This is a genomic window from Pseudoalteromonas sp. SWN166 (genome assembly GCF_015864485.1).
In the GTDB taxonomy this organism is placed as follows: Bacteria; Pseudomonadota; Gammaproteobacteria; order Enterobacterales; family Alteromonadaceae; genus Pseudoalteromonas.
On the sequence record NZ_JADYXB010000007.1, the window covers coordinates 1 to 57,671 of the forward strand.

General features: G+C 38.5%; 57 protein-coding genes and 1 tRNA gene (1 of these 58 running past the window's edge). 39 read left to right on the plus strand and 19 right to left on the minus strand.

Annotated features, from left to right (window positions below):
- Positions 1-223 precede the first annotated feature (223 nt).
- From I6F49_RS05750 to I6F49_RS05770, 5 genes are all read right to left on the minus strand, one after another.
- Positions 224-3,478, minus strand: coding sequence for an nSTAND1 domain-containing NTPase (locus I6F49_RS05750; RefSeq protein ID WP_166420186.1), 3,255 nt, complete (start codon positions 3,476-3,478; stop codon positions 224-226).
- A 161-nt stretch (positions 3,479-3,639) separates the two neighbouring features.
- Complete coding sequence (locus I6F49_RS05755) at positions 3,640-4,476, minus strand: mechanosensitive ion channel family protein (protein ID WP_024598766.1); 837 nt, start codon at positions 4,474-4,476, stop codon at positions 3,640-3,642.
- Positions 4,477-4,514: 38 nt separating this feature from the next.
- Positions 4,515-5,258, minus strand: a complete 744-nt coding sequence (locus tag I6F49_RS05760) for an LrgB family protein (RefSeq protein WP_197179142.1) — start codon at positions 5,256-5,258, stop codon at positions 4,515-4,517.
- Complete coding sequence (locus tag I6F49_RS05765; RefSeq protein WP_197179144.1) at positions 5,251-5,604, minus strand: CidA/LrgA family protein; 354 nt, start codon at positions 5,602-5,604, stop codon at positions 5,251-5,253. The genes I6F49_RS05760 and I6F49_RS05765 overlap by 8 nt, the downstream gene beginning before the upstream one ends.
- A gap of 71 nt (positions 5,605-5,675) precedes the next feature.
- The gene (locus I6F49_RS05770; RefSeq protein WP_197179146.1) at positions 5,676-6,467 is read right to left on the minus strand and encodes a crotonase/enoyl-CoA hydratase family protein; all 792 of its coding nucleotides are present in this window, start codon (positions 6,465-6,467) and stop codon (positions 5,676-5,678) included.
- A gap of 367 nt (positions 6,468-6,834) precedes the next feature.
- Between I6F49_RS05770 and I6F49_RS05775 the strand changes: the two genes are divergently transcribed.
- Genes I6F49_RS05775 through I6F49_RS05785 form a run of 3 tightly spaced genes read left to right on the plus strand, consistent with a single transcriptional unit; the run spans position 6,835 to position 8,518 of the window.
- The gene (locus tag I6F49_RS05775; protein ID WP_197175369.1) at positions 6,835-7,155 is read left to right on the plus strand and encodes an HI1450 family dsDNA-mimic protein; all 321 of its coding nucleotides are present in this window, start codon (positions 6,835-6,837) and stop codon (positions 7,153-7,155) included.
- Between the two features lie 42 nt (positions 7,156-7,197).
- Entirely contained in the window at positions 7,198-8,010 is an 813-nt protein-coding gene (locus tag I6F49_RS05780) for a DUF481 domain-containing protein (RefSeq protein ID WP_197179148.1), read from the plus strand.
- Between the two features lie 25 nt (positions 8,011-8,035).
- Positions 8,036-8,518 (plus strand): hypothetical protein, encoded by a 483-nt coding sequence (locus tag I6F49_RS05785; RefSeq protein WP_197179150.1) that lies wholly within the window; start codon positions 8,036-8,038, stop codon positions 8,516-8,518.
- 45 nt (positions 8,519-8,563) lie between these two features.
- Here I6F49_RS05785 and I6F49_RS05790 read toward each other — a convergent pair whose 3' ends face one another.
- Complete coding sequence (locus I6F49_RS05790; RefSeq protein ID WP_197175366.1) at positions 8,564-9,049, minus strand: FKBP-type peptidyl-prolyl cis-trans isomerase; 486 nt, start codon at positions 9,047-9,049, stop codon at positions 8,564-8,566.
- 12 nt (positions 9,050-9,061) lie between these two features.
- The gene (gene ygfZ, locus I6F49_RS05795) at positions 9,062-9,973 is read right to left on the minus strand and encodes a CAF17-like 4Fe-4S cluster assembly/insertion protein YgfZ (RefSeq protein ID WP_197175365.1); all 912 of its coding nucleotides are present in this window, start codon (positions 9,971-9,973) and stop codon (positions 9,062-9,064) included.
- A gap of 164 nt (positions 9,974-10,137) precedes the next feature.
- Between ygfZ and I6F49_RS05800 the strand changes: the two genes are divergently transcribed.
- Together I6F49_RS05800 and I6F49_RS20335 are read left to right on the plus strand one after the other, a co-directional pair.
- Complete coding sequence (locus tag I6F49_RS05800; RefSeq protein ID WP_024598759.1) at positions 10,138-10,389, plus strand: FAD assembly factor SdhE; 252 nt, start codon at positions 10,138-10,140, stop codon at positions 10,387-10,389.
- Between the two features lie 55 nt (positions 10,390-10,444).
- Positions 10,445-10,801: a hypothetical protein gene (locus I6F49_RS20335; RefSeq protein WP_231615048.1), complete on the plus strand. Its 357-nt coding sequence runs from the start codon at positions 10,445-10,447 to the stop codon at positions 10,799-10,801.
- Here the strand turns inward: I6F49_RS20335 and nadB are convergent.
- A complete protein-coding gene (nadB, locus tag I6F49_RS05805; RefSeq protein WP_166420191.1) occupies positions 10,776-12,386 on the minus strand; it encodes an L-aspartate oxidase in 1,611 nt (536 codons plus the stop codon). The genes I6F49_RS20335 and nadB overlap by 26 nt on opposite strands.
- 246 nt (positions 12,387-12,632) lie before the next feature.
- On the opposite strand from nadB, the gene rpoE reads away from it, so the two are divergent.
- The 10 genes from rpoE (at position 12,633) to pdxJ (ending at position 21,341) form a co-directional block, all read left to right on the plus strand.
- The gene (gene rpoE / locus I6F49_RS05810) at positions 12,633-13,214 is read left to right on the plus strand and encodes an RNA polymerase sigma factor RpoE (protein WP_002958721.1); all 582 of its coding nucleotides are present in this window, start codon (positions 12,633-12,635) and stop codon (positions 13,212-13,214) included.
- Position 13,215: 1 nt separating this feature from the next.
- Positions 13,216-13,833 carry a sigma-E factor negative regulatory protein gene (locus I6F49_RS05815; protein ID WP_197175363.1) on the plus strand — a complete coding sequence of 206 codons (618 nt, stop codon included), beginning with the start codon at positions 13,216-13,218 and terminating at the stop codon, positions 13,831-13,833.
- A 4-nt stretch (positions 13,834-13,837) separates the two neighbouring features.
- Entirely contained in the window at positions 13,838-14,788 is a 951-nt protein-coding gene (locus I6F49_RS05820) for a MucB/RseB C-terminal domain-containing protein (RefSeq protein ID WP_197179159.1), read from the plus strand.
- A 19-nt stretch (positions 14,789-14,807) separates the two neighbouring features.
- Positions 14,808-15,257: a SoxR reducing system RseC family protein gene (locus tag I6F49_RS05825; RefSeq protein ID WP_197179161.1), complete on the plus strand. Its 450-nt coding sequence runs from the start codon at positions 14,808-14,810 to the stop codon at positions 15,255-15,257.
- Positions 15,258-15,532: 275 nt separating this feature from the next.
- Positions 15,533-17,320 (plus strand): translation elongation factor 4, encoded by a 1,788-nt coding sequence (lepA, locus tag I6F49_RS05830; RefSeq protein ID WP_008134818.1) that lies wholly within the window; start codon positions 15,533-15,535, stop codon positions 17,318-17,320.
- 16 nt (positions 17,321-17,336) lie between these two features.
- The gene (gene lepB / locus I6F49_RS05835; RefSeq protein ID WP_024589998.1) at positions 17,337-18,272 is read left to right on the plus strand and encodes a signal peptidase I; all 936 of its coding nucleotides are present in this window, start codon (positions 17,337-17,339) and stop codon (positions 18,270-18,272) included.
- A gap of 2 nt (positions 18,273-18,274) precedes the next feature.
- The gene (gene rnc, locus I6F49_RS05840; protein ID WP_166420196.1) at positions 18,275-18,952 is read left to right on the plus strand and encodes a ribonuclease III; all 678 of its coding nucleotides are present in this window, start codon (positions 18,275-18,277) and stop codon (positions 18,950-18,952) included.
- Positions 18,942-19,874: a GTPase Era gene (gene era / locus I6F49_RS05845; protein WP_007581730.1), complete on the plus strand. Its 933-nt coding sequence runs from the start codon at positions 18,942-18,944 to the stop codon at positions 19,872-19,874. The genes rnc and era overlap by 11 nt, the downstream gene beginning before the upstream one ends.
- 20 nt (positions 19,875-19,894) lie before the next feature.
- On the plus strand, positions 19,895-20,587 hold the full coding sequence (recO, locus tag I6F49_RS05850) for a DNA repair protein RecO (RefSeq protein ID WP_010553211.1): 693 nt from the start codon (positions 19,895-19,897) through the stop codon (positions 20,585-20,587).
- Between the two features lie 22 nt (positions 20,588-20,609).
- The gene (pdxJ, locus tag I6F49_RS05855) at positions 20,610-21,341 is read left to right on the plus strand and encodes a pyridoxine 5'-phosphate synthase (protein ID WP_197179163.1); all 732 of its coding nucleotides are present in this window, start codon (positions 20,610-20,612) and stop codon (positions 21,339-21,341) included.
- An 81-nt stretch (positions 21,342-21,422) separates the two neighbouring features.
- Here the strand turns inward: pdxJ and barA are convergent, their stop codons facing one another.
- Positions 21,423-24,197 carry a two-component sensor histidine kinase BarA gene (barA, locus tag I6F49_RS05860; protein ID WP_197179165.1) on the minus strand — a complete coding sequence of 925 codons (2,775 nt, stop codon included), beginning with the start codon at positions 24,195-24,197 and terminating at the stop codon, positions 21,423-21,425.
- A gap of 109 nt (positions 24,198-24,306) precedes the next feature.
- On the opposite strand from barA, the gene rlmD reads away from it, so the two are divergent.
- The 5 genes from rlmD to eno all read left to right on the plus strand — a co-directional run bounded on the left by rlmD (position 24,307) and on the right by eno (position 31,969).
- On the plus strand, positions 24,307-25,632 hold the full coding sequence (gene rlmD, locus I6F49_RS05865; RefSeq protein ID WP_197179173.1) for a 23S rRNA (uracil(1939)-C(5))-methyltransferase RlmD: 1,326 nt from the start codon (positions 24,307-24,309) through the stop codon (positions 25,630-25,632).
- An 8-nt stretch (positions 25,633-25,640) separates the two neighbouring features.
- Positions 25,641-27,797 carry a GTP diphosphokinase gene (gene relA / locus I6F49_RS05870; protein WP_197179175.1) on the plus strand — a complete coding sequence of 719 codons (2,157 nt, stop codon included), beginning with the start codon at positions 25,641-25,643 and terminating at the stop codon, positions 27,795-27,797.
- Positions 27,798-27,799: 2 nt separating this feature from the next.
- A complete protein-coding gene (gene mazG, locus I6F49_RS05875) occupies positions 27,800-28,597 on the plus strand; it encodes a nucleoside triphosphate pyrophosphohydrolase (protein WP_197179177.1) in 798 nt (265 codons plus the stop codon).
- A 162-nt stretch (positions 28,598-28,759) separates the two neighbouring features.
- Positions 28,760-30,394 carry a CTP synthase gene (locus I6F49_RS05880; RefSeq protein ID WP_010553216.1) on the plus strand — a complete coding sequence of 545 codons (1,635 nt, stop codon included), beginning with the start codon at positions 28,760-28,762 and terminating at the stop codon, positions 30,392-30,394.
- 276 nt (positions 30,395-30,670) lie between these two features.
- Entirely contained in the window at positions 30,671-31,969 is a 1,299-nt protein-coding gene (gene eno / locus I6F49_RS05885; RefSeq protein ID WP_024589994.1) for a phosphopyruvate hydratase, read from the plus strand.
- Positions 31,970-32,373: 404 nt separating this feature from the next.
- Here eno and mutH read toward each other — a convergent pair whose 3' ends face one another.
- Positions 32,374-33,045, minus strand: a complete 672-nt coding sequence (mutH, locus tag I6F49_RS05890; protein WP_197179179.1) for a DNA mismatch repair endonuclease MutH — start codon at positions 33,043-33,045, stop codon at positions 32,374-32,376.
- Positions 33,046-33,575: 530 nt separating this feature from the next.
- Here mutH and rppH point away from each other — a divergent pair.
- From rppH to I6F49_RS20465, 14 genes are all read left to right on the plus strand, one after another.
- Complete coding sequence (gene rppH, locus I6F49_RS05895) at positions 33,576-34,094, plus strand: RNA pyrophosphohydrolase (protein WP_002958704.1); 519 nt, start codon at positions 33,576-33,578, stop codon at positions 34,092-34,094.
- A 29-nt stretch (positions 34,095-34,123) separates the two neighbouring features.
- Positions 34,124-36,388, plus strand: coding sequence for a phosphoenolpyruvate--protein phosphotransferase (gene ptsP, locus I6F49_RS05900; protein WP_197179181.1), 2,265 nt, complete (start codon positions 34,124-34,126; stop codon positions 36,386-36,388).
- A gap of 90 nt (positions 36,389-36,478) precedes the next feature.
- Positions 36,479-37,288 (plus strand): sulfite exporter TauE/SafE family protein, encoded by an 810-nt coding sequence (locus tag I6F49_RS05905; protein ID WP_197179183.1) that lies wholly within the window; start codon positions 36,479-36,481, stop codon positions 37,286-37,288.
- 13 nt (positions 37,289-37,301) lie between these two features.
- Complete coding sequence (gene lgt / locus I6F49_RS05910; protein WP_007583122.1) at positions 37,302-38,105, plus strand: prolipoprotein diacylglyceryl transferase; 804 nt, start codon at positions 37,302-37,304, stop codon at positions 38,103-38,105.
- 10 nt (positions 38,106-38,115) lie between these two features.
- Positions 38,116-38,967, plus strand: a complete 852-nt coding sequence (locus I6F49_RS05915; RefSeq protein WP_197179185.1) for a thymidylate synthase — start codon at positions 38,116-38,118, stop codon at positions 38,965-38,967.
- 23 nt (positions 38,968-38,990) lie between these two features.
- Positions 38,991-39,869: a UTP--glucose-1-phosphate uridylyltransferase GalU gene (galU, locus tag I6F49_RS05920; protein WP_197179187.1), complete on the plus strand. Its 879-nt coding sequence runs from the start codon at positions 38,991-38,993 to the stop codon at positions 39,867-39,869.
- 702 nt (positions 39,870-40,571) lie between these two features.
- Positions 40,572-41,255 carry an SPOR domain-containing protein gene (locus I6F49_RS05925; protein WP_197179189.1) on the plus strand — a complete coding sequence of 228 codons (684 nt, stop codon included), beginning with the start codon at positions 40,572-40,574 and terminating at the stop codon, positions 41,253-41,255.
- 78 nt (positions 41,256-41,333) lie between these two features.
- Positions 41,334-41,918, plus strand: a complete 585-nt coding sequence (locus I6F49_RS05930; protein ID WP_197179191.1) for an SPOR domain-containing protein — start codon at positions 41,334-41,336, stop codon at positions 41,916-41,918.
- Positions 41,919-41,973: 55 nt separating this feature from the next.
- Positions 41,974-42,567 (plus strand): FlgO family outer membrane protein, encoded by a 594-nt coding sequence (locus tag I6F49_RS05935; RefSeq protein WP_197179193.1) that lies wholly within the window; start codon positions 41,974-41,976, stop codon positions 42,565-42,567.
- Positions 42,568-42,580: 13 nt separating this feature from the next.
- Positions 42,581-43,282 (plus strand): FlgO family outer membrane protein, encoded by a 702-nt coding sequence (locus tag I6F49_RS05940; protein WP_197179195.1) that lies wholly within the window; start codon positions 42,581-42,583, stop codon positions 43,280-43,282.
- An 8-nt stretch (positions 43,283-43,290) separates the two neighbouring features.
- Entirely contained in the window at positions 43,291-43,965 is a 675-nt protein-coding gene (locus I6F49_RS05945) for a FlgO family outer membrane protein (RefSeq protein ID WP_197179196.1), read from the plus strand.
- A 72-nt stretch (positions 43,966-44,037) separates the two neighbouring features.
- Positions 44,038-44,112, plus strand: a tRNA-Arg gene (locus I6F49_RS05950).
- Between the two features lie 376 nt (positions 44,113-44,488).
- Positions 44,489-45,517 (plus strand): SIR2 family NAD-dependent protein deacylase, encoded by a 1,029-nt coding sequence (locus I6F49_RS05955; protein ID WP_197179198.1) that lies wholly within the window; start codon positions 44,489-44,491, stop codon positions 45,515-45,517.
- Positions 45,498-45,623 (plus strand): hypothetical protein, encoded by a 126-nt coding sequence (locus tag I6F49_RS20465; protein ID WP_256729715.1) that lies wholly within the window; start codon positions 45,498-45,500, stop codon positions 45,621-45,623. Before I6F49_RS05955 ends, I6F49_RS20465 begins: the two co-directional genes overlap by 20 nt.
- A gap of 508 nt (positions 45,624-46,131) precedes the next feature.
- On the opposite strand, the gene I6F49_RS05960 is transcribed toward I6F49_RS20465, so the two are convergent.
- The 5 genes from I6F49_RS05960 to I6F49_RS05980 all read right to left on the minus strand — a co-directional run bounded on the left by I6F49_RS05960 (position 46,132) and on the right by I6F49_RS05980 (position 50,868).
- The gene (locus tag I6F49_RS05960) at positions 46,132-46,776 is read right to left on the minus strand and encodes a replication endonuclease (protein ID WP_197179207.1); all 645 of its coding nucleotides are present in this window, start codon (positions 46,774-46,776) and stop codon (positions 46,132-46,134) included.
- 37 nt (positions 46,777-46,813) lie between these two features.
- On the minus strand, positions 46,814-47,407 hold the full coding sequence (locus I6F49_RS05965; protein WP_197179209.1) for a DUF4303 domain-containing protein: 594 nt from the start codon (positions 47,405-47,407) through the stop codon (positions 46,814-46,816).
- A 121-nt stretch (positions 47,408-47,528) separates the two neighbouring features.
- Positions 47,529-48,461, minus strand: a complete 933-nt coding sequence (locus tag I6F49_RS05970; protein WP_166377242.1) for an exopolyphosphatase — start codon at positions 48,459-48,461, stop codon at positions 47,529-47,531.
- Positions 48,462-48,607: 146 nt separating this feature from the next.
- On the minus strand, positions 48,608-50,056 hold the full coding sequence (locus tag I6F49_RS05975; RefSeq protein WP_197179211.1) for a dihydrolipoyl dehydrogenase: 1,449 nt from the start codon (positions 50,054-50,056) through the stop codon (positions 48,608-48,610).
- An 83-nt stretch (positions 50,057-50,139) separates the two neighbouring features.
- Entirely contained in the window at positions 50,140-50,868 is a 729-nt protein-coding gene (locus tag I6F49_RS05980) for a glutathione peroxidase (protein WP_197179213.1), read from the minus strand.
- A 111-nt stretch (positions 50,869-50,979) separates the two neighbouring features.
- Here I6F49_RS05980 and I6F49_RS05985 point away from each other — a divergent pair, with 111 nt between their 5' ends.
- Entirely contained in the window at positions 50,980-51,879 is a 900-nt protein-coding gene (locus I6F49_RS05985) for a LysR substrate-binding domain-containing protein (protein ID WP_197179215.1), read from the plus strand.
- Here the strand turns inward: I6F49_RS05985 and I6F49_RS05990 are convergent.
- Positions 51,876-53,069 (minus strand): flagellar assembly protein FlgT, encoded by a 1,194-nt coding sequence (locus I6F49_RS05990; protein WP_197179217.1) that lies wholly within the window; start codon positions 53,067-53,069, stop codon positions 51,876-51,878. The genes I6F49_RS05985 and I6F49_RS05990 overlap by 4 nt on opposite strands.
- 140 nt (positions 53,070-53,209) lie before the next feature.
- On the opposite strand from I6F49_RS05990, the gene I6F49_RS05995 reads away from it, so the two are divergent.
- Entirely contained in the window at positions 53,210-53,668 is a 459-nt protein-coding gene (locus I6F49_RS05995) for an LPP20 family lipoprotein (protein ID WP_008168853.1), read from the plus strand.
- A 149-nt stretch (positions 53,669-53,817) separates the two neighbouring features.
- Here I6F49_RS05995 and flgN read toward each other — a convergent pair whose 3' ends face one another.
- The 3 genes from flgN to flgA form a co-directional block, all read right to left on the minus strand.
- Positions 53,818-54,249: a flagellar protein FlgN gene (gene flgN, locus I6F49_RS06000; RefSeq protein WP_010553241.1), complete on the minus strand. Its 432-nt coding sequence runs from the start codon at positions 54,247-54,249 to the stop codon at positions 53,818-53,820.
- Complete coding sequence (gene flgM / locus I6F49_RS06005; protein WP_197179224.1) at positions 54,242-54,562, minus strand: flagellar biosynthesis anti-sigma factor FlgM; 321 nt, start codon at positions 54,560-54,562, stop codon at positions 54,242-54,244. The genes flgN and flgM overlap by 8 nt, the downstream gene beginning before the upstream one ends.
- A 76-nt stretch (positions 54,563-54,638) precedes the next feature.
- Positions 54,639-55,346, minus strand: a complete 708-nt coding sequence (flgA, locus tag I6F49_RS06010) for a flagellar basal body P-ring formation chaperone FlgA (protein ID WP_197179225.1) — start codon at positions 55,344-55,346, stop codon at positions 54,639-54,641.
- Positions 55,347-55,486: 140 nt separating this feature from the next.
- On the opposite strand from flgA, the gene I6F49_RS06015 reads away from it, so the two are divergent.
- From I6F49_RS06015 to flgB, 3 genes are all read left to right on the plus strand, one after another.
- Positions 55,487-56,422, plus strand: a complete 936-nt coding sequence (locus I6F49_RS06015) for a chemotaxis protein CheV (protein WP_010553244.1) — start codon at positions 55,487-55,489, stop codon at positions 56,420-56,422.
- Between the two features lie 17 nt (positions 56,423-56,439).
- The gene (locus I6F49_RS06020; RefSeq protein ID WP_197179226.1) at positions 56,440-57,270 is read left to right on the plus strand and encodes a CheR family methyltransferase; all 831 of its coding nucleotides are present in this window, start codon (positions 56,440-56,442) and stop codon (positions 57,268-57,270) included.
- Between the two features lie 145 nt (positions 57,271-57,415).
- Positions 57,416-57,671 carry the 5' portion of a flagellar basal body rod protein FlgB gene (flgB, locus tag I6F49_RS06025; RefSeq protein ID WP_024606231.1) on the plus strand. 152 nt of this gene lie beyond the right edge of the window, so only the first 256 of its 408 coding nucleotides appear in the window; the start codon lies at positions 57,416-57,418; its stop codon lies beyond the right edge, outside the window.

Consider the following 57,671-nt stretch of genomic DNA (forward strand, 5'->3'; position numbering starts at 1 on the left):
AACGAGTGAAACGTTATATTCTTCCAGAAAAAAGAAAACGGCCCAAAAGTAGGACCGTTCGAATTTCAAAAACTCGGTACACCATTAAGTCAAAACATGCTTAACTGAATGGTGTTAACCCCTAGAGTAGCTAAAAATAGCTTCATTATTGTTTAGCTCAATGTTTACTGTAAAGTTAATTTGCTCTTGATTGTTATTCATCTTATTTCCTTTTTGCTAATTGCTATAGCTGAAAATTAGTAATACCTAAGTTAACTAGGCTTAATTTTATTTCTGAGATTTCGTTTTCCCTGTTTAAACAGGTATAAGCTTGAACTAGCGGGTAAGTTATTTTTACGCTTTGGGTTGCTTTTTTTATTTCAGAGAGCGCCATAAGTGTTTGTTCACAAAATTTAATTTTCAATGCTTCATCATTAATTAATTTAGCTTTTATTAAATTTACATTCGCTAAAATTATATTGTTCTTAATATCATTCATTTTCCATTGTTGGTTTTTATAGCGCTTACTATTTTCAAGCGTATTTAAAAGTTGTTTTGCTTTAAGGAATGAATATCTATTTATAAAATAATGAATCAGGTTTATTTGTGTATTAATAATTTTTATATTTGAAAGGTCATTATTATTAATAAAGTTAATAATATCATTGGTTTTTGTATCAATATCAGAACCATCAGATAGCATTAATTGAAGGGTAAGTGATTGATTGTACATAATTTGGAAGTAATTGTTTTTTGGATCTTGAAGTCGAGCTTTATTTATCGCATTAGTAGCTTGTATGGCCTTTTTATAAGCTTGGCGCTTATTTGTAAAATAGCTAAGTAAGTGACTTTGTTGAATATAAGTATTCGCAAGGCTTTTGAGTAAGCTAGCATCATTTGGGGTACGTTCTAGCATGTTGGTTAATTCATTAGAGGCATTATCAAACATGCTCATAGCTGTATTGAAGTTACCTAAACTTTCCTCAGTACTAGCAAGCCAACTAATAGTATCTGCTTTATCACGTAATAAATTTTTGTTGTTTGGTTTTAGCTCAAGAGCTTTATTTTTAAGGGCGAGCGACTCTGTAAAGCGTTGTTTCGCGGCAGTGTAGTTAAATTGCTTTAAATACAAAGACCCCAGCGAATTATGTGAATACGATAACTCCATAATCGAGTTGAAATCATTCGGTGCTAACGAATACATGATTTCACTGTAAGAGTGGTACTTTTTAAATAATGGCTCAGTAGCAGCATAATCACTTTTATCATAACTAAGCTGCCCTAACCAAAAGGCATTGGCACCCGCAAGTGTGAGTAGCTCTAAGTTGTTTGGCTGGATTTTTAATAATGCCTCAAGGCGGGTGCGGGCGTTTTCAAAGGCGGTGAAGGCTTCGTCGGTTTTACCGCGAGAATAAGCTACCTCTCCCATTGCTTCAAGAGTTTGTGCGTACTGAAAACGGTTGTTAAATTGTGCTTTATCATCGCTAAAGCTAAAAAGTGAACCTGATTCGTCTGTTTGATTTGTAAAATATTCAAGTGCTTTATTACTAATACCATCAAGTAAGTCCATACGCTTTACGCTACGTAATTTATCGGCAAAATCGCCGACCATAAAACCGAGCAGGCTTTCAGCTTCAAGTCGTTTTTGCTGCGCCTGCTGTTGTGCTTTAAAACTGGTGAAACTCATTAATAACGCAATAAATGTGAGTAAACAGAGTGAAAATATTGTGCCGCGTTTTATGTTTGTTTTAGTTTTAGTGCTTTTAATGGATCTTTTAATAAGTGCATGTTCGTTATCGTCAAGCTCGAATACATTATCGTTGAGTAGTGAAATAACTTCTTGCAGTGGTTTACCCGGTGCCAAAAGGTAAGCATTACTTTTACCTTCATTAATCCAGTTTTGTGCTTGGTGTTGTAAGCGGCTTTTTATTGCCAGTGCATCTTTATGGTCATTAATCCAGTTTTTTGCACGAGGCCATTGGCGTAATAGTGCCTCGTGAGCAAGACTAAAACAGGCTTCGCCATTTTGTAAGTGCGATACAAATAAACGGCTTTCTACCATGGCCTGCACAAATTCTTTTTGGCTTTTATTATTTAATGTTTGCCAACGCGCTGCTCGGCTAGTAATAGTTTTACCATCAGGGTTTAGGGTCACTAATTGCGATAACACGCTATTAAGTTGTTGCTGTTGCTCGCTGTTTAGGCTAATAAATACATCTTCTGCTTTTTTACCGATTGCGCCCTCAATACCACCTAGTTTTGTATAAACACTGTGTAGTAGCTCGTTATTATCACTGCGTTGTAAATACAGTTCCTGCAGTGTGTATTGCAGCATGGGCAGTGCGTCGGGGTTATTAGCTGTATCGGCGCAAAGTATTTCATCCAGTGGCGTTTGGGTTTCTGGGTCATTCGAGAATGTTAAATTAGCGGTTAACGCTGGCAGGCGAATAATTTGTTGTAGATCGTGCCTGTTTGGTGGTGTTAAATCGTAGTGTGCGCCATGAGCTTTACCTGCCATTAGGCTGGGTTGTTCAACCACTAAAGGATAAAAGTCGTTACGACACGCACTAAATACAATCACTGTTTTAGAGGTTGCTAAGCGCTCAATAACCGATAAAAAATGGCTGCGTGTTTCGCTACTAAATAAAGGAGAAGAAAGTAGCACTTCTAGGCGGTCAATAAATAAAAATAACTGCGGTGTTTTAAGTTGTGTAGAGGTTTTGCCAAGTGCAGCTTGTATGGCGTTAATTACGTCATCTATTGCCAATTCTAGTTGTTCTGCAAGTGTTTGCGCGCTTAATCCTTCAAACACAGGCAGGTTGTTTATATCCCAATCAAGCAGTGCGGAAGCTAAATCTAAAAAAAGCCTATTTTGATGGACGTCTGCAAAGTCGAGCTGAGCGTAGGAAACCACCCCAATGCCATTATAGCCTCGCTCATCAAGTAATTTAGGCAATATACCCGCATTTACAAGTGATGATTTACCTGTGCCACTTGGACCGAGTATTAAGCAAAAAGCACGACCAAATTTAACTTGGCTCGATATTCTATTGAGTAACGTTTCTATAGATTGATTACGGCCAAAAAATAGGTGTGTATCGCTTGGGTTGTAGGCGCTTAATCCTAAAAAAGGAGAGCCACCTTGCCATGTGTTTTCAGTTGTTTTTATGTCTTCAGCTAGAGGAAACTCAAGTTTTGCAATAACGCGGTAACCACGCTTTCGAATAGTTTCTATGTAGGTAGGTTCACTTGCTTTATCACCAAGGGCTTTTCGTAACTGTGTAATTGTTTTATGAAGCGGGTTATCGCCCACCTCAACATTTTTCCAGCATTGATCTAATAGCTCGTCACTCGTAACAATTTCGCCTTTTTGTAAGCACAGATGGACTAATACATCCATGGCTTTTGGTTCTAACTGTTTAGTTTTTTCTGCACGCTGAAGAGTATTTGACTGGGGATTGACTTGCCAATCACCTAAATAAAAAGGGCTGCGATTCATAATGGCTCATTATTGTTATTATGTAATTAAAGCGAGTGATTTGCCGACTTTTTTAACTAAGTCTTTATATTACAGATAAAATAACAAACAGATAAAGAGTTTTATGCAGTAAAAGTGGTTTATTGATGTGGGTAATTCAATATTGAGTTACCCACTGAGTTTTATGACTCTATATCGCTTTTATTTATAGTAACTACGCGTTGAGGGAATGGGATTTCAATATCAGCATTATTAATTGCTTTATAAACACCACCGTTAATAGCTAGCTTAGTTTCGATAATTTTAGTTGTAGGTACCCAATACCTGTAACTAATAGTTACGCCGCTATCAGCAAAACGCTCAATACCTACTTGTGATAATGGATTTTGCGCGACTAATTCATGGGCTTTAAGTACGTCTTCAATAAGGCTAATTGCGTTATCAGAGCAAGCACTATAAGCAATATCTATCTCACCTTTTACTAATGAGTAACTAAACGAGTTGTGAAGTATTTCGCCCACAATATGTTTATTTGGAATGGTAATTTCTACTTTTTCTTCGTTAATTAAAATGGTGTAGCCAAGTTCAATCGTTTTAACTTGGCCACTGACATTTTTAACTTCAATAGTATCACCAACAACAAAAGGCCGTGTGGCTATAATGGCAAGGCCCGCACCATAGTTAGAAAGCATGCCTTGTAGTGCTAAACCTGCACCTAAAGATGCTGCACCAATGGCCGCTACAAAAGGCGTAACGCTGATACCTATTTTGCCAAGTGCAATAATTATAACCATTACAATTAGCAGTACTTTTACCACGCTACTGACAAAGTTAGTGAGCGTAATGTCAACATTATGGCGAGTCATTAAGGCCGCTACAAATTTGGCAAGCTTTTGCGCTATCCATAAACCAATGAGGACGATAAAAATAGCGCCAACAATTTGCATACTGTAGGTAACCATATACTCAGTAAGCATGGTGTAATATTTTTCAAACTGTTCAATTTCAGAACTGATCATAAAGCGCTCTATGTTAGGGCTATGTTGTATTTTTCCAACTATAGCAAAATGTTGACTAAAAATGGATATAACAGCGGCACTATAATCGCGGTTAATAAAGCGCTTAGCGCCATTGCAACTGATGAGTAAGCGCCAACTTTTGGGTGTTCGGCAATAGCAGCGGCAGTCCCAATTGCGTGACAAGCTGTGCCCATGGCAACACCTTGAGATTCGTGATTAAAAATATTAACGAGTTTAAAAAGCATAAAACCAAATAAAGCCCCTAATAAACCAATAAAAATAACTAAAGCGGCGGCAAGAGAGCTAATCCCGCCTAATGAGTCGGTAACAATTAAAGATATGGGCGTAGTAACACTAAGAGCAGCAACAGATGCACTTAGCTGCGTTGGCGCATTAAATAGCATGCTTAGTAAAAATGCTACAACGGTTGCGTTAACAATACCTAAGCTACAAGTTGCGACTATGAGTAATAGGTTTTTTCGTACGTGCGTAAACTGCTGATATAGCGGAAGTGCTAAAGCTACAATCGCGGGCTCTAATAACCAACTTAGTAATTTGCTGTGCGAGGCAAATTGCGTATAAGGCAAATTTAGATTAACTAGCAATAAAGCGATAATACTAATACTTAAAAATACGGGGTTAGTGAGCGATTTAAATACGCTGTTTTTTATACTTTGGTTTACGGCCCTTAATGCTAAAAACAATACAATAATAAAAGGGATACTTAGCCACCATAAATTAGGCTGTAGCTCTGAAATAGCGGAAAAAGTTAAATTAGTCATTATTTTCTTTTCCCTTAAAATACGCAATTACACTGCTAACAAGTAATAAGGTCGTTATAGGGACTAGCACCACAACTGAGGCTAAAAATGCCCAATGCGATTTTATAAGGCCTAGATGTTCAATAAATCCCACACCTGCAGGAATGAAAAAGATAGGCATAATATTTAAAATAGGGGAGGCGCATGGTTTTACATGTTGCTCTTTTACAATTCCAGATAAGAGTAAAGCTAATAAAATAACCATAGCGAGTAACGGTGCAGGAAAGCTCCCACCAATAAAGTGCATAATGAGTTTAGCTAAGGCTAAACATAGTAAAATAATAGCGCTACTGAGCAGATATTTCATCAAAGTGGCTCACAGAAAAGATAAGAGCTTAACTTTAACAAATCAAACTCTTTTATGCATTGTGCAATAGTCTACCAATGCTTTGTGTTTGCGTAGGTTATACCCGCTTTTCCTTTAGCTTTAGCAATTGCTTTTTTAGTGTTTGGATTTAGTAGCAAGCGAATTTGGCTAAAAGTTTCTTTAGCGAGTATTTTACGTTGGTTTGGTTTATAGCTAAGTTGTGTAATACGTTTAATTGCAGCAAGCGTATCGGGTGAGCGTTCAAGTAATGTATTGAGCATGTTTTGCGTGGCTTGTTGGGTATCATCGGTAAGTTGAGTAACTAAACCAAGCTCATTTGCCTGTTGTGCTGTAATAGGGTTTGCATGGCTTGCAAGCCAAAGAGCTTGATCTCTATTAACTAAACCGCTCATCATTACATTTGCTCCCATATCGGGGCATAACCCCCAACGAGCTTCCATAATAGCAAGCTTGGCATCAACATGAACAATCCTATAATCAGCTCCTAAAGCTATTTGTAAGCCTCCCCCTAAACAGTTGCCATTAATTTGTGCAATAACGGGCACACTTAGCGACTGCCAGCCTAATACCACTTTTTGCGCTAAGTTCTGATTGCCCGGCAACCATTTGAGTAATAGTTTTACTATGTTCATTGGCGCTGCCATTACTGCTGATATATCAAGGCCGGCACAAAAATGCTCGCCATCGCCTTTTATTACAACAGCGCGAATACTACGATCCTTTTTTATATTTTTAATCGCTTTGTTTAGCTCTACAAACATTTCAAAGCTTAATGCATTTTGCTTTTTAGCTCTGCTAAGCGTGACGGTTGCAATGCCATTTTGTTTTTCTAGTTTTATCATTACATACTCCTCTGACCTGTTACTTGAGCTTATGTTGTTATAAGAATTAAGTAAAGTGATGGTATTTTTAAATAAATTGAATTTATTAGTAAAGCGGTAGTCTTAAATGATTGGTTTTAGATGATAAAAAACTGAACAATTTTAATTTGGGATAATAAAAATAGTTTAAGCTGCTATTTAAGCTTAAATTATTAAAAGTAACCTTTATATTCAATAAGTTACTTAAATTATTCTTTATCGTTTTAGTTGTATGCTGAATAAAGCATGACTCGGTTACAAAAAAGTCAGTGTTTTAAGCTTTTTTTTATCAAAATGATGATGAGATTTGATAATATAGCGCAACTTAAAAGCTTAAGGTTAAGCACATATGTCGGGTCCACGTTTATATACGGTAGAAGAAGCTACTCACCAAGCTTATGATATTTTTTTAGAGTTAGCGCCAAATAACTTAAGTGATAAAGATGTTGAAGACTTTAATGAGTTTAGAGAAGACCTAGGCTTTATTGAAGAAGATGAGCCAGATGATCAGTGGCAAGACTTTGTAGCCCTTGAGATAGAGCCAGAGCACTTTATTCAAGTATTGGTAGGCTTAGAATTTGAAAATGATGATGTTTTGTTTGCTAAAATTTTGATTAGTCGTGATAAAGATGCACCGTTTTGTCATATTTTATGGAAAGAAACTGAATAAGCAATACGGCTTATTTTTATAATTGTGTGCAGAGAGAGTGATGTGCGTAAGTATTTATTTTTAATTTTTTTGATAATTAGCTGCCCAAGTTGGGCGGTTGATCCATTTGAAGATTTTCATGAATATGGCAAGCTCTCTGATGAAGAAATTCATGAGTTACATAAAGGTGAAATGTTTTACGGTGATACTGAATTTGGCTTTATTTTAAGCAAAGGTAACACTAATTCGACCAGTTTTAAGCTCAAAGGTAATTTATACCAAGATTTTGAAAAGTGGCGAAATCAATTCAAAATAGACTCTCTTTACAAGCGTGATCATAATGATGATACGGATGAAACGGATGTAACAGCAAACCGTATATTTGTATCTGCTCAAGGTAACTATAAGGTGGGCGTTAAAAACTCTTCATTTTTTATTTACGGCGATTACGAAGAAGATGAGTTTAGTGGACTTGATTTTAAAAGCACAATAGCAACAGGTTATGGTGCGCGTGTATATCAAGGCTCTAAAAACAAAGTAGATATTGATGTAGGACCTGGTTTATACCGCTCAGTAGCTGATGAAGATTCGGACGTGAGCGAAGATGAAATTAATAAAACCGGTTATTTAGTACGTGTTGCAATGCAGTGGGAACGTTTGGTTTCTAAGCGTACTCGTTTTAATCAAGATGTGAGTATAGAGCAGTCGCTTTCAGGTCTTAATTCTCGCTTAAAATCAGAAACCGCACTGATAAGCCAAGTGATTGGCGCGGTATCGCTTAAATTTACCTACATGTATCGTTATAATTCAAAACCCGAAGATGATAAACTCAAGTTTGACTCAGAGCTGAGTGCTACATTGGTGTACAGCTTTTAAGTATTTATTTAATTTAGAGAATATTATGTATCAGCATAAACAGTATGCGGTGTTTATCTTTTTTGTATTGGCGTGGATTGGCGGTTTTGTGGCGCTTGCATGGAATTTGTTAGGCGCTGATGGACCTTTAATAATATTTGCTGGGATTTTAGTGCTGGTGGGCTTTTTGTTCCATGGTCTAACAGTAAAAGTAGATGATAAAAAAATTAGCTGGGCGTTTGGTCCAGGCGTTGCCGGTCAAAGTATCGAGCTTAGCGAAGTAATAGAAGCTAAGGCAGTTCAAAACTCTTACAGACACGGTATTGGTATGCGAATTACTCACGATGGCTGGGTATATACAGTATCTGGTTTTAGTGCGATACAGCTAACGCTTAAAGATGGCACACTGTATCGAGTTGGTACAAACGATCAAAAAGGTTTATTGGCCGCTCTAAAAGAGAAGAACGTGTTAATAGTGCTTCCTAGTAAGGTAAAAAATGAAACGGTTAAACCTAGTAATATGATATAAAAAAAGCGCCTTAGGCGCTTTTTTTATATCTGCTTTTGCAGTGTGTTAGTGGTCGTGACCACACCCACCTTCGCCATGTACGTGGCCGTGAGTTAATTCATCTTCTGTAGCATCACGTACTTCTAGTATTTCTACATCAAAGTTAAGTGTTGTGCCTGCAAGTGGGTTATTACCATCTACAATCACTTCTTCATCTTGAATATCGATGATCATTACTGATTGGTCGCCATCGTCTGTTGAAGCACGAAACTGCATGCCCACTTCAATTTCCATGCCTTCGAACATTGACTTAGGTACAGCTTGCATTAGGTTTTCGTGGCGTTCGCCATAACCTTCATCAGGTTCAACTTTTACACTAAGAGTGTCGCCTGGTTGTTTGCCTTGCAAAGCATTTTCTAGGCCTGAAATTAAATAGCCTGTGCCAATGATAAAGTGTAGTGGCTCACCACCGAACGAGTTATCAATGCTATTGCCATCATTATCCATTACCGAATAATGCATTTTTACCACTTTGTTTGCCGCAACGATCATAGTCATTCCTATTTATTCATCTTCAAGAGAGTAGGGTAGAGGCAGAATGCTTAGCTCCACCTGAGGTGTGTGTTTTGCACGAAGTACCTGAGTTACATCAGTATCGTTTGGCAACACAACAAGGCCTGTTAATTTATTTGTTCGCTCATCAAAGCTCTGTGCAATAAGTTTACCAGCACGGCGCCAGTTTTCGCCTAATTGGGTTTCTAAATCGGGCTCTGAAAGTAGTCCTTCGCTTTGCCCTGAAACGATATACATTGCACGCTTATTTTTACCTAGGTACTTCATGCGAGCCACAGTTTCTTGACCGGTATAACACCCTTTTTTAAAGCTTATACCGCCAATAGCATGTAGGTTTACCATTTGAGGAACATACTCGCCAATTGCATCAGCACTTAGCTGTGGCTCACCTGCAAGCATGGCTGCTTGTTGCCAAAGAGCTTCGTTATCAAGTGTAGATACGTTATCAGGCATGCTAAATTGGTTATCAACCATTAATAAAACACGGTTATCAGCTAATTTTAATGCTTTACCATTTTCAAAGTCACACGCGCTTGCATCGCCTTCAAAGCTAATATCAAGTTGTGCAAGTACATCAGATAAGTCATCACCAATTAAGCCAATTAAACGCCTTGAACACTCGCTGATATCAACTTTTGCAAATACAGCATATTTTTTAAGTTCAGCTAACGATTTTTCAACTTCGGCTTGGCTACCCGCAAGGTAGTAGCTATCTTGATAAGAAAATAATTTAAATACGCCCCAAAGTTTACCTTTAGCGCTGCAATGGCCAGCCCACAAATAATTACTGCTGGTTAATTTATTTAGATCTTGAGTGATTTGCCCGTGTAAATAAGATAATTTATCAGCACCGCAGAGGCTAATAAGTTGATGAGATAACGGACATGCATAAACGCTCGACATAAAAACCTTCTTTGCAATATAAATGAAGTGACATAATAACGCAGTTGCTACGTATGGTACAGACAAGCACCTAATGGTGTGGGTTTATTATTTAATGAGAGATTAATAGCTGCTAAATAGGCTTGTGTTTGTTAAACTCGAGTCAATTAAGTATGAGGTTTAAAATGGTTGAAATTCATAGTAAAGCACGTATTCGTTGGGCTTGTCGTCGTGGCATGTTAGAGCTAGATGTTTTGTTTATGCCGTTTGTAGAAGAAGCATACGACTCTTTAAACGCAGAGCAACAGGCTATCTTTCAGCGTTTGCTCACGGAAGAAGATCCTGATTTATTTGCATGGTTTATGGGCCATCAAGAATGTAAAGATGAGCAGCTAAATAGCATGGTACAACTTATCTTAGACCGAGTTCGTGTATAGGTTTACGGTTACAAATAATAAAGCTGACCACAAACCTATTGTGGTCTTTTTTTGCATGCTGAGTTTAATATTATGCTTATTTTTAAGTTCAGTTTTAGCTATGATTTTTTGCTTGGTAATGAATGTGGTCGCTGGTTTTGTAGTTTGGCAAAAAGTGTTAGCAATTCACCCAAATCACGGCGTTATAATATTAGAACCTAAACTATTTCGATTTGAGGGTGAAGCTTTACAAGTTCAGGGCGAAATTAGTAAAAAAAGTCGCTTTTATGGCAATAGCATCTGGCTGCATATTAAGGGTTTTAGTAACAGCCATTGGCTAATAATTTCAGCCAATGGTGTTAATAAACAAAGCTATGCACGCTTAAAGCGCGCGGCTTTAAATGCGATTAATTTCGCTTTGGAGTCAAAATAGTCGGTGTTGGGTTTTCATTTTGTTCAGGGTAGTCAATTGTGTAATGCAATCCTCGGCTTTCTTTTCGCTCCATCGCACTTCTAATAATTAACTCAGATACTTGCACTAAATTACGAAGCTCAAGTAAGTTATTACTTACTCTAAAGTTTGCATAGTAATCGTGTATTTCTTGCTGCAGTAACTCAACTCTGTGTAATGCGCGTTCTAAGCGTTTAGTTGAGCGTACAATACCTACATAATCCCACATAAATAAACGTAGCTCATGCCAGTTATGGGTAATAACTATTTCCTCGTCTGAATTACTAACACGGCTTTCATCCCAATGAGGCAGTTCCATTGGCTCAGGTGCATGTTCAATTTTGCTTAAAATATCTTTAGCTGCAGCGTGGGCAAATACAATACATTCTAATAGTGAATTACTTGCCATACGGTTTGCACCGTGCAGGCCTGTATAAGCCACTTCACCAACTGCATATAAGTTATCGAGATCTGTTTTACCGTTAAAGTCAGTCATTACGCCACCACAGGTGTAATGGGCGGCAGGTACAACAGGGATTGCTTCTTTAGTTATATCAAGGCCAACACTTAAGCATTTTGCATAAATAGTAGGAAAGTGCTCAATAATAAAGTCTTTATCTTTGTGGCTAATATCTAAATAAACACAATTAGCACCTAAACGCTTCATTTCAAAATCGATTGCGCGTGCCACTATATCACGTGGAGCAAGCTCTTCACGGCTGTCAAAGTCTTTCATAAAACGCGTGCCATCAGGGCGTTTTAAATAGGCCCCTTCACCGCGCATCGCTTCGGTAATTAAAAAGTTTTGTAGCTCAGGATGGTAAAGGCTTGTTGGATGAAATTGATTAAATTCCATATTGGCAACTTTACAGCCTGCGCGCCATGCCATTGCAATACCATCACCACTTGATACATCCGGATTAGATGTATACAAATACACTTTACTTGCACCACCAGTTGCAAGCGCAACAAATTTAGCTGAAATGGTTTCTACCTTTTTCGCTTTTTTGTTCCACACATACATACCTTCAATGTGTGAGCCTGTTTTACCTGCGCTTTTATCTGTAATTAAATCAATGGCGTTGTATTGCTCTAAAAGCGTTATATTCTTATGAATTTTAACTTGGCTGATAAGTGTGGTTTGCACCGCTTTGCCAGTGGCATCGGCAGCATGCAAAATACGACGATGGCTGTGACCGCCTTCACGTGTTAAATGAAAACGCTCTTTTCCTTTGCTATCAAACTCCATATCAAAGGGAACACCTTGGTCAATTAACCACTGTAGGCAATCATGAGCATTAGTCGCTGTATAATGAACAGCGTCTCTGTCGCATAAACCGCCGCCCGCATCGAGTGTATCTTCAACATGAGATTCTATGCTGTCGTTTTGTTTATCAAATACTGCTGCTATACCACCCTGGGCATATAAAGTAGAACCTTCGGTAAGCGCTCCTTTACTGATCACGGTAACGTTACAATAATTAGCGAGAGATAATGCAAGTGATAAGCCTGCTGCGCCGCTACCGATAATAGCGACATCTGCAATGTGATGTTTATTTTGGTTCATGTCAGAGGTACTTTGCGGTTACAATGCCCATATAGAGCAATATTTGTTTTTAATATCTGTAGTTGTATCATATTTGTCATACTACTACGTAGTGATTTTGAAGGCTTAGCGCCGTTATTTATCATCTATTTTATAAAAAAATAATATTAAGCAGAACTTTTTATTCATAAAGAGGTCAGAGTATTTGTGAACAATGACGACAATATGAATAACAAGCAAAAATCAGACATAGGAGTACCGGCTCGAATGAGCGAGCAGGAATTAGATTTAGTGCTAGTAAAAAGGGTCCAGCAAGGAGATAAAAACGCCTTCAACCTATTAGTAAAGAAGTATCAAAACAAAATTGCAGGTTTGATCTCACGTTATGTATCTAACCAAGGCGATATTGCTGATGTAGCACAAGAGGCTTTTATTAAAGCTTACCGTGCACTTCCTAACTTTAGAGGTGACAGCGCCTTTTACACGTGGTTATACCGTATTGCCGTTAATTGTGCTAAAAATTACTTAGTAGCCCAGGGGCGTAAACCGCCAGCAAATGATATAGACGCCGAAGATGCCGAATTTTACGATTGTGCAGATTCAATGCGATCTAATGCATCTCCTGAAAACCTACTTTTAAGCGAAGAAGTACGCGCTGTTATTTTTAATACGATTGATAGTTTGCCTGAAGATCTTAAAACCGCAATCACCCTTAGAGAAATCGAAGGGATGAGCTATGAAGAAATAGCCGTGGTAATGGATTGCCCAGTCGGGACGGTGCGTTCGCGTATATTTCGTGCCCGTGAAGCAATTGATAACAAATTAAACCCATTAATAGGCGAGTCTTAGTATGACAAAAGCACACCTTAACAAGTTAGATAACGAAGCGTTATCAGCATTACTTGATGGCGAGCAACATCTGACCGATGCAAAAATTGCAGAGCAAGATGTCACTACGTTTGGCCGTTATGCGTTAATTGGTGATGCGATGCGTGCTCAAAAAAATAATAACGACATACATATTGATATTAGCGATCGCGTTGCATTAGCACTAGAAAGCGAGCCTGTTTATGCTGACTTTAGTCAGACAAAAACACAGCCTCAAGCAATCACTGAAACAGTACAAGATAATAAAGTAGTGGCTTTTAATTGGCGCAAGCCAGTTGCTCAACTAGCTATTGCAGCAAGTGTGGCAATGTTTGCTATTGTAGGCGTTAATACGTTACCTCAAAGCAACAACGACCAACAAAGCGAAATTCCATTACTGCAAACCACACCGCTAGCGGGTATGGCGTCACCAGTAAGTTATTCATCTGAGCCTGCGCTTGAAAACGCAGAGCAAGGTTTGCGTGAACTGCAGCAACAACGTATTGGAGCATTAGTTCTTGAGCATCAACGCCAAGCACGAGTTGCGAATTCTTTAGAAACAGCGCAAACTAATACCAAAGCGTCTGAGGAAAAAAACTAATTAAATGAAAGTAATCACTTTTGTTCTGTCGTTGGTAGTAAGCTTTAATGCATTTGCCAGCGACACAAATCCTGCCAAAGATTTATTACTACAAATGGCGAATGCCGTTCATACCCGTAATTTTGACGCCTCGTTTGTGGTTGTTAAAGGTAAAACAATGGAACCCTACCGCTGGGTGCATGCTTTACAAGATAACACCGAACTTGAGCATTTAAGTTTACTTAATGGTGCTGGCCTAGAAATGGTGCGCATTAATAACCAAGTTACTTATTTTGAACCTCAGTCTGAACCCTACTCTCTAAAAACAGATTCAATAGCTGGACCAATTCCTGAAGTACTTTTTAAAGATATAGATCGCTTAAGTGCGCACTATGACTTTGTGCTTGGCGGAAAGGGTCGTATCGCAGGGCGTGCTGCACAGTTAGTTCGCATAGAGTCTAAAGACGAGTATAAATATAATTATTGGATTTGGCTGGATATGGAATCGTCGTTGTTATTAAAAGCAGCATACGTAAACCATGAAGGTGAAGCCTTAGAGCAATTACAACTTACGCATATTAGTGTGACAGAGCAGCCAGCCAGTATGCTACTTGAAGTACTTAATCGAAACTTTCCAACGCCTTTACCAAATAATGCACTTATAAACGAAGATAGTGCTGCCACCAACTGGAAAATAAGTTGGTTACCAGATGGTTTTGAGTTACTAAAATCAGATAGGCATAAGCTCGATTTAAATAATGAATTAACTGACTATTACTTGTTCTCTGATGGTTTTGTTGAAATTTCGGTATTTATTCAGCGCCCATTGCCAGGTAAGCGTTTAAGCGGAGCACTAACCTCTGGTGCAACGACAGTATATGTGCATAATGGCGGTAATTTTGATGTATCGGTTGTTGGTAATGTACCGAGTATGACCGCAAAAGCGATTGCAGAGTCAGTTACTCGCGCATTATAAACGATTCGTAAGGATTGTTATGATTGAACAAACCCTCACTATTGTGGCCCTTGATGGCCACATTGCTCATTTAGAAGCAGAGCAAAAACAAGCTTGTGAAGGCTGTAACGGTCGTTGCGGTTCACAAGTGTTTGGTAAGCTATTTGGCACTGCAAAAAAAACCTTCCCCTATAAATTTGAATCCGCGGTCGAAGTGGGTCAAAAAGTTACCTTATCACTTGATGATAGTCATGTAGTTAGGCATGCTTTTGCTGTTTACATGTTACCGCTCCTTTTAAGCTTGGTTTTTGCATTTATTGCGGCGCAATTATTTATGGCTCCCGAAGGTTGGCAGATTTTAGCAGCAGCTTTAGGTGGTGTTACTGGCTTTTTTATAGCTAAAACTCGTGTGAAATCGCTAAAGCACGATATAAAAGTTATAAAAATTCATCCAATTAGTATCCCTTTAACTCAAATAGATGGTGATTGACGCCAATTAAATGTAAAATTGCCGTTTTATACCAAAGTAACTTGGAAATACAGGGAACCGTGGTTTTTTAAATTATTTTATCTGACTGAATTATTTAAGTTAAGTAAACATAACTTGTTGTTATTCAATAAATAAAATGGTTATAACCCATCTTAAAAAGCATTCGTGATGTTTGTTATATACAAATTTAGCTTATGGCATCCTATAGCAAGTATTTTCAAGTCACTTAGGTATTCATATTTAGTCCATTAAAATAGAAGTATAGAATCCAGTTTATGAAGCATATCCGTAATTTTTCGATCATCGCCCATATTGACCATGGTAAATCGACCCTTTCAGATCGTTTGATCCAAGTTTGTGGCGGTTTAACCGACCGTGAAATGCAAAAACAAGTTTTGGATTCAATGGATATTGAGCGCGAACGTGGTATTACCATTAAAGCGCAAAGTGTAACGTTGAATTATAAAGCGAACGATGGCGAAACTTACCAACTTAATTTCATTGATACTCCAGGACACGTTGATTTTACGTATGAAGTATCACGTTCTTTAGCTGCATGTGAAGGTGCACTACTTGTTGTTGATGCAGGTCAAGGCGTTGAAGCGCAAACATTAGCTAACTGTTACACCGCTATTGAAATGGAATTAGAAGTAATTCCAGTACTTAATAAAATCGACTTACCGCAAGCGGATCCCTTACGTGTTGCAGAAGAAATTGAAGAAATTATTGGTATTGATGCTCTTGATGCAGTGCAATGTAGCGCTAAAACAGGTGTAGGTATTGCCGAAGTACTTGAAATGATTGTTAGAGATGTTCCGCCACCAGTTGGCGACAAAGACGCACCTTTACAAGCGCTTATTATTGATTCTTGGTTTGACCCGTACCAAGGCGTTGTATCACTAGTGCGTATTAAGCACGGTGAACTACGCACGGGCGACAAAATAAAAATAATGTCGAACGAGCATATACATACAGCTGACCAAGTAGGTGTGTTTACACCTAAGCAAACTAACACCGGTATTTTAAGAACAGGTGAAGTAGGGTTTGTTATTGCCGGTATTAAAGAGATACATGGTGCGCCAGTGGGCGATACTATTACTCATCAAAAAAATGCGGCTCCACTTCGCTTACCAGGCTTTCAAAAAATAAAACCTCAGGTTTATGCAGGTATGTTCCCAATTGCATCTGATGAGTATGAATCATTTCGTGATGCACTTAACAAATTAAGCTTAAACGATGCGTCGTTATTCTTTGAACCAGAGAATTCAACTGCACTAGGTTTTGGTTTCCGCTGTGGCTTTTTAGGTATGCTGCACATGGAAATCATTCAAGAGCGTTTAGAGCGTGAATACGATATTGATTTAATTACAACGGCACCTACGGTAATCTATGAGATAGTTACTAAAGAAGGTACATTCCAGATTGATAACCCGTCTGATTTACCTGCAGTAAACGATATTGTAGAAATTCGTGAGCCGATTGTTGAAGCTAATATTCTGGTACCACAAGAATACCTAGGTAACGTTATTACCTTGTGTATTGAAAAACGTGGTAGCCAAACAAAAATGACTTATCACGGAAAGCAAGTAGCTGTTACGTACGAGCTACCTATGGCTGAAGTGGTAATGGACTTTTTTGATAAATTAAAATCAACAAGTCGTGGTTTTGCGTCGCTTGATTATAACTTTAAACACTTTCAAACATCAGATATGGTACGTGTTGATATTTTAATTAATAGTGAGCGTGTTGATGCACTTGCGATTATTGTTCACCGAGATGGTGCGCAGTCTCGTGGTCGTCAGTTAGCTGATGCATTAAAAGAGCTTATTCCACGTCAAATGTTTGATATCGCTATTCAAGCAGCTATCGGACAACATGTTATTGCTCGTACTACGGTAAAACAGTTACGTAAAAACGTAATTGCTAAGTGTTACGGTGGCGATGTGAGCCGTAAGAAAAAGCTACTTAAAAAGCAAAAAGATGGTAAAAAACGTATGAAGCAAGTAGGTAATGTTGAAGTACCTCAAGAAGCGTTTTTAGCTATTTTAAAAGTTGGTAAATAAAAACAAAGGATTATAAATGGCTGGTTATTTTTCAGTTTTATTGGTGCTGTTAACTTTAGGCTCAGGCTTAATATGGTTAATAGATCACTTAATGTATGCTCCTAAAAGGCAGGAGCGTTTAGCGATAGCGCAAACGTCTGCTGGGGCTCCGTTAGATGAAGAAACTGCGGCATTAATTGCACCAGAACCAGTACTAACAGAAACCGCAAAATCAATTTTTCCGATGATTGCAGCAATTACTATTTTTAGATCATTTATTTTTGAACCGTTTCAGATTCCATCTGGTTCAATGATGCCTACACTACTAGTAGGTGACTTTATTTTAGTACAAAAGTATTCATATGGAATAAAAGACCCAGTTTGGCGCACTCAGTTAGTTGATGTCGGTGAGCCTGAACGTGGTGATATTGTTGTTTTTAAATACCCTTTAGATGAAAGTGTTGACTATATTAAACGTACGATTGGTTTACCTGGCGATAAAATTGTTTATCGTGATAAACGTTTGTATATTCAGCCAAACTGTAAAGAAGGCGAAACCCAACAGGGTGAGCTTTTATGTAATGAATTCAATAAAATTGATTTTAAACTAATTAATGATAACGAATTTAAACAAGGCCCAATGCCTCTAGCTCGTGTGAATGAAAATTTGACAACAGTTACGCATGATATATTAATCAACCCACAAGCGCCTGAAAGAAAAGGGCGTTACTACCAGCAACCGGGCACGCCTTCTGATGAATGGACTGTTCCTGCTGATCATTATTTTATGATGGGTGATAACCGCGACAACAGCCAAGATGGTCGCTTTTGGGGCTTTGTACCAAAAGAAAACTTGGTGGGTAAAGCTGTCTTTATATGGATGAGTTTTGAATTTGAGAATGGCCCTGATGATATTTTACCAGGATGGGTTCCAACTGGTGTTCGCTTTGAGCGCCTAGGTAATATTCAGTAACGATGAAAAAAAATGTAACAGAATTATATAAAAAAATTGGCTATGAATTCGCTGATCAAGGTTTACTTGAGCAAGCAATGACGCACCGCAGCCACAAAGGTCAACATAATGAGCGACTAGAATTTTTAGGCGACTCTATTTTAAGCTTTGTGATTGCCAATGCACTTTATGCCAAATTTCCTAAAGCGCGTGAAGGCGATTTAAGCCGCATGCGTTCAACGCTTGTGCGTGGTCAAACACTTGCCGAGTTTGGTCTTGAATTTGGTCTAGGCGACTATTTACGCTTAGGGCCGGGCGAGCTTAAAAGTGGCGGATTCCGTCGCGAGTCAACGCTTGCTGATGCAGTAGAAGCTATTATAGGTGCTGCATTTTTAGATTCAGGTATCGACAGCTGTGGCAATCTGATATTGGCGTGGTACCAATCACGTTTGGATGCTATTTCACCAGGGCTTAACCAGAAAGATCCTAAAACCCTGCTGCAAGAGTATTTGCAAGCCCGTAAATTATCTTTACCGGGCTACACTGTGGTTGATACACAAGGCCAAGCACACAATCAAACATTCACGGTTGAATGTATTGTTGATGGAATGGATAGCATAATTTCTGTTGGTAGCTCGCGCCGTAAGGCCGAACAAAAAGCTGCTGAAAAAGCATTGAAGATAATTAAAAATGAACCTTGATACCTTAATACAGCCTCATGAACGTGATGTAGATACATTTTGTGGAATGGTTGCCATTGTTGGTCGACCTAATGTAGGTAAATCGACTTTGCTTAATGAAATCATTGAGCAAAAAGTGAGTATTACCTCACGTAAACCACAAACTACACGCCATCGTATTATGGGTATTCATACTGTTGATAAACACCAAGCGGTATACATAGATACACCGGGTCTACACGTTGAAGAAAAGCGTGCTATTAACCGTCTAATGAACCGAGCAGCGTCTAGTTCTATTGGCGATGTAGAGCTTATTATTTTTGTCGTTGAAGGCACTCATTGGAATGCCGATGACGATATGGTACTTAATAAAGTATCGCAAAGTGGTAAACCTGTATTATTAGTTATTAATAAAATTGACCAAGTTAAAGACCGTGACCTTGTGCTACCTCATATGAAGTGGTTAAGTGACAAGTTTGATTTTGTTGGAATTATGCCAGTATCGGCAACGCAAGGTAAAAACGTTGATTTAATTAAAGCGGAAGTAACCAAACGCTTACCTCCTTGCGAGTTTTATTTTCCAGAAGATTACGTAACTGACCGTTCAATGCGCTTTATGGCGGCAGAAGTTATCCGTGAAAAGCTAATGCGTTTTATGGGTGAAGAATTACCGTATTCAGTGACTGTTGAAATTGAGCAATTTAAGTGGCAAGACAACGGTATTTGGCATATCAATGGGTTGATTCTTGTTGAGCGCGAAACGCAAAAACGCATGGTTATTGGTAATAAAGGCGAAAAGCTAAAAACCATTGGCCGTGAAGCCCGTAAAGACATTGAAGAAATGCTTGATAACAAAGTATTTTTAGAACTTTGGGTTAAAGTGAAGTCAGGTTGGGCTGATGATGAACGTGCACTAAGAAGCTTAGGTTACAGTGAAGACTAAACCAAGCAGTAGCTTAGTGAATGGATAGCGACTTCTACACCGCATATTTATTACATCGGCGTCCTTATAGTGACTCTCAAGTAATGTTAGATATGCTTGTAGAAGGCGTGGGCCAGCTAAGAATGCTGGCCCGAATTAGTGGTCGCCAGGCCACTAAACATAAAGCACAACTTCAGCCGTTTCAGGCACTCCTTGTTAATTACAGCGGCAAGTACGATCTAAAATATATCAATAAGTTTGAACTGCATGGTAACTCGCACTTTTTAAAAGGCGATGAGCTTTATTGTGGTTTTTATTTAAATGAGCTTACCAATCGCATAGTGCCTGTTAACGAGCCCATTGAACAAGTATTTGAGCTATATAAATCTCATTTAGGAAACCTAAACAGCGGGGCTAATTTACAAGAAGTACTTCGCTCATACGAGTTTCAATTATTGGAATTACTCGGTTATGGCGTGGATTTTAGTTTTGACGCCAGCGGTGAGCCAATAGATGAAAAGCAAACGTATAGTTATTTCCCCGAACTTGGTTTTTTAGTACAGGAAGATACGCGTTCTGGATTTAGCGGCAAACAACTTAATGCCATAGCTAATCATGACTTTAGCCAAAGCGATGTGCTATATATGGCAAAGCAATTAAGCCGCTATTTATTAAAACCCTTATTAGGTAGTAAACCATTAAAAAGCCGTGAGCTATTTATGGCCTCTCAATAAACGTAATTTTACAGGTAAGAAAATGAAAGATATTCTTTTGGGTGTAAACGTAGATCATATTGCAACACTTCGCCAAGCGCGTGGAACAAATTACCCAGATCCAGCCCATGCAGCCAGTGTAGCAGAGCATGCAGGGGCAGACGGTATTACGATTCACTTACGTGAAGACAGACGCCATATTCAAGATCGCGACGTTTATGTGATGGCTAAAACCATTCAAACGCGTATGAATCTTGAAACAGCTGTTACCGACGAAATGATAAAAATAGCGCTTGAAGTAAAACCTGAGTATGTGTGCCTAGTGCCTGAAAAACGTGAAGAGTTAACCACCGAGGGCGGCTTAGACGTAGCGGGCAATATAGATAAAATTAAAGCCGCAACAAAAACGCTTACCGACGCGGGTATTAAAGTATCGCTATTTATTGATGCAGATAAAGCACAATTAGATGCAGCCAAAGAGTGTGGCGCCCCTTATGTAGAAATACACACTGGTGCGTACGCTGATGCAACAAATGACACTGATTTACACAAAGAATTAGAGCATATTCGTGACGGTGTTCAATACGCAGCAAGCTTAGGTTTGATTGTTAACGCTGGCCATGGTCTTCATTACCATAACGTTAAACCCATTGCCGCGATGCCTGAGATTTATGAGCTAAATATTGGCCACGCTATTATTGCTCGTGCAGCGATTGATGGACTCGATAAAGCCGTACGCGACATGAAACGATTAATGATTGAAGCAAGAATGTAATACTGCCAATATAAGTATTTAAACAGCTCAATTAAAAAAACGCGGTAAATACCGCGTTTTTATGTATCTAAAATTCAAAGCTTATCTTTGTAGCTCAGTTACGCTTGCATCAGCAAGTAAGTTTTCAAGCTCGTCTTGCAACTCGAATAATTCAGGTTCAATATTCTCTAGCAAACATTTATTTTTAAGCGATGTTTCAATTGTTTCTGCAAGTGATTTTAGTTTTGGTACACCGGTGTAGCAACATGCACCATGAAACTTATGGACAATACTTAACACTTGTTGGCAATCGTTACTCTCTATCGCTTTAGCAAGCAATGTAAGGGTTTCAGGGACGCTTAAAAGTAACATATTAAGCATCTCTAGCGCTAACTCGCTCTTTCCGCCAGCACGCTGCAGGGCTTGTGCCCAGTCAATGCGACTACTTTGAAATGGTGCTGGGCTTTGTGGTGTATCTGTTTTCGCTTTATCACGATTAACTGGGGTTTGTGGACTATGGTCGCTAATGATTTGTTTAAGCATATCCTCATCAATAGGCTTAGTTAAATAGCCTTTAAAACCATCTTTGAGTAGTTGCTCTTTTTCGCTTTGAAGGGCATGGGCCGTTACTGCAATAATTGGCGTATCTTCATTTAATGATGACTCGCGAATAAGTTTACACGCTGTAATACCATCCATAATTGGCATCTGAATATCCATAAAAATTATGTCGTATTTATGACTTTTACTTAAGCTGTATGCTTGTGACCCATTATGTGCCGTTTCTATTACTTCAATCTGTTCACTTAATAAAGTATGGAGAAGTTTTAAGTTGGCGTCATTATCATCAACAACTAATACTTTTAACGGCAGCAAAGCTTGATCGTTTTGCTCAATATTATGAGTAGGGTGGTCAAGCCTGTAAGGTGCGGCAAGTACTTCACATAACTTACGATGATTAAGCGGTTTACTTAAACACGCATCAGCACCGCTGCCTATAAACGCTTCTCGCATATTGTGCGATACAGTATTAAGCATTAAATATAAGTAATCAGTAGATTCACGCACGGCTTTTACATAGCTTTTTAATTGCTGCATATCATCAACTGATGCCATATGGCCAATTAAGCAAATATCATATTTATATTCACTATTTTTTATAGCATCTAAAAAGGTGGTCTCGTTAAAACATGCTGTTACGCTTGATTCCCATTGGGTCAATAACGAAAGTACAGCATGGTGTGTATGCTCATGCGGCTCTAAATATAAAATACGCTTACCAATGAGCGATTTAGTTGGCAAGTCGTTAGTAAATACATGATTTGGTAAACTAAACACACTGTTAAACGTAAAACAGGTACCGTTACCTGGCGCAGAGTTTAATGTTATGCGACCACTCATCGCTTCAACAATGTGCTTGGTAATAATAAGGCCAAGACCTGTTCCACCAAACTTACGTGTAATACTTGAATCCGCTTGCCCAAATGGAGTGAATAAAGAGTCTTGCTTATCCATTGGTATACCCACACCAGTATCGGTTACTGCCACAAGTAAAGAGGTACGTTCGTTGTCAAGCAACCTGTGACTTATATCGACCTTAATGGAGCCTTTTTCGGTAAATTTAATCGCATTACTTAATAGGTTTATCAGCACTTGTTTAAAGCGAGTAGGATCGCCTGTTAAGTCATCTGGTACTTGTTGGTTAATGTAAATGGATAGCTCTAATTGCTTATCGTGTGCGCTAGGAGCGAGTAGTGTCATCACTTCATTTACAGCATCACGAAGTTGAAACTGAATCGACTCAAGTTCCATTGCACCCGCTTCTAGTTTGGAGAAGTCTAGAATATCGCTAATAATAGTCATTAAACTATTTGCTGATAGCATAATAGTATCGAGATAATCTTTTTGATGTTTATTCAGCGGTGTTTTATAAAGCTGGCGTGTAAATCCAATAACACCATTTAACGGAGTACGAAGTTCGTGGCTCATTTTAGCTAAAAAGTCTGATTTTACGCGGTTAGCATCTTGAGCTTCTTTTTTTGCAAACGAGAGCTCTATATTTGAAGTTTCGTATTGCTCTAGTGTTTCGCGGTAGTCGCTAGTTGCTTGATCAATATTTTTTTGCATTTCATCTTTTTGCATCACCATAGTGTGAGCAATGGTATTTAAGCCTTCTCGCAATAGCTCAAATTCACCTATCATGTTGTCGTTAAGACCAGTACTTCTTTTACCTTCGACTAACTTGTCGGTTGCAAGTACTAACTTATTAAGCGGCGTCATAAACATTCGGCTTAACCTTAAAGCTAAAATTGCTGCAAACACTAATGATAAAATAATGACAATACCGCTAATTAATAAAGCACGTTGTTGCCCTATAACCGCTTGGTCTTTGTTTAGCTGTATAATAACGGTGCCCAGAGATGACTGAAAAGCCGATGGATCCCATTTAGAGTCGTGACTTGTATGATTAATAATGGGAGTGAAAAACGTAATAAGCTCATCAGTTTTTTGCACATGAGTTGTTTTTAAATTTATGAGCGTTTTTTGATTAATTAACTTTTCAAATGAGCGGTGATAATTGCTGGTCATTAATAGCGCATTATTTTTATCAAAAATAGCAATCGACTTAATTGTAGGGGAGTGCTTGTTATGTGTGTAGCTTATAAGGCGATTCAATAGTTGTTTGTTTTTTTCGAGCATGGGTTGCTCAAGTGCAATAGCAAGGGGCTCGGAAATAGTAGTGCCTTGCTGATATAAAATTTCATCAAGCTCAATGTAACGATTTATTGTAAAATAGCCACCAAGTAGTAATCCTATGATCACCGTTGGGATCAGGGTCAGTGTTAAAACAGAATCGCGTAAGCCTAATTTGGTCATGATGGGAGCGTTTTATCGTTATTAGTATGGTCTGAGTATATACGGTTCAACACGCATTCTAAAGCATCTAAATATAGGTGCTTCATAAATAAATTGAAGGTAATGCCTAATGGCGCAAATTTTTAAAGCGAAAAAAAAACCGCTTAAGCAACAAACATTAGAATTAAATATAACGGGAATGGATCATCAAGGGCGTGGCATTGCTAAGCATAATAATAAAGTATGTTTTGTTAGTGGCGCATTACCAAATGAAACAGTTAAAGCAATGCTTGTCGATGATAAAGCTAAATACAGCAGTGCAAAAGTAATTAAAGTTATTAAAGCGAGTGAATCAAGAGTTGACGCTTTTTGCGAGCACTACAATCAGTGTGGTGGTTGCCAACTACAGCATTTAGAAGTTAGCCAGCAAGTTGTAGAAAAACAAACTGCAGTTACTCAGCTATTTAGTAAGTTTGCTAAATTAAATAGCTTAAACTGGCAAGCTCCATTATTAAGTAAGTCTGTGCATTACAGGCGCAGCGCCCGAATTGCCGTTATGTTTGATAAAGCAGCAAAAAAAATGCGTGTGGGTTACAGAGCCAGTGGTTCAAAAAATATTGTCAGTATTAATAAATGTGCAGTACTTGATGAAGTATTTGCAGATGTTTTTACACTTTTTGATGATTTAATTAATCAACACAAAGCGCTGCACAGTATAAGCCATTTACAGTTATGCCAAAGTGATGAGAAAAACTTTGTTGTTATTCGCCACACTAAAGCGATCAACGATGAATTTAAAGCAATAGTGGAACAAGCCTCACAAAGTCAGCAATATCAAATTGTATGGCAAAGCGAGAGCGATGTAATTGAGCATTCACACTTAGCCATGCCGTTTTATTATCTTAAAGAATTTGATCTAAAATTTGAATTTGGTTTAGGTAATTTTATTCAGGTAAATGCGCAAGTTAACGAAGCTATGTTAAAGCAAGCAGCAAATTGGCTTGATTTAAAAGGTGATGAAAATTTATTGGATTTATTTTGTGGCATTGGTAATTTCTCATTAGTGCTGGCAAAACAAGCAAAATCTGTAATTGGCGTAGAAGGTGTAACTTCAGCGGTTGCAATGGCTGCTCAAAATGCGCAAACTAACTCTATTACCAATGCGCAGTTTCATTGCTTTGATTTAACGCAAAGCATACAGAGCGCCCCATGGTTTAGTAAAAACTTAGATGTGCTTGTACTCGATCCTTCTAGGACGGGTGCAATGGCTGTATTAGAGCAATTACCTTTAAAGCAGTTTAAAACTATTTTATATGTCTCTTGTGACCCTGTTACTTTAGCCCGTGACAGCGCAATTATTTCACAAGCTGGCTTTGATCTTAATAAAATTGGGCTAATGAATATGTTCCCTCATACAGGGCATATTGAAACTATGGCGTTATTTCAACGGAGGTAGAACGCATTATGGTAGCTACACGACAATCACATCAACAAGATGAGACAACAGATTTTAGCACTCGGCTTTCATTTCTTGCCTTGTCTGAAGAAAAAACAGAGCTACTTACTAAAGCGCAAGCGCTCTGCGTAAAATGTGATAATGAAAGCAGGCAAACTACTGCAATCGAAATGGTTGAAATTTTAGCTGAGCTAAACCTCGACCCCGAATCGTTAGCTACTGCGTATTTAACCCCGTATTTTTTAAACGATTTAATATCACTTGAAACCATAGAAGAGCAGCTTGGTAGTAACATAGCCATGCTGTTAACTGGGGTTGCACAAATGGCCACTATTAGTACTTTATCGCATCAAGGTAAAGGTACTATGCAAGTTGATAATATTCGAAAAATGTTATTAACCATGGTCGAAGACGTGCGCGCTGTGGTCATTAAGCTTGCCGAGCAGGTATGTCATTTACGTAATGTAAAAAATGCGGATGAAGAAGACCGCGTCATTGCCGCTAAAGAAACGGCTGATATTTTTGCACCACTGGCAAACAGATTAGGAATAGGGCAGTTAAAGTGGGAACTAGAAGATTTATCGTTTAGATATTTGCACCCAGGTACCTATAAAAGCATAGCCAAACAACTTGACGACAAACGCCTTACGCGCGAAGCCTATATGGAAGATATGGTTGAGCAAGTAAAAAACCGTTTAAGTGAAGCGGGCATAGAGGCCCAAGTTTATGGCCGCCCTAAGCACATTTACAGCATTTATAAAAAAATGCAGCAAAAAAACTACGAGTTTGATCAGCTTTTTGATATTCGGGCAATGCGTATTGTTGTGGAGCGCCTGCAAGACTGCTACGGCGCGCTGGGTATTGTGCACACTAATTGGCGTCATCTTAATAAAGAGTTTGACGACTATGTAGCAACCCCAAAACAAAACGGCTATCAGTCAATTCATACCGTGGTATTTGGCCCTGAGGGAAAAACAGTAGAAATACAAATTCGTACCAGCGACATGCATCAAGATGCTGAGTTGGGTGTGGCTGCACACTGGATGTACAAAGAAGGCGCATTACCAGGGCGCGGCTCGGGTTATGAGCAAAAAATTAGCTGGCTACGTAAGTTACTTCAATGGCAAGAAGAAGTAGTCGATGGTGGTGACCTAGCAGAAGAGCTTAAAAACCAAGTAGTAGAAGACCGCGTATACATATTTACCCCAAGCGGCGATATTATTGATTTACCACTTGGTGCTACGCCGCTTGATTTTGCTTACTACATTCACTCAAATGTAGGGCATCGCTGTATTGGTGCAAAAATATTCGGCAAAATAGTGCCGTTTACGCATCAACTTACAACGGGGGATCAGGTAGAAATACTGACCCAAAAACAACCAAATCCAAGTCGAGATTGGTTAAATCCGTCATTAGGATACATTAAGTCATCGCGCGCTAGAGCTAAAATCCATCACTGGTTTAAACAGCTCGATCGCGACAAAAACTTAAGTGCGGGTAAAGAAATTCTCGACAGCGAACTACAAAAGCTCAATTTAACATACAAAGATTTAGAGCCTGCCATCAAGCGTTTTAACTTTAAAGAACTTGATGACTTAATGGTTGCCATTGGTGCGGGCGATGTACGCCTCAATCAAATGCTTAACTTTGTAAGTGATCGGACTGAAGATGAGCCGATTATTCGTATTAAAGCACCTAGCAAAGTAACCGGTGACAAAAACGGCATTGTGGTTGATGGCGTTGGTAGCTTAATGAGCCATGTAGCCAAATGCTGTCGCCCAGTACCTGGCGATGAAATAATAGGTTATATAACGCAAGGCCGAGGGATAGGTGTTCATAAGGAAGACTGTGATTCGTTTAATAACTTAAAAAATCAGCATCCAGAGCGTGTTATTTCAGTAAGTTGGTCTGATGATATTAATGGTTCGTACGCACTAAGTATTAAAATAGAAGCAACCGATCGTTCAGGGCTAATACGCGATATAAGCTCAGTACTTGCTAACGAAAAAGTAAATGTTTTAAACATGAACGTAAATACGGTTGAAGATAATCAGTTAGCTATATTTACGATGCAAATAGAAGTACATGACTTATCGGGTACTAACCGTGTTCTTTCTAAGTTACACCAAATTGAAGGTGTACACGATGCCAAGCGTGGTCATTAATCATGAATGATAATGCAGCGCTTACACAACTTCTTAGCATAATGAAAACACTGCGAGATCCCAAGGGCGGTTGCCCGTGGGATCTCAAACAAGATTTTAAATCTATTGTTCCGCATACACTTGAAGAAGCATACGAAGTTGCCGACTGTATTGAGTCAGGCAACTTAGGTGAGCTTAAAGGCGAATTGGGTGATTTGTTATTTCAAATTATTTTTTATGCGCAACTTGCACAAGAGCAAAATCTATTTGATTTTAATGATGTGGTAGAGCAATTAAATAACAAGCTTACCCGTCGTCATCCGCATGTGTTTGGCGATAAAAAAGAGCTAACAGACGAGCAGCTATCGCAGCAGTGGCAAGCAATCAAGGCACAAGAGCGCAGTGCAAGAACGCAAACAGAATCACCTTCTTTTTGGCAAGATATTCCTGCAAATATGCCAAGTTTAAGTAAAGCTAAAAAAATTCAACAACGCGTTGCCGCACTTGGTTTTGATTGGCCAACGTATCATGGTGCACTTGATAAAGTGAGCGAAGAAGTGCTTGAAGTAAAAGAAGCGATTGAGCAAGACCCGTTATCTGATCATACAGCGGAAGAGCTCGGCGACTTACTTTTTGCCACTGTTAATGTTGTACGCCATGTTAAACGAGACCCTGAGCAATTACTGAGAAGCGCAAATGATAAGTTTTCAGCGCGTTTTGAAAAGGTACACGCTTATTTGCACGCGCAAGGCAAAAGCTTAGATACAGCCACCTTTGAAGAAATGGACAGCGCATGGGATGCGATTAAAAAAGTAAAATAGGTTTAATGTTAAATAGTGCACATTTTTTGTGCGTGCATTAGCTAATTTTAGCTGGATTGATAAGCAGTGTTTTGGTACAATTTCGCCCCGTCTTGATGATATACCCTTAGGCTCTTCTTTGGGTGTTATATTCCTTTTAATTCCTGATATTCTAGGGTTCGCATGAGTACAAAATTTATCTTCGTTACTGGCGGAGTTGTTTCTTCGTTGGGTAAAGGTATTGCCGCAGCTTCACTGGCCGCTATTTTAGAAGCCCGTGGTTTAAATGTTACCATTTTAAAGCTGGATCCTTACATCAACGTTGACCCAGGCACAATGAGCCCAATTCAACACGGTGAAGTTTACGTTACAGAAGACGGCGCAGAAACTGACCTTGATTTAGGTCACTACGAGCGTTTTATTCGTACCAAAATGACTAGTCGTAATAACTTCACACAAGGCCGTGTATATGAAGACGTATTACGTCGTGAGCGCCGTGGTGAATACCTAGGCGCTACTATTCAGGTTATTCCACATATCACTAACGATATTAAGCAACGTGTATACGACGGTGCTGAAGGTTATGATATTGCTATTGTAGAAATTGGCGGCACTGTAGGTGATATAGAATCACAACCGTTTATTGAAGCAATTCGTCAGATGGGAACTGAAATTGGCCGCGAACGCGCGCTATTTATTCACTTAACGTTAGTGCCATTTTTAGGCCCTGCAGGTGAAGTTAAAACAAAACCAACTCAGCACTCTGTTAAAGAGTTACGCTCAGTAGGTATTCAGCCAGATATTCTTATTTGTCGTTCAGACCGTAAACTACCTAATAATGAGCGTGCAAAAATCTCATTATTCACAAACGTAGAAGAAAAAGCGGTTATTTCATTACCTGATGTAGACAGCATTTATAAAATTCCAGCGCTATTAAAAACGCAAGAATTAGATAACTTCGTATGTCGTCGTTTTCACTTAGATCCACCAGAAGCTGATTTAGCTGAGTGGGAACAAGTACTTTATCAAGAGTCTAACCCAACGGGTGAAGTGACAATTGGTATGGTTGGTAAATACACTGAATTACCAGATGCGTACAAATCGGTTAACGAAGCATTAAAGCATGCGGGCCTTAAAAACCGTTTAACAATTAATATTCAATACGTAGATTCACAAGATTTAGAGAACAAAGGTGTTGAATTACTTTCACACTTAGATGCTATTTTAGTACCAGGTGGATTTGGCGGACGTGGTGTTGAGGGTAAAATTTTAGCGGCTAAATACGCACGTGAAAACAAAGTACCATACCTAGGTATTTGTTTAGGTATGCAAGTAGCATTAATTGAATATGCACGTAATGTTGCAGGTTTAACGGATGCAAACTCTACAGAGTTTAATGCAAATTCAGAAGCGCCAGTAGTTGGCTTAATTACTGAATGGCTAGATGCTGAAGGTAATGTTGAAACACGTAGCGAGAAATCTGATTTAGGTGGCACTATGCGTTTAGGCGCACAAAAATGTCATTTAACGCCAGGTTCTAAAGTACGCGAAGTATATGGCAGCGACGAAATAGTTGAACGTCATCGTCATCGCTACGAAGTAAATAATAACTTTGTAGAAATACTTGAAAAAGCAGGCTTAAGCTTTACTGGTTTATCAGAAGATAAAAAACTGGTAGAAATTATCGAAAATAAAGATCACCCATGGTTTATTGCCGCGCAGTTCCACCCGGAATTCACGTCAACTCCACGTGATGGTCATCCGTTGTTTGAAGGGTTTGTAGCAGCCGCGCATATCCACCAAAAAGCAAATTCGTAATTTTAAAAAGCCGTGCATATTGCACGGCTTTTTTGTTTTAAGGGCTGACCGATACCAATTTTATTAAAAACATGAGCATTGTATCGCATTAAATAACTCACTCACTGGGTTAAAAATTACTCATATAGAACAACTATATGTCATAATTTCTGCCTTGTTATTGAGCTGTTTTCTCAGCGCTATAATAGCTCACTAATTAAATGCAATTGGTATAAACTATATAAAACGTAGTAAAGTTAGCTGAACTCACCATTTTGGGAATATAGAGGAATCAAGATGTCAGAAATCGTAAAAGTAATCGGTCGCGAAATTATGGACTCGCGTGGTAACCCAACTGTTGAAGCAGACGTACATTTAGCAGATGGCTCTTGGGGTCGTGCAGCAGCACCTTCAGGCGCATCTACTGGTACTCGTGAAGCATTAGAGTTACGCGACGGTGATAAATCACGTTACTTAGGTAAAGGTGTATTAAAAGCAGTTGGTTATATCAATAACGAAATTGCTGATGCTTTAAAAGGCCAAAGTGCATTAGATCAAAGCGCTGTAGATAAAGTGATGCTAGATTTAGACGGTACCGAAAATAAAGAAAAATTAGGTGCAAACGCAATCTTAGCTGTATCACTAGCAACTGCGAAAGCAGCTGCACAGTCTAAAAAAGTTGAGCTTTATGAACATATTGCTGACTTAAATGGCACACCAGGTGTTTACTCTATGCCACTTCCAATGATGAACATCATCAATGGTGGTGAGCACGCAGATAACTCTGTAGATATTCAAGAATTCATGATCCAACCTGTTGGCGCTAAAAACTTCCGCGAAGGCCTACGAATGGGCGCTGAAGTATTCCACAGCCTTGCTAAAGTACTTAAAGCTGATGGTCATTCAACAGCGGTTGGCGATGAAGGTGGTTTTGCACCTAACCTTGCATCTAACGAAGCGGCTCTTGCTGCAATCAAAGTAGCTGTTGCAAACGCAGGTTACGAGCTAGGTAAAGATATTACTTTAGCGATGGATTGTGCTGCATCTGAGTTTTACGACAAAGAAGCAAACATCTACGATCTTAAAGGTGAAGGCAAAAAATTCACTTCTGAAGAATTTAACTTCTTCTTACAAGATCTTACTAATCAGTACCCAATCGTTTCTATCGAAGATGGTCTCGATGAGTCTGATTGGGATGGCTTTGCTCATCAAACTAAACTAATGGGTGATAAAATCCAATTAGTAGGTGATGATTTATTTGTAACAAATACTAAGATTTTAAAACGCGGTATCGACAACGGTATTGCTAACTCAATCTTAATTAAGTTTAACCAAATCGGTTCTTTAACTGAAACTTTAGCTGCAATAAAAATGGCTAAAGACGCTGGTTTTACTGTTGTTATTTCTCACCGTTCTGGTGAAACTGAAGATTCAACAATTGCTGATTTAGCGGTAGGTACTGCTGCAGGTCAAATTAAAACAGGTTCATTGAGCCGTTCTGACCGTGTTGCAAAGTACAACCAATTGCTACGTATTGAAGAGCAATTAGGTGATAAAGCACCGTACAATGGTCTTAAAGAAGTTAAAGGTCAGTAATTCTATTTTATATAGAATCTAATTTTTAATTTTAGATGATAAAATCCTCGCATAAGCGGGGATTTTTTATGCCTGATACTTTTATTCAAAGAGATGAAAATAAGTTGTAGGCGTTAAGCTTGCTGACGCGCGCACGCAGTGCGAAAAGGGTGAACAACAAAAACGAAAACTCTTTATTTAAGCCTCAAATTATTTTATTAAAAAAGGTGAAATACCTTGTAGGCGTTAAGCTTGCTGACGCGCGCGCAGTGCGAAAAGGGGGATCAACAAAAACGTAAACTCTTTATTTAAACCTCAAATTATTTTATTAAAAAAGGTGAAATACCTTGTAGGCGTTAAGCTTGCTGACGCGCGCACGTAGTGCGAAAAAGAATTTGCTTAACTCATAATATTTTCTGCACAGCTCAAAGCTGAAACTGTTGCTTTAAAATATCACCCGTAAAACTGGTTTTTAAATAAAAGCCACGGGGTAGGGTTTTAATTATTTGCCCATTTGGGCCAATAGCATCAGTGACTATTTTACTATGAGCAGCTTTGGGGCGTATTTGCATCGCATCGCCTAAATGGCCTGATATTTCGTCGACTCTACCTAGCGCAATTAGCTCCATTTGTTCCTCCCAGTCACGCTGTAATAAAGTGTCCTGTTCAGGTGAGGGTTGCCACAAAAAGCCGCTACCGATGGTTCTATCAAACGGAGCAATATCTCGCTCACTTAATATTGGCAACCATAAAACGTGGTTTAGCTTTTTACGCACGCTGCTTGTATGCCACGTCATTCCTGTAACGTTCATTAAAGGTGTAACCGATACAAACGTAGTTTCAAGTGGCCTACCTTTATAGGAAATAGGGAGTGTTTTTAGCTCAATGCCTAAATCTTCAAAATCTGGAACTGGTTTTGAACCTGCCGTAGCACCTAGTACATATTCAATTAGCTGGCCAGTCCAACCTTTTTCACGCAGTAAATCATCAGGAGTTTTAAAATTGTATTGGCTAGCAATTTGGCCTAAGGTCAATCCCGCAATACTACTTACGCGCTGCATTAAGTCATTAATTGAAAGAGGTTTTGATGGTCGCATACTATTAATTTCGATTGAATAAATACCATAGCCATGATAGCAAATTGGCTAAGCCGTGGATATCTTTAGGGTTGTATGTTTTTTGCTCGCTTGTTGTTTGTGTTAATTTTGAACATGTTTTAATTAGAGTGCTTTACTTTAAGTTACTGACTCACTTGAGTTTTTTAAAGTTATACGTTCAGTTTTGATTAAGCCATTTTAAAGTTGTAAGGATAAATACAACTATATGAACATGTTTATCCACAGAATCTGTGGAGAACACGAGTTTTTCGATCTTGTATTGTGGATTTGTTTGCAAAATGAGCGCGTTTTACAAAAGTTATGCACAAACTGTGAGTAACTAGAGGAAAACAAGAACCGCAATAGCTTCACTCAGTTATTTTTCAAATATTTACTCACTTTCTATTAATTTATTGATGCGCTAAAAGCTCAAACTTAGCTAACTAATTGGCTTGGGTATAATAGTATTTGCCGTATTGCGGCTAATGTGGAACAATCATAAAAAATCGACTTACAAATGAGGCACTAAGGTGATTGATGCCGAAGGTTTTCGTGCCAATGTCGGAATTGTGATTTGCAATAATCAGGGACAGGTTTTTTGGGCCAGACGTTATGGTCAACACTCTTGGCAATTTCCCCAAGGTGGTGTTGATGATGGCGAAACAGCAGAACAAACCATGTACCGTGAATTACACGAAGAAGTAGGATTGCGACCAGAAGATGTAGAAATAGTCGCAAGCTCAAAACATTGGTTACGCTATAAATTACCCAAACGATTAATCCGCCGAGACTCTAGTCCGGTGTGTATTGGGCAAAAACAAAAATGGTTTTTACTAAAGTTACGTTGTAAAGACGAAGATGTAAATTTACTCAAAACCCATCATCCTGAATTTGATGATTGGCGCTGGGTAAGTTATTGGTATCCTGTAAGACAGGTTGTATCGTTTAAACGGGATGTTTATCGACGTGTAATGAAAGAGTTTGCTCCTTTCGCGATGCCTTTTAATAAGAGAGAACAACATAAAGATCATTGGCGAAGCAAAAGGTAGTTAATTTAGAATAAGTAAAGGAGCAGGACATGCTGGCTACACTGAGATCTATTGCGGAGTCTGTATCGCGACAAGCGAATTTAGACAGTGCATTAGTGTGCTTTGTGCAAATGGTTAAAGATGCCATGAAAACCCAGTGCTGCTCCATTTATTTTGCAGATTACAGCCAAGACAATTTTGTACTTATGGCAACCGAAGGGCTAAACCCCGATGCGGTAGGTAAGTTTAGAATTGGTTTTACCGAAGGTTTAGTTGGCCTAGTAGCGCAACGCGAAGAACCTATTAATATTGCATTTGCTAAATCGCATCCTCGTTTTAAGCTCTCTCCTGAAGTAAACGAAGAAGGCTATAACGCTTTTTTATCTGTACCTGTCGTTCATCAAAAAAAAGTACTGGGCGTTATTGTTGTTCAACAAAAAATGGCGCGTGTATTTAGCCAAGACGAAGAATCGTTTTTAATAACGCTTTCTGCCCAACTTGCCTCGCAGTTAGCGCATGCTGAAATTAAAGAAATACTACGCCAAGATGAGTCATCCCATCAAACGTCTGTTTTAAAAGGCGTGTCGAGTGCACCAGGAATAGGCATAGGGCAAGCATTTGTAGTATTACCAAAACTCGATTTTAAATCTATTGAGCTTCTAAAAGACAGTGACGTTACTGAGCAGCGCCGTTTGTTTACTCAAGCTGTAGCTGCAACGCGCAAAGAATTTAATACCCTATCGATGACGCTAAGCGACTCTATTCCGCACGAAGCTCTTGCGGTATTTGATGTGTATCAACAACTGCTTGATGCTAAAAGCTTAGGTCATAATGTTGAAATGCAATTACAAGAAGGCTGGTGTGCTAAAAGCGCCCTAAAAATTGTAATAGAGCGTTTAATATCTCAATTTAATGCCATGCAAGACCCATATATAAAAGAGCGTGCTGTTGATGTTAAAGACATTGGCCTTCGTGTATTGCATCATCTTGTAAATACCGAGCACGCAGTTAAAAACTATCCACCCAATACAATTTTAATTGCTAACACTTTAACACCCGCCATGCTTGCTGAAGTGCCAAAAGGTCACTTAACTGGCGTTGTTAGTGTAAATGGCTCTGCAAATAGCCATGCTTCTATATTAACGCGTGCGATGGGCATTCCTGCTATTTGGGGTATAGAGGATTTACCCTTACTGCAGTTTAATGGCAAGCCGATGATTTTAGATGCATTTGCTGGGCGTTTATATATATCGCCTTCACAAATGCTGATGGACGAATACACAGAGTTACAGCATCAAGATAACCTACTAAATAACCGCTTTTTAGCAGAGCAAGATTCAGAATCAATTACGCTTGACGGTGAGCATGTTAGCTTATTATTAAACGCAGGCCTTGAGCTTAATACTGAGCAAAGTAGCTCACATATTTGTGACGGTGTGGGGCTTTATCGAACCGAAGCGTGGTTTATGCAAAAGGGTCAGTTTCCTTCGCAAGCAGAGCAAGAAAACTGGTACCGAGAAGTATTAACTAGCTATCATCCAAATCCAGTGGTTATGCGTACATTGGATATTGGGGGCGATAAGGTACTTGATTACTTTAATATTACTGAAGAAAACCCATTTTTAGGTTGGCGTGGTATACGTATTAGCCTTGATCATCCAGAGTTATTTTTAGATCAACTAAAAGCGATGCTCAAAGCAAATATTGGTTTAGGTAATTTAAAAATAATGCTCCCTATGATCAGTGGCACTGAAGAAGTTGATGAGTCACTTGCGTTATTTGAACAGGCTTATTTTGAGTTAAGTGAAAAATACCCAGAGCAAACCATAGAAAGACCCGACATAGGCATAATGCTAGAGGTTCCTTCAAGTGTATTTATGCTTCCTGAGTGGTCAAAAAAAGTCGATTTTTGCTCAGTAGGTAGTAACGATTTAACACAGTATTTATTAGCAGTAGACAGAGCTAACGCACGTGTAGCCGAACTTTTTAACCCTTATCACCCAGGTGTACTAAGAGTACTAAATAAAGTGGCGCACGAATGTGAGCAATATGAACTGCCATTTAGTTTGTGTGGTGAACTAGGCGGTGATCCTGAAGGGGCTATTTTACTTATCGCCATGGGCTACAGGCGCCTTAGTATGAATTTATCATCGCTTAATAAAGTAAAGTGGGTACTTAGACGTTTAAATGTCAGTGACATGGAACAACTACTAAGTGAATGTTTAGCGCAATCGACAGCTAAACAAGTACTACGTTTAACGCGAAGCTTTATGCTAGAGCATAAATTAGGTGATTTGTTTTACACCCCAAAATAAGCTCGTACGCCTAATTAATTGCAATACACAGATGCTATTAGTTTTATAATCCTTTAATATATAAACCTTAAAAGGGTATTTGAGATTACTATGTATGACTTAGGTTTGTTAGTCGCAAGCTGCGCACTACTAGGCTGTATTGTTGGGTTTTTAGCTGGATTACTAGGCATTGGCGGTGGTTTAATTATCGTTCCAGTACTAAGCACTCTGCTACTCTCATTTAATGTAACGTCGGCTGATCATGTATTAGTAATAGCTATTGCAACCTCACTCGCTTCTATTTTATTTACTTCAACGTCTTCAGCGCTGGCTCATCATAAAAATGATAACGTACCTTGGGCAATCGCCCCGTGGGTTATGTCGGGTGTGGCTTTAGGTGCACTTATTAGTGGCTTTGCAGCAAGTTTAATCCCTGAACAAATATTACGTACAGTGTTTGCTATAAGTGTTGTATTTATTGCAGCAAGAATGGTGCTCTCCGCGCGTAATAAACCGATGTCAGATAAACCGTTACCAGCAGGTCCTATTTTAGGTGGATTTTCTGCGATAATGGGCGGATTATCAGGTTTAATCGGTATTGGTGGCGGGGCACTTATTGTACCTATGCTTAATTATTTTTCGGTTGATATAAAAAAAGCAATTGGCTGCGCAGCCGCGTGTGGAATTGTTATAGCATTATTTGGTTCTATTGGTTACATCAGCGCAGGCTGGCAGGTTACCGATTTAGAGCATGGTTTTGCTGGGTTTGTTTATTTACCTGCATTATTTGGAATTGTTATTACCTCGTGGTTTGTTGCGCCTATTGGCGCCAAAGCAACTCACTATTTACCTGTTAATACAATTAAGAAAGTTTTCGCGGTGCTGCTTGTAGTTATCGCAATTAAAATGGTTTTTAGCTAAAGGTTTATTTTTTATGGCACTTGAATTCCCTCAAATTGATCCAATTATTTTTTCTGTTGGACCGCTAAGCGTACGCTGGTATGGCTTAATGTATTTAATTGGTTTTGCATTTGCGATGTGGTTTGCTAATCGTCAAGCGTCAAAGCCAAATTCGGGTTGGACTAAAGACCAAGTAAGCGATTTACTGTTTTATGGCATGTTAGGGGTAATACTAGGCGGACGTATTGGCTACGTATTGTTTTACCAGTTTAGTTACTTTATAGAAAACCCACTGTATTTATTTAGAATAGATCAGGGTGGTATGTCGTTCCATGGTGGAACACTTGGCGTTATAACCGCCGTCGCAATTTTTTCGTGGACGCGTAAAAAGTCATTGCTTCAAGTGGGCGACTTTGTTGCTCCGCTTGTGCCTGTTGGCTTATTAGCTGGGCGTATTGGTAACTTTATTAATGGCGAATTGTGGGGTCGAGTTACTGATGTTCCATGGGCAATGGTATTTCCAACGGGTGGTCCGCTTGCGCGTCACCCATCACAATTATACGAAGCATTTTTTGAAGGCTTAGTGCTGTTTTTAATCCTGCAATGGTTTATTAAAAAACCGCGTCCAGCTGGCAGCGTAGCCGGTGTGTTTTTATTAGGTTACGGCGTGTTTAGATTCTGTATTGAATATTTCCGCCAACCCGATGCGCAACTAGGTTTATTTGCCGACTTTATTTCAATGGGGCAAATATTGTCACTTCCTATGATTGTAGGCGGCTTAGGTTTATTAATTTGGGCATATAAGCAACCACAACACGTTAAAACAGCTAAGGCATAATAAAAACAACATGAAACAATATTTAAAATTATGTCAGCGTATTGTTGACGAAGGGCAGTGGGTCGAAAATAAACGTACAGGTACGCGTTGTTTAACCGTTATTAATGCCGATTTAGAATACGATGTAGCTAATAATCAGTTTCCGATGATCACGACGCGCAAAAGTTACTACAAAGCCGCTATTGCTGAGTTGCTAGGCTATTTACGCGGTTACGACAGCGCTGAGCAGTTTCGTGATATTGGCTGCAAAACATGGGATGCCAACGCGAACGATAACAACGCATGGCTTAATAATCCTAACCGTAAAGGTGAGGATGACATGGGGCGTGTTTATGGCGTACAAGGCCGTGGTTGGCAACGACCAGATGGTTCAACGCTTGATCAGCTTTCCAAAGTTATTAATAACTTAAAAAATGGCATAGATGACCGTGGTGAAATAATCACATTTTATAATCCAGGTGAGTTTGAGCTTGGTTGCCTGCGCCCGTGTATGCACACGCACACTTTCTCCTTACTTGGCGATACCTTGTATTTAACATCGTATCAGCGCAGTTGTGATGTGCCGCTCGGCCTTAATTTCAATCAAATTCAGTGTTTTGTGTTGCTTGCGTTAGTAGCTCAAATTACCGGCCACAAAGCGGGTAAGGCGTATCATAAAATTGCTAATGCACATATTTACGAAAACCAACTTGAACTGATGCGAGACGTGCAGTTAACGCGTGAGCCATTTGCATCACCTCAGTTAAAAATTAATCCAAAAATTAAATCATTAGAAGACATAGAAACGTGGGTAACACGAGACGACTTTGAAGTAATAGGCTATCAATGCCACGAAGCGATTCAATATCCATTTTCAGTATAATAAAAGATTAAGGAAAACATAAAATGAAAGCAGTGATCCCAGTAGCAGGCCTTGGTACTCGTATGTTACCAGCCACTAAAGCAATTCCTAAAGAAATGCTTCCTGTGGTTGACCGTCCTTTAATTCAATATGTAGTAAACGAAGCCGTTGCTGCAGGCATTAAAGAAATCGTGTTAGTAACGCACTCGAGTAAAAACTCAATCGAAAATCACTTTGATACGAGCTTTGAACTAGAGGCTACTTTAGAAAAGCGTGTTAAGCGGCAACTACTTGCCGAAGTGCAAGCAATCTGCCCTAAAGACGTAACCATTATTCACGTACGCCAAGGTGAAGCAAAAGGCTTAGGCCATGCTATCAGTTGTGCAGCGCCTATTATTGGTAACGAACCGTTTGTAGTTATTTTACCAGATGTAATTATTGACGATGTAGAGAGCGATCTTAAAAAAGATAACTTAGCAGAAATGATCGCTAACTTTGAGCAAACCAAGCACAGCCAAATTATGGTAGAACCAGTACCAATGGCACAAGTTAACCAGTTTGGTGTGGTTGATTTAGGTGATGTTGACTTAAAGCAAGGTGAAAGCTCGCCAATTCTTAATATGGTAGAAAAGCCGCCAGTAGATGAAGCTCCATCAAACTTAGCTGTAGTGGGTCGATACGTATTAAGCGAAAATATCTGGCCGTTACTTGCAAAAACTCCGCAAGGTGCAGGCGACGAAATTCAATTAACTGACGCAATTGCGATGTTAATGGAACACGAAAAAGTAGATGCATACGCTATAAAAGGCCGAAGCCATGATTGTGGAAGTAAAATTGGTTACTTAAAAGCAACGATTGAATTTGCACTACGCCGTGATGAATTTGCCGATGAATTAAAATCATTTATCAAAAAACTGATTTAACAGTTAACGAAAAACATGAAAGGCGCCTATATCGGCGCCTTTTTTTATGAGTATTATCAGGGCCTGTTTATCTTTCGAGGTTAAATTTGCAGCAGACTGTTTGGTATTTAGGCAAGGCAGAGCCTATGTAGTGTGGTTATTCCCCATAAATAGGCGATAACGTAGCATAAATGCCAAACATGCGCTGCCCGAAGGGTTCTGCCTCGGGGCAATTTACTCTTTGTTGCCTACATGGATGTAGGTAAGGGGCGTGAGCAGGACGCGAAAGCTTTACTCGGTTTTTACTTATTCTTACATGGATGTAAGCCAGTAGAATAACGCAGGAGCAGTTATCGAGCCCACTAGGTTACAAACCTCGCGCCGCGATTAAATGGCCCCGAGATTGAACAAATTTTAATCCTGAAAGGTCAACAGGCCCTAGAATAAAGTAAGGACGGGGCCACTCGAAAAATAAAAGTTTTTAAGTCATTACAGACATATTGTTATTTATGTTGTAAAGTTTGTGTTAACTGGCATTAAATTTGTATTAAAGAATGCTCTCAAGGACGGGGTGGAGTATGCAACGATGTGTTTTACGAAACACTGACATGCATGCGAAGAGCTAAGTTTTATAGCTCACAGCTTAAAAAAGTTAAACGCTTTCTTGTGAGAATGTTTAACTGAAATGTAGTGAAAAAACACTGCTTTCAGGATAACTAATACATGTTTATATATAAAAAAAATAACATAGGGCTTTTACTCAGCTTGCTAATGCTTTTATTTGGTACAGCATGCAGCGTTACGCCTGAAAAAAAAGCTATTGATGAACAATCTCAAAGTAACTCGCCTGATTACGTCTCAATTACAGCCTTGGAGCTTGCTCAGCTAAAAGATGCCGCAATGCAGTGGCAACAAGCCCGCGAGGGTATAGAGCGAATTTTAAGGTTAGAAAAAGAAATAACTTACCTCGTAAATCATATTGATATTATAAATAGTAAAGCTATAGCTCAGTCTAACCAAGGCTACAGCAGTAAGTCAGTACGCTCACCACGAAACACACGTAATGTTAAATCACGCCAACAAGTTAAACAAAACGACAGTAATAAAAAACAAACTGTAAAATTAAATACACCTAAACATGTATTTGCTTTGCAGGTAGCTTCGGTTGACTCAGAACAAGGTGTGGCTAAAGCATGGCAAGAACTAAATACTAAAGCAGCGCCGTTGTTTAGAGACAAAATATTGACGAATGTAGAAACCGCTAAAATAAACGACAAAATGTTTTACAGGCTAAAGCTTGGTTCTTACCAAAACTTTAAAAATGCAAAAGCAGACTGCGCCGTATTCAAGCTTTATAAACTCGATTGCATAGTAAGTAACTATACCGATAAGCCTATAAAGCTGTAGTTAAAATAGAAACTTGCTTAAAATATATTTATCCATAAAATATATTCTTCATAATTTAACTCGCTTTTGGAAAAGTAAATGCTTTTAAAACCGATATTTAAAAGCATAGTGCTATTAACGGTACTTGCTTTAGCTGCATGTAACTCACCCCAGCAAGTTAAAACGACTCAAACCAACCCGCAATCGATTCTTATTGAGAAGTCTGATTTGGAGCTGCTTAAAGTTTCAGTCGCACAGTGGGAAAGCTCTCAACCTAAAGTAGAGCAGCTACTAAAGTTAGAAAATAAATTAACGCAGCTTGCTACTAATCTAAAACAGCTAAATGAGTTTGATGTTCTAAATACTCCTGTAAATGATGTAGTTAATAACGAGAGTGTATTAAAAACCCACTCGGTATTGTTTGCTTTGCAAATTGCCGCTTTTAAAAATAAAAATGCATTACAAAAGAAGCTCAGCGAATTCCAAGAAAAAATACCACAAAATATTATCTCACCCACTGAGGTAAATGTAGAAACCGTAAGAGTTAATAACACAACTTTTTATCGATTGAAGTTAGGTGCTTATAGCAATTCAGCGGATGCTAAAAGTGATTGTTTAGCACTAATAAAGCAACAAGTAGCATGTTTTGTTAGTTATTACGTTCAACAACCTTACAAACAGTAATTTTTAGGCATAATTATTGCTTTAACTCTTATATATTTAAAAGAGGATGGCAACTATGCGCCTGTTATTGCCCTTATTATTTGTAAACCTAGCAGCTTGTAGTTTAACGCCTCAGCCCGAGCCGAGTATCAGTACTAATGCTCCCAAAGCAGCTATGGCAGCCTACACAGTAAGTGATTACGTTAATAACTTAACAGCCCAACTTAATAATCTTCAAGGGCCGCTAAGTAGAAATGCACGTATTGGTGTAAGTAGCTTTTTTCTTGCCGATAAGATCGACTCAAAACTAATGACAGAGCAAGGTTCTGGTTTAAGCCAACAGATCCAAGAAAGTCTTTTAACTCAAATGACCCAACTGGGATATAACACCGTTGAGTATAGATTGGGAAACAGCTTAAACTTATCAGAACATGCCGACAGTATACTTAGTCGTGATTTAAATAAATTACGCGCTCGTCAGAATATTGACTTAATTATTACCGGCACAGTGACCCGTCAGCAACACGCTTATATTGTAAATGCGCGTTTGATAAATATTAATAATAAACAAGTTTTGTCTGCCGGCAGTACAGAGATCCCAATTAATGTAATGTGGGGTAATGAAAAAATACAGCAACGCGACGGCTACTTATACCGCAGCGAATACTAACCAGGAGCACAAAATGAGAAACCTATTAATTACCCTCTGTTTACCTTTGGGCTTTGGCTGTTCGCATATACTAAATGGTATGAATACTGGTACGGATGAGACCCAGGTTCAAAATAATAACCAAACAGCGCAACTCGTTAATAATCAGCGTGATGTTGCAGATCCGGTATCCAATGATCGTTTATTTCAATCGGACTTTGCTCAAAAAAATAGTAATACCAAACCGACTCCGCCAATGCGAAAGAACATAAATCATTATGTACGCGGAATAATGCAAGACATGGTTGAAAACCTGCAATATGTTAATGGAAAAACACCATTAGCCGTTTCAAGCTTTGTATTTTTAGATGATGATTTTAATGACAGTAGTTTACTGGGGAATCAAATATCTGAAAGTTTCATGCACGAGCTACATAATTTTGGCATACCCGTTATTGACTTTAAAACAACCGACTACATGCGTGTTACACCTGAAGGAGACTTTGTATTTAGTCGAGATTATTTAGAGCTTAACCAAGATCAAAACTTTAAATACGTACTCGCTGGCACATTAGTAAGTAGTCAAGGAGGAGTTCTTGTAAACGCACGTATTATTGGACTGCAAAGCAAAGCCGTAGTAGGCACTGCGCAAGGTTTTATTCCACAGTCAGTTGTTGATGCACTTAATAGTAACTACCGCACTGATGGCATAATGCTTAAGCAAGCAAGCAAGTGAGGCTAACTATGTCGTATATACTAATTACTATCGTTGGATTTACTACTTTAATTGGGTTAACAGGCTGCTCAATGACGCAAAATAATGAGCATAACGAAAACACAACACGAACAGATTACACAGTAAACGGTGGTAATGATCAGCTTAAAGTTGCTTATAATAATCAAGTAATACAATCGCAAGTTGAATACGATCCATCTCAGCAGTTCACACCACTTAAGCACCATAAAACACTTGCTAACTATGTAGAGCAAATGGCACTTGATTTGGTTGATACGCTTGAGTTTGAAAGCGATACCGACACCAATATTAATATTGCCGTTACTACCTTGGTCGATCTTGATTCGTCGCTTACTAAAAGTAATCAATTGGGTAATCAAATTTCTGAAACGTTAATTCATCAGTTACAAAAGTTTGGTTATGGCGTGGTTGATTTTAAAACAACCCAAACAATAGATGTAAATAGCCGTGGTGATTTTGCTTTCTCGCGTGATATTGAAAAGCTTAGCGAAGAGCAAATGGCGAGCCATGTATTAGCGGGCACATTAATTTATCGCAGTGATGCTGTTGTTGTAAATACACGTGTAATTAACGTGCATACAAAAAAAATCGTCGCGAGTAGTCGAAAACTAATACCAATTTATGTACTAAATAAAGAAGATATATACTTATCAAGCAATTAAGTTCAGTTGTTGCTTGATATAAAAAACCAGATGCCGTTATAATTCACCCTTCTAAGCACACAGCTTATTTGTGGCCTCTTAGTTAAATGGATATAACGGCCCCCTCCTAAGGGGCAGTTGCAAGTTCGATTCTTGCAGGGGCTACCAATTAAATCAATGGGTTATGTGTTAAATTCCTTTTTTATTAATTTTTTATAGCACATTTATAGCAATCTAAATTGAATTGTTATAATTTTAGAGAGGCTATTTATATCTTTTTAATACCCCGATAATTTTGTATCGTGATTTAATTTATAAGCATCTAATAAATGCAAAGGTAGCTGGTTGAGTTCATTTGCATAGATGTAAAGTTAATAGTTTTTCTACTTGAAGACTTATAGTCTTATTTAGTTTATTAGAATTTATAAGCCTTTGATGCATAATTGTTTACCAATACCATAATTGTCCGTTGTGTTATTTTTAATAGATATGAGCATAATAACCGAGGATTGGTAATTCGAATGAACAACAGTGTATTCAAATTATGAAAGTAGTTATCTTATCAGGTGCAGGACTTTCTGTTCCTTCGGGTTTACCTTTATATGAAAACATTAAAGAAACTCCTGAGTATGAACAGTTTCAAGTAGCTGATGAATCTGAATTATTGAAATTAATTGAGACTATTGGCTACAGATATGCGGCATTTATGCCAAATCAAGCTCACTTAGAATGTAAGTACCTTGAGACATACTGTGATTCTATTGGTGTAGAGCTTAAACACTACACACTTAATGTTGATGATTTAATCGAAAAGTCAGGTGGAAGTGCTATACATATACACGGCTCTATAGCTGAACCAAATAGTATTGTTAGTTTTAAAGATATTCCAAGCATAGATCTTTTTGAATTAAAATGGGAACAAAATGATATTTTAATTGTGTTGGGTGTCAGCAATACAGGTTTTCCATTAGCTGCTATCGAAGACAATGTACTTGCAAGTGGAGCAAGGTTTTTAAACTACAATGTGATATCCAATAATGAAACTAGTACTGACACGGTTCTAGGTGATGTTGTAGATACTTTTAGAGCTCTTGATCATAATAATTTGCCTCAGGTTGAGTTCATCGAAGTTGATTTAGGCTATACTGTAAGCCAGCTCGAATGTAATATCATGGGTGATGAGTACATAGTATATATACTTCCCTCGACTGAAAGCGATTTTAGTGCAGAAAGACTTAAAGAAACTGAATCGTTAATAGGGATGGAACTCGACGAAAACTGCTATGAGATTAAGTTTGATCTTAAATCTAATATTGAAAATGAAACTCCATTTGAGCGACCAAAGGAACCTGCTACAAGAAAGCAACTAAACTTGCTAGGTAGGGTTATTTCAGGGTTAATATTATCTCATTCTATAGATAACGAGGTTACAGCTTACACTGCGTCAGCCGCAGACAAAAGACTTGTCTCATTTTACAATTTGCTTGCAAAGCGTTATGTTGATCGACTAGAATATGAGCCATGGTGTGGTTTTGGTAATGACGGAGTAGATTATGCGTTCAAAAAGAAATGAAGTGACTAATCAACGTAAAGTTGAAGCTATGCGTAAGCTATCAAAAGCTTGTAATATTGCGATTAAAGCTGGTAAAGCAAAAAAAGCGATCCTGAACCCACAATAAATTAATAGCTTTATATTTATATTTATCTTAAAAAACTGACTATTATGTCAGTTTTTTGTTTTTAAATATCGAAAATTATTCTTATATATATCTAGAGAATAGATTTTTTTGTATTTAAACTGCACGTAATATGTACTCTTTAGTCTCCGCTTTTAGTACTCAAGTTGAATAAAACTTATTAACCGATGCGCATTGCGTCGAACTACCTCTGCATTACTCCGTTTTTATTCTCTTTCTATTTAATTTATATTATTTAAAAAGTGAATTTATAAAATATCACCTTACAGCTTTAAGCTAACAATGAAGTAACCGCACTTTTATATTACTTAGTACAGTTATTTACAGAACTCCAAGTAAGACCTTTTTTGCCATTCTAGCAAATAGTGAACTAAAGGTTATTCCTGGCTTTGAGGCTTTATTTGATATGAGCTAAAGCTAAATTAAGAGCTTTAGCTCATATCAAATATTGTATTTAACTACAGTTTTATTTATTGATGATAGCTTTAGGTTATGCCTTTTCTACCCTCCATGAATAGTGCTTTGTGATAATAGCTTTACCCGCGAACCATAAGCCTTTTACTTTGAGTATGAATTCACCATCGTAATAGCTTTGTAAGCACTCGCCCGTTTCCTCAACGATGTTTAAATCGGTGTGTAATTTGATAGGTCTATCTTTTAGTTTTGTGTGTAAACTGCCCATAGCGAGTATGTAGCCTTTCCAATCGCTATTATCAGCAGCAAAGCGAGCTTGTTCTAATAGGTTATCTTTTTTATCATTAAACATAGAGCGCAAACGTCTTAACTCGCGCCATACAGAAACGCTAGCGCCGCCAATTTGTTGAAACTGGCGAATGCACCAACACGATGCCCACGCATCAATACGTTGTGCTACAAGTAGCGAATCGTTACCAAATTTATCTTCACCTACACCTTCACCATCTATATTTTTCGCTATGTATTTTAAAATATAGCCAGTTGCAGAGCCTTTGTTTGGGTCTATTTGTTTAAAGTCATAACGGTTTTCCGCTGCACCTTTTTCGTCACCATCAACTTCTAACGCGTAATGGCGAATAACTGCTTTTAATGCGTCTAGCTTTTCGCTCTCAATAAAAAACAGCATATGCCAATGTGGTGTTTTATTTACCTTCCCCATACTTCATGTATAGCGCATATGTAGTCGTGTTTCGTTTTTAATTAATGGTATTTAACACTTTTTGCTCACATTTTTCACGCTCTGCAATCATTGCTTCAAAGTCAGCTTGAATTTGCGTTAGAACGGCTGGCGGATTAAGTCGTTTGATTCTTTTAAATTGAATGCTTTCTTCTTCGTCATAGGCGAGTATAGCTAAAGTGATTTTTTCGCGCTCAATACCATTTGAAAATAGCCCTTCTGCATCTAATTGCATAAGTACTTTTTCCATTGCTGTAAGCCATTGGTGCCAATTATCCATTGCTTCTATATCTGATTGAAACAAATCAATGCTGTTTTCTAGTTTTTGGCATTCTAGCGTTGTTTCATCAAAATATTCTGAATAACTCTCAAGCGTCGGGTAGTCATCAGGGTTCCATTTAGCCATATAAAAGCTACTTACATCGTTGTTGTACTCTGTTTCAAATACTTCTTTTAAATCTGATAAAGTATTAAACATTGGCAGTAGTGAGTAGCTGCCTGTGTGGTAAAAGCCCATTACATAAAGATCGCCACCATATTTTTGAATGATGTTTTTAAATGCTTTTTTGGTATCTTGATAAAGTGTTTTTTCGAAGTTTTTAGTATCTAACATGAGGTCATTATTTCTTTTATGATTACAGAAATTTATATGAAAAAAGTGAGTGATTAAAACTCACTTTACTAAAATAAAATAACCAGAGCTATGATATGACTCTGGTTATTGTAAGTTAATATTAGCCATCACTCGTAATTGTATTGATTAACTCACTCAGTACTGCTTCTGCTTTACTTGTTTCTACTTGGCAAGTACCTGCATTTAAGTGGCCACCACCATTATATTTTAAGCACAGCTCGCCAACATTGGTGTTCGAACTGCGGTTAGTGATAGATTTACCAACGGCATACACGACGTTTTGCTTTTTAAGGCCCCACATTTTATGAATTGAGATATTGCAGTCGGGGTACATTGCATAAATAACAAATCGATTTGTGGCGTAAATAGTTTCTTCTTGGGTTAAATCAAGGATCACTAAGTTTTTATGCACGGTAGCGCATTGAGAAATTTGCTCTTTTGCTTTTTCGTTATGCTCGTTATATAAAGCAACACGCTCGGCTACATCTTCCATTTTTAGAATGTCTTGTATGCTCTGATCTTTACACGCATCAATCAGTTTCATCATTAATTGGTAATTTGAAATTTTAAACTCGCGAAAACGACCAAGGCCAGTTCGCGCATCCATAATAAAGTTCATTAATACCCAATCGGTTGGGTTTAATATCTCGTCTTTTGAAAACTGAGCAGCATCGCCTTTATCTACCGCATCCATCATTTCAACAGAAATATTTGGAAGTTTTTCAGCGCCGCCATAGTAGTCATAAACTACGCGAGCTGCTGATGGGGCTTCTGGATCAATGATATGATTTTTTATGTCGCTTGAGTTACGAACGGTTTCGCTAAGGTGATGATCAAATGCTATATGACAGCCTGCAACGTAGGGGAGGTTGGTCGTAATGTCGTTTTCGGTAATGTCTATTTTGCCGTCTTGCATGTCTTTTGGATGAACAAATAAAATATCGTCAATTAGGTCTAAGTCTTTAAGCAATACGGCACAAACTAAGCCATCAAAATCGCTGCGAGTGACTAGTCTAAATTTATTATTGGGCATAGCTATTCCATCTTTTTAATTGAATTATCAATTAAGTGTAACAGCTAAATTTTTTTTTGAGAGATCAGCTTAAAAAAATTATAAAAAAAAAGCCAAAACGTTAGTTTTGGCTTTTACTTTGCAAGTTTGTATGTGTGGCAAATAGGTTATGCGCCTGGGCCACATTCCATACATGAATTTACAATGTCTGGGCCAAATTTAAGTTTGGCGTTTAAGTCGCGAAGGGCGGTGCGTAACCCTTCTTCAATTACTGGGTGGTAAAATGGCATATCAAGCATTTCTGGTACGGTCATTTTGTTTTGTACAGCCCATGCTAGTAAGTGAGCAATATGTTCGGCTTGTGGGCCAATAAACTCAGCACCTAAAAATAAGCCTGTACCTTGCTCTGCATATACACGCATATGACCTTTATTTTTTAGCATTACTCGGCTTCGGCCTTGATTTTCAAAGCTGACTTCGCCTACTTCAAAACAACCACATGGGCCTAAACGATCGGTAATTTGCTTGTAGCTTTCGCCTACCATTGCTATTTGTGGGTCGCTAAATACGGCTGCAATTTTTGCTCTACGCAGACCTATACGTACATCTGGGAAGCGCCCTGCATTTTGGCCTGCGATAGCACCTTGGTCAGATGCTTCGTGTAGCAGTGGGAGCATGTTACTTGCATCACCTGCTATGAATATATTCGATTCACCACATTGCATTGTGTGCGTGTCGGCATGCGGTACGCCGCGTTCATCAAGTTCAATGCCGGTGTTTTCAAGGCCGAGTTTATCTACGTTAGGTACTCGGCCTGTGGCTGCAAGTACGTAGTCAAACTGTTCGGTGTGTTTTTCACCTTGTTTGTCGGTATAAGTTAGCTGTGCTTTGTCGCCAACTTGCATCATGTCAGATACGTTTGAGTCGGTATCTACAAAAAATTCTTCAGCAAAAACAGTGTTTGCATAGTCTTTTACTACTGGGTCTGTAAGTGGGCCAATTGCGCCGCCTACACCAAATAGCTTTACATTTACGCCTAGTCGGCTAAGTGCTTGGCCAATTTCAAGACCTATTACACCTGGGCCAAATACAGCGACTGATTCTGGTAGGTCATCCCAATCAAATACGTCGTCGTTTATAATAAGTTTGTCGCCAAAGTTATTAAATACGCCAGGGTATGAAGGGCGTGAACCGGTAGCAATTACAAAGCGTTTTGCTGTAATAATTGTATGGTCGTCTATTTGTACGCGGTTTGTGTCTAAAAATTGTGCGTAGCCACGAATTTTATCACCATCAGGTAATTCATCTACGGCTTCTACTACGAATCCTGCAAAACGATCTCGTTCACTTTTAACGCGTGCCATAACTGCTTTGCCATCAATGACTGGCTTTGAGCTATGCACACCAAATGCAGGTGCCATTTCAATTGCGTGTGCGGCTTCAGCAGCTGCAATCAATAACTTGCTTGGCATACAACCAACACGTGCGCATGTTGTGCCGTATGGGCCTGATTCGATCATTAATACGTTTTGTGTAAACTGTTTAGCGTTACGGTAAGCACTTAAACCAGCAGTACCTGCGCCTATAACAACAACATCGGTTTGCAATTCTTTCATAGTATTTTTTCCTCTAATAAATAGGGGCATAAAAGCCCCTATTTTTTTACCCACTAACTTTAGATATCTACTTTACTTATTAATTAAGCAAAGTATTTTTCTAAGTCGTCTGAACCACCGATGTGTTTACCACCAATGAATATTTGTGGAACAGTCTCACGACCAGATACAGCTTTTAGACTTGTTAGTGATGCGCCTGCACCCATAACAATCTCTTCATATGCGAAGCCTTTTTCTGCAAGAAGCTCTTTCGCTTTTTTACAGAAAGGACAGCCAGGTTTAGTAAAGATGCTTACTGGTTCTGGTTTAGCTTGCTTAGGGTTGATGTAATCAAGCATTGTGTCTGCGTCAGATACTTCAAACGGGTCACCTGGTAAATCTGGTTCGATGAACATTTTGTCAATCACGCCATCTTTAACCAGCATAGAGTATCTCCAGCTGCGCTTACCAAAACCTAGGTCGCTTTTATCTACTAACATGCCCATGCCGTCAGTAAATTCGCCGTTGCCGTCTGGTAATAAAGTAATGTTTTGCGCTTCTTGATGCTCAGCCCATGCGTTCATTACAAAGGTATCGTTTACTGATAAACATACAATTTCGTCAACGCCGTTTTGCTTAAGTACGCCAGCTAATTCGTTGTAACGTGGTAAGTGAGTTGATGAACATGTTGGTGTGAATGCACCTGGTAGTGAAAACACGACAACCGTTTTACCTTTAAAAATGTCATCTGTAGTTACTGATTTCCATTCGTCGTTTTGACGAGTTGCAAATGTAACACTTGGGATTGTTTGACCTTCGATATTGTTTAACATAGTTTTTGTTCCTCTTGATTTGATGGAGCTATTATGGCGAATAAATAAATATAGTTCCAATCGTTTGTTTGTATTAAACTGATAGTTATAAACTATCACGTAGAGCTGAATATGAACTTAAAAGATTTTGAATATGTAAAAGCAATAGCGCAATATAAGCATTTTCGCAAAGCTGCCGATGCATGTTTTGTTAGCCAGCCTACATTAAGTGGTCAAGTAAAAAAACTCGAACATGAGCTTGGCGTTACTTTATTTGACCGTTCAACTAAACAAGTTACCTTAACAGCAAAAGGTGAACGTTTATTAACGCAAATAGAGATTATTTTAGAACAAACGCAAATACTCAAAGAACTTGCAGCTACTTCTAACGAGCCTCTACAAGGTAAATTAACTATTGGTATTATTCCTACCATAGCACCGTATTTACTGCCTGCGTTATTAACATCGATGAAAGCGGCATTTATTGATAGCCAGTTTTCGTTTATCGAAATGCAAACAGCCACTATTTTAGAGGCACTTGATAGCGGCGAACTCGACTTTGCTATTTTGGCCGATGTACCAGAGCTTAAAAGCTACCATACTATTAGTTTATACAAAGAAGACTTTTTAGTTGCTGTATCACATGACAACGCGCTTTCTAAACATAAAAAAGTAGCGCTTAGTGACCTGCAAGGTTGTAGCCTATTAATGTTAAGTGATGGTCATTGCTTTAAAGATCAAGCCCAAAAGTTTTGTTTTTCTGCAGGGGTCGATGTATCTAACCAGTATAAAGGTAATAGTTTAGAAACATTATTAGCGTTAGTGGCCATGGATGATGGTATTACATTTGTACCAAAATTGGCATGTACCGACCGTGTAGGGATTGATTACTTGCCTATATTCCCTAATCAGCAGCGTAATGTGGTGTTTGCGTGCAGAAAGCATTATCCGCATTTATCTGGTGTAGAACAATTGGGTGAGTGGTTATCGGCTCACCCTAATTTAAGAGCTAAATTAGCTAAAAAGGTTTAAAGATCTTGGCTGATTATTTCTACTACATCGTTAATTTGCACGCCAGGTAGCGGTTTATTGTCAATACTGACTGCTACTGCGGTTTGCTGGTAAAGCTGCTCAACGCGAATTTCATTAAGCGTGGTGATAGTGTGCGGCATTACATTACCTGCGGCATCGGTTAAATAGTTATGATGCGCAATACTTAACGTCTGGCCTTTTTTCAAACCATGAGCTTTACCTAAGTTAATAACGATTTTGCTATTTTCCATGTGCATTATTTTGCCTTGAGTTGGCAAACACGCCATGGCGGCTTGAATATCATAACTTACCGATTGGTTGATATCGGTTATGCTTTGCCCATAAGGCGATTGCCAAAATCTATCACTATTGACATCAACTATGGTTGTTTTTTCAAACGGCCAAATTGCTTGAGTATGGTAACTATTTTGCCAAAGTTGCTCATAGGTAGTGCCATCAAATAGTGCAAATTCAATGTTGTAACTGCGCTCATACGCCTCGTCTTGCCAAAATGCGTAATCGTTATTAAGTTTGTCGCTGGTCGAAAGGCTGGTTATTTGGCTAAGCAGGACATATTGAGCATTACTGCGCGAAGATATTTCTTCTAATTGAGCGTTTGAATAGTCGTGCTGCTGCGAAAAGTACTTATCTACGCTTATTGCATTATTATAGTAAGCAATAGGTACTGCGCTCATTTTTGATTTTTGCAGGGAGGTAAAAATATTTTTGCTAATCGCTTTGCTTACGTCAAATATTTGACCCATTTTAGCGTGTTCACGATGAACAAGTTGGCTTTGCGTAACGGCCACAAATTTATTAAAGCTATTTTGTGGGCATTGCTCTGTTTGAGAAAAAATATCGAGCCGTAATGTAACGGCAAATTTATTGTCGTATTTATTTTCGCTGATCAGTTCAATTTTTTGAATTTCGCCGTGGCTGCTAATTTTTAGCTGATCTTGCATTAACACGCCATCTACCAAGGTTTGCACAGAGCTGACCCGCGCGCCAGAGAACACTAGCGCTTGAGTAATTGCATCTTTTATAGCGGCAGATTTGGCAGCGCTCGTATCACCATTTTGAACGTTCGCATGGCCCGTTGATTCATACCACTGCGCTTTAGTAAAAGGGGAGAGCGTTAATAATACCGTTGCACTTATCCCTGCAAATGCCAATGATAAAAACGACTTCATACTTTTACTCCAATTAAACGTTAGCTATTAACTAGGTAGAGCAAGGACTGTACCAATGTTATTTGATAATTATTAGTAATGCTATAAATGGCATTAAACGTGCATATGTACTGCTAATTACTATACAAGGGCTAAATGCTATGCGAGCAATTTCATTACTTATTACACTTGGGTGTTTAACCTTAGGTGGTTGTAGCAGCGTTTTTGATAAGCATGTTGAATATAAATATGTAGAGCCAAATAATTACCCAGTTTTAAAAGCGATAGGGTATGCACCTATTAGCTTACAAAAAGGCGCTAACGCGTCGCAAAAGCAACTTATGGCCATTAAGGCTTCTAAGCTTGAGGCTTACCGCGAGCTTACTGAGCAAGTATATGGGCAAAAAATTACCGCAGGAACAACAGTGGAAGGCTCAATAGCTCAAGACGATTACCTAGAAAGCAAAGTGCAGGGCCTTATTAAAGGTGCGCAAATAATTAAAACTTACGCGGTAGATGATACTTATGTAACCGAGCTTGAGCTCAACATGAAGCGTGTGCACGATTTATACATAGGTGAAGTAAAACCACGCGAAGTTAAAAAGGTAACGTACTACTAAAAACGTTTATTAAAAAAGTTATTCAAAATATCTCATCCTCTTATTTAAATAGGGAATAGGTTAAATTTATATCGCTATTTAGGAATAAAGGACATTAAAAAAGCCTTATCGATTTATCAATAAGGCTTTTTTAATGTGAAATTTTGGGCTTAAGCTTTTAGGTTACGAACCAGTTTACTCTCGGTATTTACTGACTTACCGGCTTGGTCGTAGGTCATTGACGTTGGTGCGCCAATTAATATCTCTTTTAATTGTTTAACACTTAGTTGCGCTTGGCGAGCAGCATGAGCATTAACATTATTTTGTTTTTGGCACTGAGCCAGTTGGGTTTTAACTTGGCTTATTAGCTCAGATATTTCAGAATTTTGTGAGTCGTTACTAGCAATTAGCTTACTTAGTTCTTTATCAAGGGTGCTTAACTTAGTTAAAAAAGACATTTTCTGTTGGGCAATTTCTTTTAAACCAGCACCACGTCGTGAGGCAATAGCAGTAAGCTCGTCGTTTAATAGCGTATGCAAAGAGTCTAAGCAACTCACTTGTTGGTTTAGTTTGACGCTAATTAAACTATTATGATCAGCCATATACGTTAAACTCAAAATCAGCTAAATTTTTGGCAAGCTTTTCACTATCCACTTGGTATTTACCTTCAGTAATCGCTTTTTTAAGCTCTGCAACTTTGTCGCTGTCAAAGCCAGGCGATTGCTGCGCTTTATCTTGAAGCGTTTTTAATTGCTGTGCTTGTGGCGTTAAACTTACAGAATCACTAGCAGCTTTAGGCGAAGGAGCTTGAGCAGCTTGTGTATTTGTATTATCTTTTTTTAAATCAACCTGTTGTTGCTTTGCATTTGTAAGTGCATTAGCTTGTTGATTACTACCATTAACTTGACTAACCATAATAATAAACCTGTATATTGCCCAACTTATGCCAAGTTATCGGCATATACGTAGGATACTTTAGTATAAATCTAAATTAAATATTTACTTGAACAGACTCTACACCATCTACTCGTGCATTTAAAATTTTACCTGATTTTTTGTTTTTAATTTGTATTTGATCGCCCAAAGTACCGTCTTCTAAAGCAATACCTGTTGTTTTAATTCTAAGGCCTCTGAGGTTTGCGTAAATATTAACAGAATCCCCCTTACAAACCATACAAATTTGGTTTAGTAAAACGGGCATCCCGCTTCTAATATTTCGTTTACTTCTGCTACCTATTAAAATTGTGGGATCATCTAAATATTGCACCCTTACAAAGTGAGTTGGTTTCATTTCAACACTCAAATGCGATTTAGTTATTACCTCACCACGAGCTAAGTTAGCAATTGCAACAACAACGGGCGCCATTTCAACAACTCTTACATGAACATATTGAGCCCATGTTTGAGCATCATTACATTTAGCTTGTAAAGTTACTTGGCGGTTAAATGGTGGTTCATCGGAAGTTGATAATTCAAGGTCAGAATTACAAATACGATCAGGAATACGACTGTCTAAAGGCAGTGCACTTAATTGCATATTAGTATTTTTTAATGTACCAATTTGCTCAGTTATATAAGCAACAGCCATCTCTTGTAATAAATCTTTGCTAAATACTTTGGCCTGCAAAGGTAATGCAAAGCAGAGGCTAGTAACAGAATAAAAAACACTGTATCTTCTGATTTTTTTTAACAAACTCATAATGTTTCGACTATGCTTATGGTTTCAAACAGGGTATAAATATTTTGCGTCAAAAAGTAGACGCTCCCGCGATGTTATGTAGCTTTATAAATAGAAAGCAATTATCGTTCCGCATTATTTGTTTTCTTTAGGAGATTTGAATGGCAGGCATTTTAGACTCAGTAAACCAACGCACACAGTTGGTTGGGCAGAACCGCCTAGAATTACTTTTATTTAAGCTCAGAGGGCGTCAGCGTTTTGGCATTAATGTATTTAAAGTGAGGGAAGTATTGCAATGTCCTCCTCTTACAAGCATGCCAAAATCGAATGCTTATATTCGTGGTGTTGCTCATATTCGTGGTCAAACTATCTCAGTAATTGATTTATCAATGGCTGTAGGTGGGCGCCCAATAGAAAATATTAAAGACAGCTTTATTATCATTGCCGAATACAACCGCTCGGTTCAAGGTTTTTTAGTGGGCGGGGTTGAGCGTATTGTAAATATGAATTGGGAAAAAATAATGCCACCGCCATCAGGTGCTGGGCGTTATTCATATTTAACAGCCGTGACCGAAATCGAAAATGAATTAGTAGAAATTTTAGACGTAGAAAAAATTCTCAACGAAATTTGCCCAGTAAATACAGAAGTAAGTGCTGAAGTTGCACAAAGTGGCGACATTCAAAAAGACTTAGGCGAGCGTATCGTATTTATTGCAGACGACTCCGCTGTTGCGCGTAATCAAGTTAAACGTGCCCTAGAGCCGCTAGGTGTTCAAACAGAGCTTGCTAAAAATGGTAAAGAAGCTTTAATTAGGCTTAAAGAAATAGCAGAACTTGATTGTAAAAACGACATTACTGAGCGAGTTGCATTACTTATTTCTGATGTTGAAATGCCAGAAATGGACGGTTATACATTAACAGCCGAAATAAAAGCAGATCCTAAGCTTGCACCATTACATGTTATTTTACATACATCATTGAGTGGTGTGTTTAACCAAGCGATGATAGAAAAAGTAGGTGCTGACGATTTTATCGCCAAATTTAACCCTGATGAGTTAGCAACTGCGGTTAAAAAGTGGGTTCATAGTGACCAATAAAAATAGGTGTTATTGATTTGAATAATAAAGATTTGCAGCAAAGTGAATACGACCAGTTTCGTTCGTTTTTAGAGCAGCAATGCGGTATTGTTTTAGGTGAAAACAAGCAATACTTAGTTAAAAGTCGACTTGCTCCACTCATGGCTCGATTTAATGTGGAATCTTTATCACAATTAGTAAGTAAAACACTTGGCCTTCATGAGCGGCAATTAAGAGCCGCTGTTGTTGATGCAATGACCACAAACGAAACGTTATGGTTTAGAGATCAATACCCATTTGAATTACTTCAAAATAAATTATTTCCTGAATTTAAAGAGTTAAGAAGACCATTAAAAATTTGGTCTGCTGCCAGCTCATCAGGGCAAGAACCCTACTCGATTGCCATGTCGGTAGCTGAGTTTAATACTAAGCAACCTGGTGCTCTGCGTATGGGCGCGCAAATTATTGGTACAGATATATCTAATACCATGCTCGATATGTGTAAAAATGCAGAGTATGACGCGCTTGCACTTGCCAGAGGCTTATCGGCAGAGCGCCGTAAAAAGTTTTTTAAAGATAGCGGCAATGGTATGGCACAAGTAAACGATACAATAAAAAAACAAGTTAGTTTTAGGCACCTAAATCTGCTTGATTCGTACGCGTTAATGGGCAAATTTGATATTATTTTTTGCCGTAATGTACTTATTTACTTTGCACCTGAAATAAAAGCTAAAATTATTAATCAGTTTGCACAAGCGTTAAATCCAAAAGGGTACTTGTTTTTAGGTGCATCAGAGTCTTTGACTGGCTTAAGCACTGAGTTCGATATGGTTAGATGCAACCCGGGTATTATTTACCAAAAGAAATAATTAAGCTAATTCCTTTCCCTAAAACGACGCACTCAGCGTCGTTTTTCTATTTAGATACATGACTTTATAAAAATATAACTTTCCTTATTATTAATGGCTTATTTTTTGCTTTATTCATGGGTAAGTCAATTTTTTGGAGAAGGTTATGGCTATCAGTTTTGATAAAGCATTAGGTGTGCATCCGCAAGCCATGTTGATCCGTTCACAGCGAGCAGAATTAATTGCAACTAATATAGCTAACGCTGATACGCCTGGCTATAAAGCAAAAGATATAGACTTTGCCTCGGCATTAAAAGCGGCAAGGTCAACCCAGCAAAGCGGCAATACCATGGTAAGAACTAACGATAAACACATTGGTGGAGGTACTCATAGTATGGGTAACTCTGAATCATTTCGCTTGC

Coding starts and splice junctions, on each gene's coding strand:
- I6F49_RS05750 (WP_166420186.1), bottom strand. CDS start 3,478: ATGAATCGCAGCCCTTTTTATTTAGGTGATTGGCAAGTCAATCCCCAG.
- I6F49_RS05755 (WP_024598766.1), bottom strand. CDS start 4,476: ATGATCAGTTCTGAAATTGAACAGTTTGAAAAATATTACACCATGCTT.
- I6F49_RS05760 (WP_197179142.1), bottom strand. CDS start 5,258: ATGACTAATTTAACTTTTTCCGCTATTTCAGAGCTACAGCCTAATTTA.
- I6F49_RS05765 (WP_197179144.1), bottom strand. CDS start 5,604: ATGAAATATCTGCTCAGTAGCGCTATTATTTTACTATGTTTAGCCTTA.
- I6F49_RS05770 (WP_197179146.1), bottom strand. CDS start 6,467: ATGATAAAACTAGAAAAACAAAATGGCATTGCAACCGTCACGCTTAGC.
- I6F49_RS05775 (WP_197175369.1), top strand. CDS start 6,835: ATGTCGGGTCCACGTTTATATACGGTAGAAGAAGCTACTCACCAAGCT.
- I6F49_RS05785 (WP_197179150.1), top strand. CDS start 8,036: ATGTATCAGCATAAACAGTATGCGGTGTTTATCTTTTTTGTATTGGCG.
- I6F49_RS05790 (WP_197175366.1), bottom strand. CDS start 9,049: ATGATCGTTGCGGCAAACAAAGTGGTAAAAATGCATTATTCGGTAATG.
- ygfZ (WP_197175365.1), bottom strand. CDS start 9,973: ATGTCGAGCGTTTATGCATGTCCGTTATCTCATCAACTTATTAGCCTC.
- I6F49_RS05800 (WP_024598759.1), top strand. CDS start 10,138: ATGGTTGAAATTCATAGTAAAGCACGTATTCGTTGGGCTTGTCGTCGT.
- I6F49_RS20335 (WP_231615048.1), top strand. CDS start 10,445: ATGCTGAGTTTAATATTATGCTTATTTTTAAGTTCAGTTTTAGCTATG.
- nadB (WP_166420191.1), bottom strand. CDS start 12,386: ATGAACCAAAATAAACATCACATTGCAGATGTCGCTATTATCGGTAGC.
- rpoE (WP_002958721.1), top strand. CDS start 12,633: ATGAGCGAGCAGGAATTAGATTTAGTGCTAGTAAAAAGGGTCCAGCAA.
- I6F49_RS05815 (WP_197175363.1), top strand. CDS start 13,216: ATGACAAAAGCACACCTTAACAAGTTAGATAACGAAGCGTTATCAGCA.
- I6F49_RS05820 (WP_197179159.1), top strand. CDS start 13,838: ATGAAAGTAATCACTTTTGTTCTGTCGTTGGTAGTAAGCTTTAATGCA.
- I6F49_RS05825 (WP_197179161.1), top strand. CDS start 14,808: ATGATTGAACAAACCCTCACTATTGTGGCCCTTGATGGCCACATTGCT.
- lepA (WP_008134818.1), top strand. CDS start 15,533: ATGAAGCATATCCGTAATTTTTCGATCATCGCCCATATTGACCATGGT.
- lepB (WP_024589998.1), top strand. CDS start 17,337: ATGGCTGGTTATTTTTCAGTTTTATTGGTGCTGTTAACTTTAGGCTCA.
- rnc (WP_166420196.1), top strand. CDS start 18,275: ATGAAAAAAAATGTAACAGAATTATATAAAAAAATTGGCTATGAATTC.
- era (WP_007581730.1), top strand. CDS start 18,942: ATGAACCTTGATACCTTAATACAGCCTCATGAACGTGATGTAGATACA.
- recO (WP_010553211.1), top strand. CDS start 19,895: ATGGATAGCGACTTCTACACCGCATATTTATTACATCGGCGTCCTTAT.
- pdxJ (WP_197179163.1), top strand. CDS start 20,610: ATGAAAGATATTCTTTTGGGTGTAAACGTAGATCATATTGCAACACTT.
- barA (WP_197179165.1), bottom strand. CDS start 24,197: ATGACCAAATTAGGCTTACGCGATTCTGTTTTAACACTGACCCTGATC.
- rlmD (WP_197179173.1), top strand. CDS start 24,307: ATGGCGCAAATTTTTAAAGCGAAAAAAAAACCGCTTAAGCAACAAACA.
- relA (WP_197179175.1), top strand. CDS start 25,641: ATGGTAGCTACACGACAATCACATCAACAAGATGAGACAACAGATTTT.
- mazG (WP_197179177.1), top strand. CDS start 27,800: ATGAATGATAATGCAGCGCTTACACAACTTCTTAGCATAATGAAAACA.
- I6F49_RS05880 (WP_010553216.1), top strand. CDS start 28,760: ATGAGTACAAAATTTATCTTCGTTACTGGCGGAGTTGTTTCTTCGTTG.
- eno (WP_024589994.1), top strand. CDS start 30,671: ATGTCAGAAATCGTAAAAGTAATCGGTCGCGAAATTATGGACTCGCGT.
- mutH (WP_197179179.1), bottom strand. CDS start 33,045: ATGCGACCATCAAAACCTCTTTCAATTAATGACTTAATGCAGCGCGTA.
- ptsP (WP_197179181.1), top strand. CDS start 34,124: ATGCTGGCTACACTGAGATCTATTGCGGAGTCTGTATCGCGACAAGCG.
- I6F49_RS05905 (WP_197179183.1), top strand. CDS start 36,479: ATGTATGACTTAGGTTTGTTAGTCGCAAGCTGCGCACTACTAGGCTGT.
- lgt (WP_007583122.1), top strand. CDS start 37,302: ATGGCACTTGAATTCCCTCAAATTGATCCAATTATTTTTTCTGTTGGA.
- I6F49_RS05915 (WP_197179185.1), top strand. CDS start 38,116: ATGAAACAATATTTAAAATTATGTCAGCGTATTGTTGACGAAGGGCAG.
- galU (WP_197179187.1), top strand. CDS start 38,991: ATGAAAGCAGTGATCCCAGTAGCAGGCCTTGGTACTCGTATGTTACCA.
- I6F49_RS05925 (WP_197179189.1), top strand. CDS start 40,572: ATGTTTATATATAAAAAAAATAACATAGGGCTTTTACTCAGCTTGCTA.
- I6F49_RS05930 (WP_197179191.1), top strand. CDS start 41,334: ATGCTTTTAAAACCGATATTTAAAAGCATAGTGCTATTAACGGTACTT.
- I6F49_RS05935 (WP_197179193.1), top strand. CDS start 41,974: ATGCGCCTGTTATTGCCCTTATTATTTGTAAACCTAGCAGCTTGTAGT.
- I6F49_RS05940 (WP_197179195.1), top strand. CDS start 42,581: ATGAGAAACCTATTAATTACCCTCTGTTTACCTTTGGGCTTTGGCTGT.
- I6F49_RS05945 (WP_197179196.1), top strand. CDS start 43,291: ATGTCGTATATACTAATTACTATCGTTGGATTTACTACTTTAATTGGG.
- I6F49_RS05955 (WP_197179198.1), top strand. CDS start 44,489: ATGAAAGTAGTTATCTTATCAGGTGCAGGACTTTCTGTTCCTTCGGGT.
- I6F49_RS20465 (WP_256729715.1), top strand. CDS start 45,498: ATGCGTTCAAAAAGAAATGAAGTGACTAATCAACGTAAAGTTGAAGCT.
- I6F49_RS05960 (WP_197179207.1), bottom strand. CDS start 46,776: ATGGGGAAGGTAAATAAAACACCACATTGGCATATGCTGTTTTTTATT.
- I6F49_RS05965 (WP_197179209.1), bottom strand. CDS start 47,407: ATGTTAGATACTAAAAACTTCGAAAAAACACTTTATCAAGATACCAAA.
- I6F49_RS05970 (WP_166377242.1), bottom strand. CDS start 48,461: ATGCCCAATAATAAATTTAGACTAGTCACTCGCAGCGATTTTGATGGC.
- I6F49_RS05975 (WP_197179211.1), bottom strand. CDS start 50,056: ATGAAAGAATTGCAAACCGATGTTGTTGTTATAGGCGCAGGTACTGCT.
- I6F49_RS05980 (WP_197179213.1), bottom strand. CDS start 50,868: ATGTTAAACAATATCGAAGGTCAAACAATCCCAAGTGTTACATTTGCA.
- I6F49_RS05985 (WP_197179215.1), top strand. CDS start 50,980: ATGAACTTAAAAGATTTTGAATATGTAAAAGCAATAGCGCAATATAAG.
- I6F49_RS05990 (WP_197179217.1), bottom strand. CDS start 53,069: ATGAAGTCGTTTTTATCATTGGCATTTGCAGGGATAAGTGCAACGGTA.
- I6F49_RS05995 (WP_008168853.1), top strand. CDS start 53,210: ATGCGAGCAATTTCATTACTTATTACACTTGGGTGTTTAACCTTAGGT.
- flgN (WP_010553241.1), bottom strand. CDS start 54,249: ATGGCTGATCATAATAGTTTAATTAGCGTCAAACTAAACCAACAAGTG.
- flgM (WP_197179224.1), bottom strand. CDS start 54,562: ATGGTTAGTCAAGTTAATGGTAGTAATCAACAAGCTAATGCACTTACA.
- flgA (WP_197179225.1), bottom strand. CDS start 55,346: ATGAGTTTGTTAAAAAAAATCAGAAGATACAGTGTTTTTTATTCTGTT.
- I6F49_RS06015 (WP_010553244.1), top strand. CDS start 55,487: ATGGCAGGCATTTTAGACTCAGTAAACCAACGCACACAGTTGGTTGGG.